This is a genomic window from Fulvimarina thalattae (assembly GCF_040239565.1).
Lineage (GTDB): Bacteria > Pseudomonadota > Alphaproteobacteria > Rhizobiales > Rhizobiaceae > Fulvimarina.
In genome coordinates, this window is sequence record NZ_JBEHWS010000014.1 from 57,089 (window position 1) to 114,759 (window position 57,671).

Sequence of the window (57,671 nt, forward strand, 5' to 3'; positions counted from 1 at the left end):
ATCTTGTCACCCATCCGCATCGCTTCTTCGGCATCGTGGGTGACGACGATCGCGGTCGCACGCGTCTCGCGGAGAATTTGCAGCGTATCGGTGCGAATCACGTCCTTCAGCCGGCTGTCGAGACCGGAGAACGGCTCATCCATCAGAAGGACGGACGGACGCGGCGCGAGGGCGCGTGCGAGGGCGACCCGCTGCTGCTCGCCGCCCGAAAGCATGTGCGGATACTGGTTGCCACGATCGGAAAGACCGACCCGCTCCAGGGCAGAGCCCGCCGCACGCTTGGCCGCCGCTGAAGAAAGCCCGGAAAGACCGAAGGCGACGTTCTTCAGAAGCGTCATGTGGGGAAACAGAGCGTAGTCCTGAAACATCAGGCCGACGCCACGGCGCTCCGGCGGCACGAACTGATCCGGCCCCGCCATTTCGCGCCCATTGATCATGAGGCGGCCTTCGCTCTGGCGCTCGATCCCGGCGGCAATCCTCAAAAGCGTCGTCTTGCCGGAGCCGGAGGGTCCAAGAAGGCAAAGAATGTTGCCGGCCTCGGCCGTCAGGTCGATGCCGCACAACACTTCCTTCGAGCCGAAATTGTGCTTGACGTTCTCGAAGGTGAGATTGGCCGCGAAGCTGACGCCCGCACTGGTGCGAGCCGCAGGCGAGAGCGGTACAATGGTCTTGACGCGAGAAAGCACGATTCCGGTACGTCCCGAAGCGATTGATCGCCCGCCCAATCCGATTGGCACGGGCCTTCCGGCAAGTCGGTAACCATTCGCCGGCGCTTCCGCAAGACGCGCACAAACGGTCAGACCACGCGCAGATCAGACGAGAACGGAGAGAAGCCGGTCGTACTCGTCGGTCATCGCCTCGAGCTGCTCGATATCCTTCGGTCGGACGAGATAGCTTTCGGCTCGAACAGCCCGGCGGCGGGCATCACCATCGAAAACCGGAACGCCGCGCACGAGGGACAGCATCTCATCCATATCGCCGTTGCAGTGGAGAACCACGTCACAGCCTGCTTCGATCGCTTCACGGGCTCGCTCTTCGTACGGACCCTTGAGCGCTTTCATCGAGATATCGTCGGTCATCAGAAGGCCGTCGAACCCGATTTCGCCGCGAATGACGTCACCTATTACTACAGGAGATAATGTCGCGGGACGTTTCGGATCGATATCGCTGAAGAGAATGTGCGCGCTCATGGCGCAGGGCATATCGGAGAGTTCGGCAAAGGGCAGGAAGTCGCGCTTTGCGAGCTCATGATGCTTTGCATCGACGACCGGCAGTTCCTTGTGGGAGTCCGCCCTGCCCCGACCGTGGCCTGGCATATGTTTGACGACAGGCAGCACGCCGCCGGCGATCGCGCCTTCCGCCATAGCCCGCCCAAGCACGGCGACATCCTCTGGATTGTTGCTGAGCGCCCTGTCGCCGATGATATCGTGTGCGCCCTCTACCGGAACGTCTATGCATGGAATGCAGTCGGCATTGATGCCGTAGCGCATGAGATCGGCGGCCAGGAGGCGCCCATGGAGAAAGGCCAGGCGCTGACCAGCCTCGCGATCTTCGCGATAGAGATCGCCGATCAACCGCGGCGCCGGTCGGTTCGGTGCAAGCGGCGGCGTCAGGCGGCGGATGCGTCCACCCTCCTGATCGATGAAGATCGGCGTCGTCTCCCGGCCGCCGATCTCCTTCAGCATCTCGACCAGTTCCGTCAACTGTGACGGCCCTTCGATATTGCGGGCGAACAGAATGAATCCCCAGGGCCGCTCGCCCTGGAAAAAACTGCGCTCCTCGCGGCTCGGTTCGAGGCCGAGCGGCGCGGCGATCCATGATTTGGCGTCGCTCATCGCTGACTCCGTCCTCGCTTCGCCTCGTTGATCGAGCGAAATTTCGATGGTCATATTAGGGCCTGAAGCTAACCTGTGGCCAACGGCCCCGAGACCGCCGACGCTCGATGCAATCAGCGCGAAACGTAGCAGCTTCCGCCGGCTGATTTCATCTGTTCGCAAAGATCGATCGCTTCCTGCTTCGACGACGCGGCGAGACGGACACGGTGGTAGGTGCCCTTGCCCGGAATGTCCGCGGTCTGGATAACCATCTGGCGGCCGGAGATGATGTTCCCGTAACGCGAAGACGCAGTCTGGGCCGACGCCTTGGCAGCTTCCGCATTGGGCTGCGATGACAACTGGACGTACCAGGCGTCAGAACCCGGAGCCGGCGCCGACTCAGCGGCCGAAACAGTTGCGGGCGACGGTGCGGCTATACTTGCCGTCTGCTCGGCAGACTGGAGTGAAGCGACTTGCTGCGGCCTCTGCGAAACGTTCGGCTTCATTGATGGAACCGGGACGTTCGGCGCCGGCTCTCCAACGAGCTCGGGTGTGTCAGCCGCGGCTTCATCCGAAGCGGAACCGTTGGCCATTGCCTCGATCGCTGCAAGATCGGCGGAACCTGCCAGTGTTGCCTGGCCGTTCGTCGCATGATCGCTCGAAGCAGAAGCAATGCCGCCCAGCGTCTGCCGTGCGTCGAGCGGACGCGATGCAGCCTCGATGAGCGCCTTGGTTGGCTCTATCGATTCCGTTTCCTTGTTGGTGACGATAGTCCCGTCCGGAAGAACCGTCACCGTCCGCACGCGACGCGGCTGAAGCGTCGGCTCGGCGGAGGCCGGCTTGGTATCGCTCATCGCAACCGCGAAGGCCGACGACTGGACACCAGGAAGGTTTTCGTAGCTCTCGGGCGCTTCCTGCTGAAGATTGATCGGCTTTTCCGCTGCCGAGAGCAGGGATTCCTGAGGCGCTCCGCCATCGGCATCCGCGTTCGCGACCTTCTCGTAAGTCGCGCGATGCTGGTTGGCGACCTGCCTGCCGCCGGGATTGGGCGGCGCGATCTTCACGGGGTCGGCGTCAGCCTTGACGATCAGCGGCTCGGACGAACCCGAGCCTTCGCCGGAACCGCCAAGCACGAACATGCTGGCACCACTCAGAAGCGCGACTCCGAAGAGGCCCGCCGCGATCTTGCGGTAGGGCAGTCCATTTTCGAACCGGCCGGAGCGGGTCGCATAACGGGCCTCCGCAGCCTCTGCGTTGGCCGAGAAGGTCGACAAAATCCGGGGCAGAGGCTCTTCGTCGATCGAATCGTGTTCGGCAGCGGCGGGCTCTGCCTCAGTGACGGCGGGCTCAGGCTGATCAGCCTCGGCCTCAGCAGTCGCCTGAGCGGTCTTGTCGAGATTGAGCGTTGCCATTTCGCTGGCCAGAAGCGTATCGAAATCGTCGAAGACGCTCTCGACCTTTTCTTCTTCAACCTTGCGTTCGGGCGCGAAGGCTTCGGTCTTGCGAACCTTTCCAGCCAACGGATCAGCCGGGGCGGACAGCCCTTCAAGCGCCATCGCAAATTCGGCATCGAAGCCATCATCCGCAGGCGTTGCTTCGGAATTCTTCTCGCTTGTCATGGCGAGCGGCTCGAGCACAGGCTCTTCGACTTGTGTCGGCTGCGGCTTGGCCGAGGTGGAGGCCGGGTGTTGCGAGAACATGGCCGCACCGAAATAGGGGCGAGCCGCCGGCTTTGCCGGAGCAACAGGCTCCACGGGCGCAACCGCTTCAGCCGCAGGCTCGGCGGCCTCAGTCTCTAGATCGTCGGCGAAGCTTGCGAGTTCGGCGTCGAGTTCGCTGGCAATCAAACCATCGAGCCCGAAATCCTGCTCGTCTTTCGATGGAACGTCTATGGCAACCGCGTCTTCTGCAGCCAGCAGTTCCTGGTGCGCGGGCTTCAGTTCGGATGCAAGTTGGTGAGCAGCGACGGGCTCTTCGGCGGCCTCAACAGGCTCCGCCAGCTCCTCCGCGATCGCATCTTCGATTCCAGACAGGTCGCCTTCCAGCGAGGAGAATTCTTCAGAATCGATTTCGGAGACAGCCATCTCGGGTTCGGCTGCCGCAGGGGACTCTTCGGCAACCGTGTCTTCGTCGGAAGAAGCCGTTTCGAGCGTGACGTCGTTAGCTACTGATTCGGCGGGCGAGTCGCCCTCGTCGAGCATCCGTTCGTCTCCAACGACGCTCTCGAATACCGGCTCCGGCTGAGGCTCAGCAACGTCCGAAACCGGTTCGGCCTTGGGTGCCGGCTTAGCGACCGGCGCGCCCCAGGGTTCTTCAATCAGCTTGGCGAGTTCGGCGAACGGATCGTCCTCGTGGGCATCCGCAAACTCGGATGGTCCCCGTTCGGCTCCCGATCTATCGTCCATCGATCATCCCCATCTATACCCGGCACGCCCCTCAACGTGCTTATCGAGAGGGCTAGAAGACGAAGTTGGCTAAAGCGTGATCGACTAACGCATTTCCTCAGGGGCTTCGGCACCGATGATGTCGAGACCCGATCGAATGACAGTCGCCACGGCATCCACCAATGCCAGCCGGGCCAAGCTAGACTTTGGCGACTCAGGATTAACAAAGCGTAACTGCGGCAAGTCTTTACCGCGATTGTATTGTCCGTGAAACGCCGAGGCGAGATCATAAAGATAGAAGGCGAGCCGATGCGGCTCGCGGGCGCTCGCCGCAGACTGGACGACGCGCGGGAACTCGGCGAGCTTCTTGATGAGAGCCGTCTCGCCTTCGTCGTCGAGCAGGTCGAGGTCAGCGGTGGTCGAATCGCCGATCGAAACCTCGAAGCCTGACTCCCGCGCCTGCCGGAAGATCGAATGCGCCCGAGCATGGGCGTACTGAACGTAGAAGACCGGGTTGTCCTTCGACTGCTCGGTCACCTTCTGGAAGTCGAAGTCGAGCGGCGCATCGCTCTTGCGATAGAGCATCATGAAGCGGACGGGATCGCGGCCCACCTCTTCCACCACGTCGGCCAGCGTGACGAAGTCGCCCGAACGCTTCGACATCTTCACCGGCTCGCCGTCCCGATAGAGCTTGACGAGTTGGCAAAGGATGACGGTCGCCTTTGCCTCTCCGCCCGAGATTGCCTTGGCGACGGCCTCCAGGCGTTTCACGTAACCGGAGTGATCGGCCCCGAGAACGAAAATCATCTCGGAAAACCCGCGCTCGTACTTGTCGCGAAAATAGGCGACGTCGGCCGCGAAATAGGTGAAGAGCCCATTCGACTTGACGAGCGGCCTGTCCTGATCGTCGCCGACAGCCGTCGAGCGCAGGAGCGTCTGTTCCCGATCTTCCCAATCGTCCTGCGGCTTGCCCTTGGGCGGCGGCAGTGCACCGCGATAGACGTAGCCCTTCTCTTCCAGATCGGAGATCGCGTTGGCAATCTTGCCGCCATCGGCATCGTGGAGGGTCCGCTCGGAGAAGAAGACTTCGTGCTGTATGCCGAGGGTCTTCAGGTCGTCGCGGATCATGTCCATCATGGCGTCGATCGCCCGGTCACGAACGATCGGCTCCCATTCGGCCTGGGGTTTCTCGCGAAGGCTCTCGCCGAATTCGTCTGCCAGTGATCGGCCGAGCGGCTTCAGATAGTCGCCTGGATAAAGCCCCTCCGGGATCGCACCTACATCCTCGCCGAGAGCTTCGCGGTAGCGCAAAAAAGCGGACCGCGCGAGAACGCCGATCTGCTCGCCGGCATCGTTGACGTAATATTCCTTGGTGACTTCCTCGCCAGAAAACGCGAGAAGCCGGGCGATCGCATCGCCGACGACCGCGCCCCGGCAATGGCCGACATGCATCGGCCCGGTCGGGTTGGCGGAAACATATTCGACATTGATCTTCCGACCCGTCGGCGCGCCGCGTCCGTAATCAAGACGCGCATCCAGCAGAACACCCAGATGGCGTGGCCAGAAGGCAGGTGCGAGCCGCATGTTGATGAAGCCGGGGCCCGCGATCTCGACTGAAGCGATATCCTCGTCCTCGCCCAGCTTTTCCGCGATCTTCTCCGCCAGATCGCGCGGCTTCAGCCCCATGGGCTTGGCGAGCACCATGGCGGCATTGGTTGCGAGATCGCCATGGGCAGGATCGCGCGGGGGCTCGACCGTAACCCTTTCCAGATCGGGCACAGCGTGGCCGAGATCGGTCAGGACGGTCGAAACGGCGGCCCTGACCCGCGTTTCGAAATCGGCGAACATGTTCATCATGGGCTCAAGCGCAAAAGAAAGACGGCCGGGTTGTCCGGTGGCCTTGGGTTCAAGTCAATGCGGATATGACGCGGCGGCTAGCCCAAACGCGGGGTCTGGTCAAACAGGCGGCGATGTTCGCCGAGCGCGTAGGTGTCGGTCATGCCGGATAGATAGTCGGCAATGCGGCGTGCGCGCTTGTCCGTTTCCATGAGCTGGATTTCCTTCGACCATTCGGCCGGCAGGTGACCTGGCTCGGCGAGAAAGCGCTGGAAGAGCTGTTCGACGACAGTTTCTGCGGAGCGCATCACGGCCGAAACACTGTCCGCCCGGTAGACGCGCTGGAAAAGGAAACGCCGGGTTTCATCGACCGCCTCGCGCATCGCCGCGGAGAAGGCGACGATCGTACTCCCCGCATCTCTCACTGCGTCGGGGCTTGCCGGATCGATCCGATCCAGCTCCCGCAGAGAGGTCTCGATCACATCCTCGACCATGCGGGTGATGTGACGACGCATTATTTCATTGGCGAGCCGGCCTTTTGAAAGGCTCGGATAGCGCGCCTCGATCTCCCGCAAGATCGAGCCGGCAAGGGAAAGATCGCGCAGGTCGTCGAGATCGATTAGCCCCGCTCTCAGCCCGTCGTCGAGATCGTGGGTGTTATAGGCGATGTCGTCGGCAATCGCGGCGCACTGCGCTTCAAGGCTCGCGTGGCGTTCGAGGTCGAGCGGAAACACGGCGTCGAACGCCTCGACCGGTTGAGGCAAAGCTTCGGTGGCGAGCGGACCACACAATGGACCGTTGTGCTTCACCAGCCCTTCGAGGGTTTCCCAGGACAGGTTGAGCCCGTCGAATTCCGCATAGCGCTGCTCCAGCACCGTCACGATTCGCAGAGCCTGCGCATTGTGATCGAAGCCGCCATAGGGCTCCATCGACCGGTGCAGTGCACGCTCGCCGGCGTGGCCGAAGGGCGGATGGCCGAAGTCGTGAACCAGCGCCACCGCCTCGGTGAGATCCTCGTCGAGCCGCAGCGCTCTCGCGAAAGCCCGCGCGATCTGGCTGACTTCGATCGTATGCGTGAGGCGTGTGCGGTAATGGTCGGCTTCGGTTGCAACGAAGACCTGGGTCTTGTGCTTGAGCCGGCGAAAGGCGGTCGAGTGGACGATCCGGTCCCGGTCGCGCTGATAGGCCGTACGGGTGGCGCTTTCAGGCTCTTCGTAAACCCTGCCACGGCTGTACCGGTGGTCGACAGCGTAAGGGCTGATAGGCTCGCGGCCCATGCCGATCGTCTTCTCGGGTCGGCTCGATTGTGATGTCATCATCATTTCGTGCCGTGATTGACCAAGGCTGGCGGCGTTATTACCTTTCGCATCACACTTGAACAAGGAGCGCGGCGGGCTTTCAACCCGACCTCGATCGACCCCAATGAGCGAGACACTCTCTCAACCCGTCACTCTCTCCGACAACGCGGTGAAGCGGATTGCGACCATCCTGTCGAAATCGCCGGAGGCGAAGTCCCTGCGCGTTTCGGTGGAAGGCGGCGGCTGTTCCGGCTTTTCCTATAAGTACGATCTGACCGACGAGACCGAAGCCGATGACCTCGTTCTGGAGCGCGACGGTGCGCGGGTGGTGATCGACCAGATTTCGGTCGTCTATCTCGATGGCTCGGTGATCGATTTCGTGGACGACCTGATGGGCCAGAGCTTCCAGATCAGGAACCCGAATGCCGTCGCAAGCTGCGGCTGCGGCACCAGCTTTTCGATCTGATCGAGGGTGACTTCGGCTCGACGGGCGGGAGCGGTTTATTCACCGCGCCCCGTTTCTTATCTCGGGAACCGGGAGGTCCGCGGTTTTCATCTGAAAGTCTATTCGATTCTCGGTCCGGGGCGCGCGAAAGACACCGCGATCGTGGAGGCCGCAGTGAAGACGGCCGCCAAGAAGCTGCCTCGTGTCGAACAGTCAGATGACGAAGCCGGTCTCGGCTTCGTGATTTTGCATTTCGGCGAACACGCCAATTGGCTACTGATCGATCGCTGGGTTTTCGGCGACAGTCTCAAACAGGCCAACCTGCGTTCTGCCCTCACCGCCCCGACGGAGTTCGTGCGCGTCGAAGATACCGAGCTGATGGTCTGCGTTTGGGAGGCCGCGGTGATCGATTTCGAACGTCGAGCCTTTATTGAGACCATGATGACGACAGAACCCGATGAATCGCGCTATCTCTCGACCATTCTGAACGGCGAGGTCTGAGACGTGCTGATCGCATCCTGGAACATCAACGGCATCAAGGCGCGCATCGACGGGCTCACGGCTTGGCTGAAAGAGCGCGATCCGGACATCGCATGCCTTCAGGAGATCAAGAGCCAGGACGAAGGCTTTCCAAGGAAGGCGCTCGAAGACCTCGGCTATCATGTCGAGACGCACGGCCAGAAGGGCTTCAACGGCGTCGCGCTTCTTTCGAAGGAAAAGCCGGAACGCGTGACGCGCGGGCTTCCGGGCGACGAAAGCGACGAGCAGGCGCGTTACATCGAAGGGCTCTGGCAGACTTCAGGCGGCCCGCTGCGCGTCGCCTCGATCTATCTGCCGAACGGCAATCCTCTGGGCACGGAGAAATTCGACTACAAGCTCGCCTGGATGGACCGGCTTGAACGTCATGCCGGCGCTCTTCTGGCAAAGGAAGAGCGGCTCATTCTGGCCGGCGACTACAATGTCATTCCGCAGCCCGAGGACGTGCACAATCCCAAGGCCTGGCTGGACGACGCACTCTTCCAGCCCGAATCACGCGGCAATCTGCGGCGCCTCGTTCATCTCGGTTTCGCCGATGCCCTTCGCCTCACCGATGACCGCGCCGAGATCTACACGTTCTGGGATTATCAGGCCGGCGCCTGGCAGAAGAACAATGGCATTCGCATCGACCATCTCATGCTGTCACCCGAAGCCCAGATCGCGCTCTGCTCCGTCGGCATCGACAAGCAGGTGCGCAGCTGGGAGAAGCCATCGGACCACGTGCCGATTTTGGCGGAACTTTCGGTCTGACGGGCGATGCGTCTCTTCACACCCTAGGGACGCAGGAGTATCTTCCCTCTTCTTCCGGGACTTGCATTGTGGCGGAGTGCCTCCTGAAACTCCGCCAGCTTGTAGTTCGCCGCAATAGGCGAGGCCGAGAGGCCAGCCCTGATGTCTTCGAACACCTCGGCCATCGCCGCCCGAAGAGCGGAGCGAGGCGACGCATGCACCCAATCGCGAAGTCGGAACAGTTTCAGCCTGATCCTGGATTTCTCCATGAGCTCACTGGTGAGCGGTTGCCCGGAAAGAAGCCCGTAGTGAAGCAAGATGCCACCGGGCTTGATCGCAGCCATCAGGCGCGAGCCGGCAAGCCCGCCCACTGCATCGAGACCCGCATCGAGGGTCGGGAGTGGGACGCCTTCCTCAACAACCTTTACAGACTCATTTCGCAGGGCCTGCCGGGAATGTTCGCTGCGAACGATCGCGATGGGCTCAGCGCCTGCCGCGTGTAGGAGGCGGATCAGCATTCGCCCTATGGTCGAGGCTGCGGCGGTGATGCCGATCAGCTGGCCGGGTTCAGGCTCAATCGCCTTGAACATCAGTCTCGCTGTCAACGGATTGACGTAAGCGACCGCCGCCTCTTCGTCGGTGATGTCGTCCGGAACGATGACGCACCAGTTCGCGGGCAGAACCTTCCAGGTCGACCAATTGCCCGCCGACCCGAGTGGAAGCACGCGGCGACCGAGGAGTTCCGAACCAGCGTACGGTCCGACTTCGGAAACGACACCGACGCCATCAAAGCCCGGCACGAAGGGCAGCTTCGTTCGAGACCGGTATGCGCCCGTCACGGGGATGAGGTCCGACGGATTGATGGCGCTCGCTACAATCCGCACCAGAACCGCGCCCTCAAGAGGATCGGGTCTATCGGCAGGCAGGCAGGTTAAAACTTTTCGGGCGCACCGAACTCGTGGGCGATGACGTTGAACATGCCCGCATCTCTAACCGACGTTCTCGTCTGGTGCGATTTGTCTAGGTTCGCCGCGATTGCCCCGGAGGAACAAGAAAGCGGACGAGATAGATGCCGCGTCGGGAACAGACCGATGGCGGCGATGAATATTACGGGAAACGGGGTGCTCGCCTACGGCTTCGCACTCCCGTATTTCCCTAATTTCGCATCAACGGGCCACTTGCGGCAGCCATCTGCTGTTCGGCGTAAGACTGCGCCGTCCGGCGGGTCGTTTCGCTGGCGATTCCGAATGCGCGTTCCTGCATCCCCTTGATCCAGGCCTGATCCTCGGGCTTGGCCCGCTTCAGCGCCATGGTCAGCATCGCGAGCCCGCGCACCGGCTCCGGTTTGAGCGAGATCGCCTCGCCGTCGAACAACAGGTAACCGAGCAGCGCCTGTGCACCGATATGTCCCTTGGATGCCGCGAGTTTCAGCCAGCGCGCGGCCTGTTTCGCGTTGGTCCGCCCGCCCTCGCCTTCCAGCATCATGCGGCCGAGTTCAAATTGCGCCTTCGGGCTGCCGAAATAGCTCGCGGCATGAAAGTAGAACTGCCGCGCCCTCTGGAGATCGACTTCGACATGTCCGGGAATACCCCGGCGCATGTAGTCGCCAAGCGCGACGACGGCGCTCGCCACATAGGCGGCGTTTGCGCTATTCGCGCCACCTTCGTCAGGCTCGCGGACGATGCTCTCGAAGATCTTGAAAGCCTCGAAATCGTCCTCTGGAATGCCGTCGCCATCAGCGTACATCTGGGCGAGCTTCCAAAGCGCACCGCGATGTCCCTTGTCGGCGGCGTATTTCAGGCTTTGAAACGCCATTTCCTTCTCGCCGCGCTTATAGGCCTGGAAGCCGTGCGCGAAGAGTTCGATCGGGTTGGCGTTCGGATCGGCCACTGCATTCGGATCGAGCGCGAGCGCCCTCGCCGACGGCACCGCCGCGACGAGCATGCCTGCGACGCAGGCGGTGAGAAAGCGCTTAGATGTCCGCATAGCAGTGCTTCTCGGCTGCGCCACCGGGATGGGTGACGGCACCGAGTCGGGCCGTGCCAACCTGCTGGGCATATTTCCAGAGCGCGCCTGACTGGTAGTCGGTCTCTCGTGGTTCCCACGCCTTGCGGCGTTCGGCGAGCTCTTCCTCGCTCAGGTTCACGTCGAGCGTGCCCTCATTGGCATCGATCGTGATGATGTCGCCGTCCTTGAGGAGGCCGATCGGACCACCCACAGCGGCTTCCGGCCCAACATGGCCGATGCAGAAACCGCGCGTTGCCCCGGAGAAGCGGCCATCGGTGATGAGCGCGACCTTGTCGCCCATGCCCTGGCCGTAGAGCGCAGCCGTGGTCTGCAGCATCTCGCGCATGCCGGGGCCACCCTTTGGGCCCTCGTAGCGGATGACGAGAACCTCGCCTTCCTTGTAGTCGCGCTTCGTCACGGCCTTGAAGCATTCCTCTTCCGAATCGAAGCAACGCGCCGGACCGGAGAATTTGAGGTTCTTCATGCCGGCGACCTTTACGATCGCACCATCAGACGCGAGGTTGCCCTTGAGGCCGACAACGCCGCCAGTCTTGGTAATCGGGTTGTTCGCCGCGCGCACAACGTCCTGATGCTCGTTCCAGGCGACCTTTTCCATGTTCTCGGCAATGGTCCGACCGGTGACTGTCATGCAGTCGCCGTGCAGATAGCCGTGCTCCAGCATGGTCTTCATCAGGAGCGGGATGCCGCCTGCCTCGAACATGTCCTTGGCGACGTATTTGCCGCCCGGCTTGAGATCGGCGATGTACGGCGTCTTGCGGAAGATTTCGGCGACGTCGAAGAGATCGAACTCGATACCGCATTCATGGGCGATCGCCGGCAGGTGCAGGGCACCGTTGGTCGAGCCGCCGGTCGCGGCCACCACGGCCGCAGCGTTCTCCAGCGATTTCCGGGTAACGATGTCGCGTGGACGGATGTTCCGGCGCAGGAGATCCATGACGATCTCGCCGGAGGCGTAGCAGAACCGGTCGCGGATTTCGTAGGGAGCAGGCGCGCCGCAGGAATAAGGCAGCGCAAGGCCGATCGCCTCTGCGACCGTCGCCATCGTATTGGCCGTGAACTGGGCGCCGCAGGAGCCAGCGGACGGACAGGCAACCTGCTCGATCAGGTCGAGATCCTCGTCCGACATTTCGCCGACGGAATGCTGACCGACAGCTTCGAAGATGTCCTGCACCGTTACCTGCCGCCCCTTGAAGGTGCCCGGCAAGATGGAGCCGCCATAGATGAAGACCGACGGTACGTTGAGGCGCACCATCGACATCATCATGCCCGGAAGGGATTTGTCGCAGCCGGCAAGTCCGACGAGCGCATCATAGGAATGGCCGCGCATCGTAAGCTCGACCGAATCGGCGATGAGATCGCGAGACACCAGCGAGGACTTCATGCCCTGATGGCCCATGGCGATGCCGTCGGTGACCGTGATGGTGCAGAATTCGCGCGGCGTGCCGTTCGCGGCAGCCACACCCTTCTTCACCACCTGAGCCTGACGCATCAACGAAATGTTGCAGGGCGCAGCCTCGTTCCAGCAGGAGGCGACGCCGACCAGCGGCTGATGAATCTCTTCCTTCGACAGGCCCATTGCATAAAGATATGAGCGGTGCGGCGCGCGAGTGGGCCCTTCCGTCACATGACGGCTTGGCAGTTTTGTCTTGTCGGTAACGCGTGCGTCCATCTTTATCCCCGCTTCAATGGCATGTCTGTCGATCCCGACTCCCCCGCTGGTCGAGACAGCCAAGAAGTGTCGGTGTTTTGTGGCGGCAACGGGGCACATTTAGGCGGCCAAGACCCCGTTCGATGCAACGCCGCCATAGTGTTGCGGATGAGCATCTTTCCTGAGAGCCGAACGCGGAACGCCGCGACGGGAGCGCCTCCGCCGCGGCGTTTCTAGCTCTGATATAACTGAATTATTTCAGCGTCTTACCAGGTGAACTTGAGGCTCGCATTGCCCGCAAGAACGACATCGTCGCCAACCGTTCCGTTGAAGTAGGCGCCGTCCGAAATGCTCTGCTCGCCGTCGGTCCAGTAGCCGACGAGGCCACCGAGACGGAGCTCCGCCCAGTCCGCGCCTTTCAGGGAAACACCGCCCGAGACCGTGTAGAGATCCGTGTAGGTCGTTTCCGCGCCGGTCGAAACACCACGGTCGTAGCCAACCGATATCGCGCCGGAAATCTGCTCGTTGAAAGCGCGGCCGATGCCGAGCGAGGCGGTGTAACCGTCGCGCCATTGGTAGGGCTGGTAAGTCGAGGTCACCGTTCCATCGGGACTGATAAGGCTATTGACCACTGCATCATTGGTACTCCAATCCGTCCACCGGAAGCTACCCAAGAGAAGCGTGCCCTCAGCGATACCGGTCTGTGCCTTGATTTCCAAATATTGGGGGCTAGTCAAATCAGAGAGAGCGGCACTGAATAGTCCCGCTTGATTAGCCTGCTGAATTTGCTGTCTGCCTGCGGCCCCCGCTTGATCAACGAGAGTATTGAAAAGCGGAATAGATACCTGCTCGCCTGCAACAGCCACAAAAGCACTTTGATTTGCTGTAACACGGGCCGAGCCAACGATATTATCATGCTCAACTTCCGAACGGTACACCGCCTGCACCCGAAGTGCGATTTCAGGAACCTCGTAGGCCGCACCGACCCGCCAGCCTGCGTCGTATCCGCTTTCTACGTCTGTACTAACAAGCGTCGGCAAAGTGATCTGCACGCCAGTTGCAAATGCGCCATTAATCGCAGCCTGGGTGGCTGCAGGCAATCCAGCAATAGCTGGCCCAACCTGACCATTCAGGCTGCGGAACCCTTGAGACGTTCCTTCGAAATTAAAGTCCTCGAAGAAGATGCCACCAAGAACGCTAAAACGTCCGTAGTCAGAAGAGTAACTCGCCCGGCAAGTGCTACCGAATTCGTTTGAGTCGAATTCGATCGTCCGCGTACGCGAATAGGCGGAAGTGCCTTGATTCAACGCGAAGATGCGGTCGTCATTGTCGGTACTCTGGGTATCAGAGTTCTGAAACGGCAGACCGCCACCCGGCGAGCCGGTGTAGTCAGCTTCCGCCGCAAAGGATTCTGTGTAGTGGACCGAGCAGGCAAAGCTCTCTCCGCCGAAAGAGACCGCGAAGGACGGAACATTGTAGTCCTGGACGTAATCTCCGAAATCGCCACGCTGCCCGTCGATCGTTTCAAAACCGCGTTGCGGGGCAACATAGGTCATCCCCCAGCGGAGCGACGTCGTGCCCGGCTCGAAAAGGATGTCGGTATCCGGCGTTCCGCGCTGGAAACCGGCGCCCATGGCCGAGCTGCCAAGAAGCGTCGCGACCATCGCGCCGCCGAGAATCGATTTCGTGAACGTTTTCATATTTCTCCCCCTAGGCACGTCGCCTTCAATCGGCTTGAGCTTGCCATGACCGGAACGCTAGCTCGAAAGGGGAGAATACAAAATGGTGGATGCGCCGAGCTGAACGCTTTCGTGACTTTTATGACACGATATTTTGTGTCTTTTCAATCACATCTTGACCAATGCGCAGGCGCAAGGGGACGTGTGGCTTGAGGCCCGACGACGGCGGACCTCAACTTCCTTCAGAGCCGTCAACCGAGACGCGCCAAGGCGGCCTTGAGACTCTCTGCTTCAAGAGCGTAAGCCTCGCTCTTTTCACGCTCAGCAGCAACGATCTCGTCCGGAGCATTGGCAACAAACTTTTCATTGCCCAGCTTCTTCTCGATCCGGGTGATCTCGCCTTCGTTCTTCTTGATCGCCTTTGAAAGCCGCGCCTTCTCTGCGTCGATGTCGATGACGCCCGCCAGCGGGATCGCAAAGGTGACGCCCTCCACGACGATCTGGGCCGATTGCGGCGGGACACTGTCCGACGTGTCGACGCTTTCCAGTCGGGAAAGCCGAGACAGCTGCGGACCATGGCGCTGGAGCCTGTCTGACGTAAGAGGATCAGGCGAAATGGCGGCCATCGCCACCTTGGCGGACCCCGGCACATTCATTTCCGCGCGCACAGAGCGTATCTGACTGACGATCTCGATCAGCCAGTTGATGTCATCCGCAGACTCCGGTGCCTCGAAATCGAGACCCGGCCAGTCCGCGTGGCAGAGCAGGGTTTCGCGCTCGCCACCCGCCGTCTCGACCCAAAGTTCCTCGGTGATGAAGGGCATGAACGGATGGAGAAGAACGAAGATGCGATCAAGCACGAAGCCGGTAACGACCCGCACCTCGCCCGCCGCATCGGCGTCTTCGCCTCCCAATGTCGGCTTGGTCAGTTCGACATACCAGTCGCAGAAGAGATTCCAGACGAACCGGTAGAGAGCGGCAGCGGCATCGTTGAAGCGATAGGCTTCGAGAGCGGCTGTCGCTTCCTTCTCCGCCTTGGAGAGCTCCGTGACGATCCAGCGGTTGATCGGCAGCTGAAGGGATGCCGGCTGGATATCTATTCCGTGCTTCGCCTCGTTCATCTGGGCGAAGCGCGTCGCGTTCCAGAGCTTGGTGCAGAAGTTGCGGTATCCGGCAACACGCGCTGGATCGAGCTTCACGTCCCGGCCCTGAACGGCGAGCGCGGCGAGCGTGAAGCGCAGCGCGTCCGCACCCACTTCCTCGATCAGATCGAGAGGATCGATGCCGTTGCCCTTCGACTTCGACATCTTGGCCCCGAACTTGTCGCGCACGAGCGGGTGCATGTAGACCGTGTGGAACGGCTCCTTGCCGGTGAAATGCAGGCCCATCATCATCATCCGGGCGACCCAGAAGAAGATGATGTCGAAGGCCGTCGAGAGCACTGAGGTCGGGTAGTACTTCTCCATCTCCGGCGTGTCGTGCGGCCAGCCCATGGTCGAGAACGGCCAGAGGGCGGAGGAGAACCAGGTGTCGAGGACGTCCTCGTCGCGGGCGAGCTCGGTCGCCGAGCCATAATGCGCAACGGCAGCATTTGCCGCTTCCTCTTCGCTCCGCGCGACGAACACTTTGCCGTCCGGCCCGTACCAGGCCGGGATGCGATGGCCCCACCAGAGCTGGCGCGAGATACACCAGGGCTGGATGTCCTCCATCCAGCGGAAATAGGTGTTTTCCCACTGCTTCGGCACGAACTTCGTGCGCTCTTCCTTGACCGAAGCAATGGCGGGCTGGGCGAGCGTTTCGGCGTCGACGAACCACTGATCCGTCAGCATCGGCTCGATGACGACGCCGGAGCGATCGCCAAAAGGCTGCATGATCTTCTTAGCCTCGACCAGCGGCACCAGCCCGCGTGGCTCACCGCCCTCCTCCGGCGCGACCGGCGCACTCACGGGCCCAAGACGCGGGTCGGTTTCCGGCACCATGATCGCAAGGCCCTCGGCCGTCACATCGGCGATCACACGCTCGCGCGCCTCGAACCGATCGAGACCGCGATACTCGTCTGGCACGAGATTGATCGTATCCACATGGGCAGTGTCCGGAGCCTTGCCGGATTCGCGCACGGCCTTCGCCATTTCGACAGCTTCAGCGTAAGGCGCGCCGTCGGCTCGCATCGCCGCGTGCTCGTCCATCAGGCGATAGAGCGGAATGTCGTTTCGCTTGGCGACACCATAGTCGTTGAAGTCGTGTGCGCCGGTGATCTTCACGGCGCCCGAACCGAAAGTCGGGTCCGGATATTCGTCGGTGATGATCGGGATCAGGCGACGATGCTCCTTCGGCCCGACCGGGATCTCGCAGAGCTTGCCGACGATCGGCGCATAACGCGCGTCCGAGGGATGCACCGCGACCGCGCCGTCGCCAAGCATCGTTTCCGGCCTTGTCGTCGCGATCGAGATATAGTCGCGCGTCTCGCGCAACAGGACATTTCCGTCCTCGTCCTTCTCGACATATTCATAGGTTTCGCCGCCGGCCAGCGGATACTTGAAGTGCCACATATGGCCGTCGACTTCGCGGCTCTCGACTTCGAGGTCGGAGATCGAGGTCTGGAAATGCGGGTCCCAATTCACGAGCCGCTTGTCGCGGTAGATGAGGCCCTCTTCGTAAAGCCGTACGAAGACTTCGAGCACGGCCTCGGAGAGACCTTCATCCATGGTGAAGCGCTCGCGCGACCAGTCGAGCGAGGCACCAAGCCGCTTCAGCTGTTCCGCGATCTTGCCGCCGCTCTCGGCCTTCCACTGCCAGATGCGCTCGACGAACTTCTCGCGGCCCATCTCGCGGCGCGTCTGGCTCTCGCCGCTCGCCGCCATCTGGCGCTCGACCACCATCTGGGTCGCGATGCCCGCATGGTCGGTGCCCGGCTGCCAGAGCACGTCCTTACCGCGCATGCGCTCAAAGCGCACGAGAATGTCCTGCAGCGTATTGTTGAGCGCATGGCCCATATGGAGCGAGCCGGTGACATTCGGCGGCGGAATGACGATCGAGAACGCCGGTGCGCCATCCTTCTTGCCAGCCCCGGCCTTGAAGGCCTCGGCGTCGGTCCAGCGGGCGGAAATGCGCGGCTCGATGGCGGCCGCGTCGTAAGTCTTGTCGATCATGAAATGTCCAGTCGCGCGCAAACTCAGTGCGTTTGCAGCCGGGTTATGACCGAACGCGCTGGAGTGTCAACGCGCCCACGATCGTAGCGCGAAGAACTCGAAGCGGAAACCATTCACAGCCCGAAATCCCAGTTGGCTTGGCGTCGCTGCTGTCGATTGTAGATCGGCGGGGAGATGAATGGCCGTCCGGCCCACCGTTCGACCGAATTTCGAAAGCGGTGCTCCTCGTCGCTATCCGAGTCGAAGCTGTCGCGCCCGAGGACCAAGGCCTGCCGACGACCGCCCCAGAAATAATAGCGCACATCATCGTATTCGAGTGCGACGAACGCGGACCACGGAACGTGCGACGAGCTGCCATCCTCGCCTGTCGTGGGATGGATATCGCGCGTGAAGACGCCGGTCCGAGAAATTTCCATGCGATAGGGCGCGCCGATCCGCCCGCTTTTTGCGAGCGAGGATCGCAACCCCGCCAGAAGAGCCATCGAATTATGAAAAAAAGAGGTATTGCGCTGACGAAAGCTGCGGCCAGCCATACTGCCAGAGATAGAGCGAGCGAGCCGTATTCGCCGGTGGCGAAGAATTGATAATTCCGGGAAAGACCGATCGCTGCGCCAATTACCAAGACACCGATGCCGAAGCGGATCGGATTGGGAAATCCTTCAGGCGCATCAATCGCAAGATGATCTTCCACCGCCTGGCGGCAGGTCTTGATGTAGACCTGTTCCTTCGCATTCGGAAGCCGCCAAGGCTGACGAACATGGCCGTCGGCTGATGTCTCGTCAGACATCCGTGAATCGTCTCATCTTTGCTCGCGTCCGAATTCCGAGCTCATCCAAATCAGGCCCGCTTCGGACCTCGCGCGACACGCTCTATTTCTTCGCGAACGAGACGCTCGACAATGACCGGAAGATTGTCCTCCAGCCAGTCGCTCAGCATCGGCTGCAGCATTTCACGTACCGTTGCATCCATACGCTGAGCCTGCTCATCGCGCAGAACGGCGGCCAGTTCGGTGAAGGAGGACTGGATCTTGTCCTCGGCCGTGTCCGAGATCATTGACACGAGGGCACCTCGGGTCGCTGCCTCGACGGAGGCTTCAATGCCACTCTCCTGCTGATCGTCCGCAACGGTCGCCGTACTCGCGGCCTGCTTGGGCAGATCAGTCGCTGCACCGATCGCGGTTTCAAGCGAAGCCTCGGCCTCGACTTCACCTTCCGCCGGGCTTTCAGGATAGGCAAGGCGCAGCTTCACCGCTTCGGCAGACGTCACGGTCTCGGGTTGCGAGACCGGCTCATCCATCAGCCCCGCATTGATCAGGAGCTCGGTTGCAAAGGCCGCTTCGTCGAATTCGTCCGAGAAGGCCTGAGCGCCGATTTCCGCTTTTTCTCCGGCCTCAGTTTCCACATCCTCGGCGCCATATTTACGAAAACCACGGACGGCATCTTCGAGCGATGCTGCCCGCATGCGCGCCACGGAAACCGTCGCAAGCTCCTCCATCTGCGAAGCAACCTGGCGCTCGACTTCCGAGATCTTGGCGCCCGCGAAGGGGGTCTTCCCCTCGTCGTTGACGGCCTTCAGGCCGATCGGCGTATTCCGCTGGCCATCTTCCAGAGCCGCGTAAACATGCTTCTCAGACTTGGTCTCGACCTCTTCGTCGATAGTCTGTTCAGGCGCGATCTCTGAGCTGCGGACTTCCGCCCGGGGGGCTTCGGCCAAAATCTTATCCGAGACCGATTTCAGCGCCCTATCCTGCGGCTTTTCAGCCGGGGTTTCAGACTCCTCGCGGCCCTCGATGATCCGACGGATCGACGCAAGGATCTCGTCCATTGTCGGTTCCTGAACCGGTAGAGCGTTCCCCATCACTTGGCTCCTCACGTAACAACCGCTTCAAGCGATAGCGATCGAATCATGCGCGAAACCTACGGCTGCACTGACGTAAAGTGAATCTGCCAAAGAAAATTTTAAGGTTTTTCCCGGGTTTTCGTGACCCATGCGGCTCTGGCCTGCGATCAAAGGTAGAACAAGCTTACCTTCCGTCAGGCGTACGCAGACCAAACCACTTGTCTTCCACTTCGACATAATGATCATTCGGGTCATATTTTTTGCCAGCAAGCCCAAGCGATCCAGAAGACAGCCGCCCGACGGCGGACAGGAGTGCATATCCGGCAACTACTTCGTCGCGCTGTGCACCAACAAGCAGAATCCGGGCCGTAATCACATCGGCCTGCGCATTCAGGACGTCGAGCGTCGTCCGCTGGCCGACATTGCGCTCTTCGATCACGCCGTTCAGGGCAAGCTGAGCAGCCTGAACCTGCGCATTATACCCGGCAATATTGGCCCGCGCAGCCTGGAGTTCGGCCCAAGAGGTCGCGACTGCGGCCCGCACCTGATCGCGGGTTCCGTCGACCTCGATCCGCCGTTGGCCGAGCACTTCCTTCTGCTGGCGGACAATCGAAGACGCCCGACCACCTTGGTAGATGGGAACCGTAAGCTGGGCGCCGATCGTGGCGCTCAACTGATTCTCGCTGCTCCGCGAGCTGACACCTGACAGGCTGGTCTGCGTGTTGACGCCAGGCAACCCGGAATCACTTCGATTGGCCGTATAGGTGTTAGAGAACTGCGATGTATTCGACCTCGAATAATCGTTCTGCACCGAGGCCTGAAGTTCGACCTGCGGCAGCAAAGCGCCCTCGGCGGACTTGACCTGAAACGCCGCAGCATCGACGGAGGCAAGGGTCGCGCGGATCGCTGGATGTTCACGCTGTGAAATCTCAAACGCGCTATTCACCGAATTCGGGATAGACTTTGGCACACTGGCCGGCTGCAAATCCGTCGGCGCGTCCCCGACAACCTGATAGTAGTTTGCCTCGCTTGTAGCGACCTGGGCGAGCGCGCTGTTCAAGAGCGCGGTTGCAAGCGCCTGCTCCGACTCGGCCTGACTGACGTCGGTGCGCGTCCCCTCGCCCACCTCGAAGCGCGCGCGAGCGGCGCGGACCTGTTCACTCAGGAAGCTCAAATTCTGACGTCGCAGCGCCGCTATCTGCCGATCCCGCAAGACGTTCATGTAAGCAGACGCTGCATCGAAAAGCGTGTTCTGCTCGGTGTTGGAAAGATTGTGCTGGCCCGCACGTACCTGTGCCTTGGCGGCCTCGACATTGTTCGGAGTCTGAAAGCCGTCGAACAGGGTCTGATTGAGCTGTATGCCGACCGTCGCAGACAGAGTCTCTGTGTCCGTATCAGAAAAGCTCTTCTGGTACTGGCGCGACCTGGTGGTCGAACCCGCTCCTGTCGTTACGCGCTGGCGACTGCGTGAGACGGATTCGCTGTCACCCGTTATATGCGTGGCCGACGCACTTCCAACACCCGTGACCGTCGGGCGCATGCCGGCCCGAGCCTGGGTGACGTTCTCATCGGTCGCACGAAGCTGGGCCCGCGAGGCATTGAGATCCTGGCTGTTCTGATAGGCCTTCGCCAGTGCGCTTTGCAGCGTTTCGGCGTCGACGGAAATGGGAAAAGACAGAACGAGGCCGGCCGTCGCCAGCGCTCTCAACCATGATCGTGTGAGCAATTGCTTCACTCCAGTCTCAAACCGCGCGAAAATTCAGAGAAGCCGAAACGGAAAAATCGGCGTTCAGCGTCGGATCTGCATGCGAACTCACATGATCAGCTAAGACAGGACCTAATCAAGCCTCGGCGCAGCGGAACATACAGTTTCGAATGTAAGCGGCGCAAACGTGCAACGCATTCCGCAAGGGTCATTGCGGCATGTTTAGAAGACGAATTCCGCCTTTCGGGAGAAGCCGGGCAACGGCTTGATAGCGCAGTTGAAACCGAACCGATCAGAGACGATTCCCTCCTCGTCCTTCACGTAAAGCCGAGCCTGTGCCGAGAGGCCGCGGCCGATCACCGCCACGAGCCGCCCGCCCTTTTTCAGCTGATCGAGATAGGTCTGCGGCAGCGTATCGATCGAACCCTCGAAGAGAATCACGTCGAAGGGCGCTTCGTCGGGATAACCTTCGGCGAGCGGTCCGGTCACCACTGTACAGGTCACGAAATCATGCCGATTGAGAACATCGGTCGCAGTCGCGGCGAGTTCCTCGTCCTCTTCCAGCGCCACGACGGCACTTGCGAGCACGGACAGTATCGCAGCGCCATAGCCAGTGCCGCAGCCGACATCGAGGACGACATCATCTTCGCCGATCGAGGCGAGTTGCAGGAGCTTGGCGAAGGGTGAAGCCTCCATCAGATAGCGGCCGTTGCCGATCGGCATGTCTTCATCGATATAGGCGAGCGGCCGCTTGCCAGCGGGAACGAACTCCTCGCGCGGCACGGTGAGGAAGGCGCCCAGGATCGGGTGGGAGGTGACATCCGTCGTTCTGATCTGGTTATCGACCAGCTTGATCCGGGCGTCCTTGAAATCCATGAGACCGCGATCCTCTTTATCCGCCTAGACCGGAAATCCGGCCACGAACTTTTCCTTATTATCAGGTCCGTTCGATCGCAAGGCTGTGCAGGCCCGCTGGCGTGCCCTTTGCGCTGAATCTCGGCTTTCATGTACTGTAAAAACCAGAAGCGAAAAGGAGCACGCGATCCCCGCCGTAACCCCTTGCGCTGACCGGTGCGACTGAGTAGGTAGACGCCGCATGGGGCCTCGTGGCGGAGTGGTTACGCAGAGGACTGCAAATCCTTGCACGCCGGTTCGATTCCGGCCGAGGCCTCCATCAATCTTTTCCAGACATTTGCAGATATGAACGCAGGCCTTCGAGAATCGGTTCGCCTGCTGTTGGAGCAGGCGTCAAATGCGTTGGCGCCGGGCAATCTGCCCGATCTCGATCACGTGTGGTCAAAGTCCATGGATCGCCGGCGCATCGGCGCCTACCATCGCTTTCGAATATGGCCTTGGGAGATTGATCGCGATGCGCAGAGGATCAGGTAGAACAAGCCTTGTTGCAAGTCTGCTTCTCGCCGGCTTTTCGACGGCGCTCGCAAGCCCTGCGATGGCGGAGCCAGCGACGGTTTCGGTGATCGGTTTCGATTACAGCGATACGTCAGGCGAACCCCGGGATCAGACGGCGGAACACGCCAAACGGGTTAGGGATTTTTCCGTAAAACTCGCAGAGACCATCGGAGCCGACGCGAATCTGGATATCGTCAGTTTGCCCTGCTCTCAGGCAGCGAAGATGTGCACGCGCGGATCAATCGACGCCGATGCGCCGCTTTCTGAAGCCCGTGATGCGGGCGCCGATTATCTCGTCTTTGGTGGAATACAGAAAATGAGCACGCTTGTCGGATGGGGCCGCGTGGATGTTCTCGATGTCGAGGCCGACAGGCTTATCGTCGACCGCGTGCTTTCATTCCGGGGCGACAATGATGCAGCCTTCGAACAGGCAGCCCGATTCGCTGCGAAAGATATCGTTCGAACTCTTTCCGGCGATCCAGAAGAGATAAATGAAGCCGCCGGGCGCAAGTTGCGCTGAGAAGCGGCCCTTCCTTCAGCACGCTACAAGCGGCCCTACTGACGACGCACCGCGCGTTTTTCCTGCCACGCCCGGTATCTGCGCATCACCCACACATCCGAACGGCGACGCCATCGGCGCACCATCGGCAGGTCGATGGACAAGACGACAAGCCCAAGCGGAATCATCCACACGCCCAGAATCGGCAGGAAACCGAAGATGCCGCCGATGACGAGCAAAAGGCCGATCGACATTCTGAGCCAGCGATTTTGCGGCAGGCCCACCTGACGTCCGGCGATACGCATCGTCTGGCGTGGCAGCTTTGAGGCCGCGTCGCCCTCGCCGTCGCCCGGCTCACTGGCACCCAACGGCCTATCGTCATCGATGCGATCGCTCTGGTTATCCATGGTCCTCTGCCCGGACGTCGTTCTAGCGGGGTAACTCGGGGCGGGAGAAAGAGTTCGCCAGCCTCAATATTTAAGAGTTCGAGCCAATCCGGATTTTTTCGCGATTGGGCGCTTGGCAAGCCGGGCGGCTCTTTGCTATAGGCACCGCCAGCGCAGGACGTGGCGGATCGCTTGATCGTCTTGGCGTGTTCCCCGGTAGCTCAGTGGTAGAGCACTCGACTGTTAATCGATCGGTCGCTGGTTCGAATCCGGCCCGGGGAGCCATTTTCTCGCTAAAAGTCCAGAAAAGCCAGGGTTTCCAGGCTTCTAGCGTTCCCCGAGGTACACTTCCGGTTACACCGAAGGTACCCTATGCTGATCGACGTGCGACACATCCAGAAACGAAAAGCGTCCTGGCACTACCGGCGAAAAGTCCCGGCTTCCCTCCGTGCGGCGATCGGCAAGCGAGAGATCGTCCTTAGGCTGGCCGGCTCGGAAGCGGAAGCCATCCGGCTCTATCCGTCTGTTCATGCCGAGGTGGAACGTCAGCTTGCTCAGGCGGCGAAGGCAACGCCTACGGCCGTTCCGCATGAAGCTCAGACTGCGCTTGAGATGTCGCGGGAGGCGGCTCGCCGTGTCGCCGCGCTCGGTCTCAATCCCGAATGGACGCCTGACGACGATGACGCGAGCGAGCAAGGCGGTCGTGACGCCATCGCGGATGCGGTCCTCAGAAGACATCGGAAAGACGAATACGGCGACCCCATCGGTCTCTCTCAGGCAGACGAGGCGTTCCTGAGCGCTCTATACCGTGGCGCGGCTGCGAGACGTCCTGACCCGACCCTTGAGGATGCGAAGCGGCTCTATGAAAAGGAGCGGGTTCGGGAGAGCAAGAAGAACAAGGACGAACTGGAGCGGGTCTTCAAGCTTGTCGCTCAAGCCATCCCATTGACCCGAACCCTATCAAGCCTTCGCCGAGACGATGCGAAGGAAGTTCGCTCGGTCATGCTGGATGGTCGGCGTCCTTCATCGGTGGACCGCTATCTCAACACGGTTCGCGCGGTCATCAATCACGCCATCAAAGAGTTCGACCTCGGCACGCTCCGCAATCCATTCATGGGACTGGAGGCTGACCTCCGGGAGAACGCGGAGCCGGAACGCAAGGCCAACCGAGATTTCACGCAAGACGAGGTCGAGGCCGTCCGAAGACGCATTCTGTCGATGGCGAAAGACGACCTCGCTCACATATGGATCATTCTGGAAAACAGCGGCTGCCGGCTCTCCGAGGTCTCGGGTCTGCGCCGTGTCGATGTTCATCTCGAAGACGCCATCCCGCATTTCGACGTTGAATGGCACGATGCACGGCGGATCAAGACGAAGTCCTCGCGGCGCAAGGTGCCTCTCATTGGACCAGCTTTGCAAGCCATGCGCGAGGCAGTCGAAGCGCACGATGGCCCGTTCCTATTCCCCGACTACTGTCGTGAGGGTGGCGGCAGCGCGGCCTCGGCGGCACTCAGCAAACACGTTCGAGCTGTCACGACCGACCGCAAGGTGACAACGCATTCTCTTCGGGACCGGATGAAAGACCTCCTCCGCCTCGCATGCGTTGAAGACGCCGTTCAAGACATTCTTCTCGGGCACTCATCGGGCAAAATCGCGACGAACTACGGCGGCGAGCGAGCGCGCCTCCAAGTCGCCGAAAGAGCTCTCCGGCAGGCGCTCGGCTACCCTCCCCCGGAGCGCACCTAAGCGTCACTCATCAATCCCCATCGGCTTCTTCGGACGTTCACTCGCGGCCGGCCGATGACGCACGTCTTCCCAACCGCAGCCACAGGAGAACACCATGCGCGGTTTCTACGTCACCCTACCGTTTCACCTCGGGAGCCTCTGGATCGAACTCGTGCCGCAGTCGGTCGGCTTCGGAGCGGCGCGGTCATCCGCAAACGATGTCGAGTTCTTCGCCGGCCGGTTCACCGGATGCTGGTCTCGCCATCGCGAAGGCCGCTTGAGCGCGCGGAAGGGCTGAGGCGATGGACATGGTTCTTGCGATCATCGCCGGCCTCGGCACCTTCATCGGCCTGAATATGGTCTTTGGCCTTGTCACCGCGCTTGCCTGCGGCGCAAGCCAGTTCATGAATGTGATGCTGCGCTTTTCCTACTTCGCCCTGCCCATCAGAATGCTCGGCTGGTTCACCAGCGCCTGGATTGCGATCGACGTAGGCGCGTCCATCATCGGCTAGAACTACCAGGGAGGGGCATCCGAGCCTCTCCCCTCCGGTCGCACCAACCGTTCGAACGATTGCAATTCCTCCCTCTTCGTGGCGAAAGTCGGCAAGAGGAATACCGGGGGATGCATGACGCCGCACGAGTTCATCAAGAAGTGGTCGGGGACGAAGCTCAAGGAGCGCGCCGCCGCACAGGAGCACTTCCTCGACCTCTGCCGCCTTCTCGAAGAACAGAGCCCGGCCGAAGCGGACCCCACCGGCCTCGAATATGGCTTTGAAGTCGGCGCGACGAAGACCACGGGCGGCAGGGGGTTTGCCGATGTCTTCAAGCGCGGCTGTTTTGGCTGGGAGTACAAGGGAACCCATGCAAACCTCGACACCGCCTTTGCCCAGCTTCAACGCTACGCGGTTGCCCTCGACAATCCGCCCCTGTTGATCGTCTCGGACATCGGCACGTCCATCCGCATCCATACCAATTGGACGAATTCGGTCTCGAAAATCTACGAGATACCGATCGCGGATATCGCCGATGCGGACAAGCGTGGTTGGCTGAAATCGGCGTTCACCGACCCGGAGGCCCTGCGCCCCAAGAAGACGCGGCAGGAACTGACCGAGGAAATCGCCGGAGAGTTCGCCGCTCTCGCCAAGTCGCTGCGCGAGCGCGGTCATCTGCCGGAAGAAGTGGCGCATTTCATCAACCGCCTCGTCTTCTGCATGTTCGCCGAGGACGTGAACCTCCTGCCGTCAAAGCTCTTCACGCGAATGATCGAACGAGCGCTGGATGAGCCGGCCGAGTTCGAGAGCTTCGCCCGCGATCTCTTCCTTGCCATGAAGGACGGGGGCCGTGTCGGCTTCGATAAGATCTCGTGGTTCAATGGCGGGCTGTTCAACGACGATCTCGTTTTCCCGCTGACCAAGGACGAATTGAAGATCGTCCACCGGGCCGCCATTCAGTATTGGGGCGACATCGACCCGTCCATTCTCGGAACGCTGTTCGAACGCGGTCTCGACCCGGACAAGCGCAGCCAGCTCGGCGCCCACTACACCGACCGCGACAAGATCATGATGATCATCGGGCCGACCATCGTCGAGCCGTTGGCCGCCGAATGGAGCGAGGCCAAGGGCCGTATAGAGGGGTTGATGGCGAAGGCGGAGGCTGCCAAGGGCGGCGCACGCACGAAGGCCAGAAACCAGGCCCAGACAGTTCTGGACGAATATCTGAAGCGCCTTGCGGCCTACCGCGTGCTGGACCCGGCCTGCGGTTCTGGCAACTTCCTCTACGTGGCGCTGCGGGAACTGAAAAACCTCGAACACCGTGCCCAGGTCGAGAGCGAAGCCCTTGGCCTGCCGCGCGGCTTTCCGCAGATCGGCCCCGAGGTGGTTCGCGGTATCGAGATAAACCCCTATGCCGCCGAGCTGGCGCGGGTATCCGTCTGGATTGGTGAAATCCAGTGGATGCTGAAGAACGGCTTCAGCGCCTCGTCAAACCCCGTCCTGAAGCCATTGGAGACGATCGAGTGTCGAGACGCGCTCCTCAGCGAAAATACCGATGGCAACATCGTTGAAGCGCAGTGGCCAAAAGCGGATGCGATCATTGGCAATCCGCCCTTCCTCGGCGATAAGGTTATGGTTGGAGAACTTGGTGAAAAATACACGGCAGACGTTCGGGGCATTTACTCTGGCAAAGTTCCAGGCGGCGCGGACCTTGTTGTCTACTGGATTTGGAAAGGGTTCCATTCGATCCAGAAATGTTCGACAGAACGCGTTGGCTTCGTTGCTACTAACTCAGTGAGGAATGGTGCAAGTCGCAAAGTTCTAGATCAAATTGTCGATGAAATACGCTTGATCGAGGCGTGGAGCGATGAGCCCTGGACAGTCGAGGGCGCTTCAGTTCGGGTCTCTCTGATCGTTTTCGGCAAAGCCGATCATCACAATATTGCAACTCTGAACGGAAAGCCGGTCACAAAAATAAATTCCGACCTAACGAGCAGCAAATTCGATCTTACGAAGCGAGAGAAGCTCAAGCAAAATAAGGGCATATCCTACGTTGGCGTGATATATAACGGACCATTTTTTGTCGCACCTGAATTGGCAAGAGATTGGTTGCTCCAACCTCGGAATGTTGATGGTTCGCAAAACAGCGAGGTGCTGCGCCCATCCATGAATGGAGACGATTTCAATGGAAATCGGCCAGACCGCTGGGTGATTGATTTTGGCCCTAAGCGAGATGAGCAAAGTGCTGCGCTTTTCCAAGAGCCTTTTTCCTACTCCGAAGGAAATATCAAGTCATACCGTCAGAGATTGGATGATATTGGCAATTTCGTTGTCCGCACGGCTAGCGACCGAGATAGATGGTGGATACATAGCCGATCTCGCGGCGCTATGAGGAAGGCTCTAGAGGATCTAGATCGTTACATAGCGACACCGATGGTAACAAGTTACCGTAATTTTGGTTTTCTTCACAAAGCGATACTTCCAGATCAGAAGCTCGTGATTTTTGCGAGGGATGACTTTGCGTTTTTTGGCATTCTGGAAAGCCGGGTTCATTTTGTCTGGACTACTGCGACTTGTTCGTGGATTGGTTCTGGAAACGACATCACTTATTCAAACACATCGGTTTTCGAAACCTTCCCCTTCCCCGATGGCCTGACGCCGGACATCCCCGCTGCCGACTATGCAGAGAACCCGCATGCAATCGCCATTGGCAAGGCGGCAGCGCTCCTCAACGAGAGGCGGGAGAACTGGTTGAACCCGGCCGATCTCGTGCGGCGCGAGCCCGAGGTGGTTGAAGGCTTCCCCGATCGCATTCTTCCGGTCGATGAAAAGGCCGCTGCCATCCTCAAGAAGCGGACCCTGACGAACCTCTACAACGAGCGGCCGGCATGGCTGGTCAACGCGCACAAAGCGCTGGATGAAGCCGTGGCGAGCGCCTATGGCTGGCCGGCCGACCTCTCCGACGATGAAATCCTCGCACGCCTCTTCGCCCTCAATCAGGAGCGAGCGGCAAAGGAGAACGCAGCATGACGATTATAGAGGCTAAACGTTTAGAAACCGGAGATCGCCGCAGACGGGAATGGCACGTTTGGGACAATTGGATGAACCATGCCGCTCAATTGTGCGGGCGCTTCTATGGTGAAGTTGAAACAGACGATCCATACATGTTCGATGATCCATTCGCTTATAACGAGACTGCGAGTGTATCTCTTCTTGCCTCTGCCGCAGCTTGTGCTGGCTATTTGGGATTGGCTGAATTCACCACTCAGAAGAGAAGTCGTGGCGATCGCAGGAAAATTTCTCATGGACGTTGCGATCTTTGGCTTTGCGAAGAGGCATCGTGGGCATTCGAATTTAAACAGATCAGAGGTTCCAGCGTTGGCGCGAAGCGAATTGAGGGAGCAATGGAAGATGCTGTTCGTTGTGCGAGACAAATTCATAGCAATGACGCGGACGCTGCCGTTGCTGGATTGATCTTATCGCTCGCCTTCTGGGAGGGGGAAGAGCGAGAGAGGATTAGATCGAGGATAGAGGATTTCACACTCGAAGGAGCATGCTCTGATAGGTATGCATGGCAGATTTCAGGGCCGAGAACGGTCGATGAGAATATTCAGAAATGCGAGACGTTCTTGATTTTTGATGTTGTCAAACGCTTTTAGATGACGTCGCTCGCGACGAACTCAGCTTAGAGCCCCCTGTCATCAAGGTCCAGTGCAAGCAGACGACCGGCACGATCGGCCGGCCGGCTGTTCAGCAGTTTATGGGTGCGGTGTCGCAGGGCGAATACGGCTTGTTCGTCACGCTCGGCAACTTCGCCGCGCCAGCCCTCGACACGGAACGGCAAGCGCCGAACCTGGGACTGATCGACGGGCCGGCTCTGACGAAACTCGTCATGGAACACTACACGCGCTTCGAGCCGCAATGGCAGTCGGTCATTCCGCTTCAACGGCGCTACGTGCCGGGGATGGTTCGAGAGGACTGACGGAGACCTCTACCATTGCGCGACCCTACTTCGTTGAAGACGCTTCGCCGAGGATTTATGACCCACAATAGGAGGTGAGCGCGCTCCGTCGCCCGGTCTATTCGATCTCGATGGCGCATTACCACTCGCAAGAGGCGCAGGTCAGCTCCGCACGCCGAGCGATCAAAGCCGGAATACCCCCCACATGAGGCGATACGAATTCGCCAAGGTTGCCTGACGTTTCGACAGTCGGAGCAACCGGAAACCCCAACAAGCAACATCGCGACCAATCCACGTTCTCGGCTCGTGCCGTGGGCGGACTTTGTCGCGTCTATAGGATACCCAACATGCAGAACGATCACAGCACCTCAAGCCAGCACTACGTCATCTATACGGACGGCTCGTGCAGCGGGAACCCCGGACCTGGAGGATGGGGCGCAGTTCTCTACCGGATGGATGGAGAGGAGGTTCTGAACACGGAACAGCTCTCCGACGGAGAAAACCGCACGACAAACAACCAGATGGAGTTGAAGGCAGCCATCAGTGCCCTCGAAGCTCTCGGAGACAATGATCTCCCTGTCATCGTCTACACGGACAGCAAATACGTCTGCGAGAACTTCACCGACCGGCTCCCCGGATGGGCTGCGCAGGGATGGCGGAAAACAGACGGGAAGCCGGTTAAGAACGCTGATCTCTGGCAGGCCCTTCACGTCGCCTCAGAGCGCCGTCCAGCGCGTTTCGACTGGGTCCAGGGGCACAGCGGACACGAAGGCAATGAACTCGCTGACAAGCTCGCCAAAAGCGCATGCGAGAACGCGAAACGGAAGGCCGCAAGCCGGGGGCGATAGGGGCCACGAACTGAAGGTAGGGGGCTGTCGAAGATCGGCAGCTCCCGTATGCCATGAGCCACATGTGGCATGCCCAAGGCGAGCCCCGAGCGGGCCGGAAAGCACACCCATGAACACCTCCCTCACCACCTTTGACTTCAATTCGAAGCAGCTCCGCACGGTCATGATCGAGGGCCAGCCGTGGTTCGTCGCGGCTGATGTCTGCGCGGTTCTCGGGCTGACCAACATGACGAACTCAATCCGTCCGCTGGCCGATGACGAGAAGGGGGTTAATCAGATTAAGACCCTTGGTGGCCCACAGAACGTCCGCGTCCTGTGCGAAAGCGGGCTCTACAAGCTCGTCATGCGCTCGGACAAAGCCGAGGCCCGCGCCTTCCAAGACTGGGTGACCCGCGATGTCCTCCCGGCCCTCCGCAAGGATGGCATGTACGTGGTCGGCGAGGAGAAGGTCGCGACCGGGGAGATGGACGAAGACGAACTGACGCTCCTCGTCATGGAGCGCCTGCGGTCGAATGAGTTCAGGGAGCCCCCCCCCTTTACCCCTCACAGTAGGAGGAAAACGGATTTCCCCCCACAGTAAGAGGAGGAACCCTCCAATCTTCAACGCCTATCCGCTTCGTGCCGCATCGCGACCGGATAGAGGGAATGGGACTACGCCATGGGCGAGAGGCTGAAAGCCGATCAACCATGGACCTGTCCGACAGCAAAGCCACAAGCGCCCTCGGGTGTGATCGGGGCCGGCCTAGGCCGACTTCAGTGAGGCATGCGCTGGCCATACGATGCGGGACGGTTCGGGAGGTGGTTGGCCCGAATGCGTCTGGATGCCCTCTGGCCCTGGTATTTCCAGGGTGAAGAGGGTTGGGGTAAACGAGCGAAGCGAGTTTCCTAGGTTCTTCCTTCAGTCTGTCTTAAGCTATTTATCTATCATCAATCCCTATAAACAATCCTATGGAAGGAAACCTATAAGGCTGACTATGGCTTGTCTCTGGTCATTCCTGGATCACCAGGGCGATGCAGAGGAACAGCATAGGAATGACATCAAAGATTGGTCATTCGAGGAAGACCAATATCGGAATGAACTTATGCGGAGGCTCAGGCTTCGTTGTCATGCCTTTGGTCTTTTCATCTGAAATCCCGACAGCACCGGCTGTTTGAGGAGAAAATTTTCGAGCCGGCAATCGGATGGTCAGGGACCGGATGTTCCCCCCTCGGCCCTGGTCAATGAATGATCGGAAAAATGACTACACCCTAGAGAGCCTCATCAGAGGCGATTGTCGTAGGTACTGGACCTCTCCGCAGCCGGCCCGTGGTTTCCCCTCCAGGGATGCCGAGCTTGTCATTGCGCGCCATCCGATGGGCAGTTTCGCGGTCATAACAATCAGATTGATCGAAGCAGCGCATGAGGGACGTAACGACCGCTTTCCCTTCGGATGTTAGGAACACAATGTGCCTCCGCAATTCCCCTGGATCATCCTCGACTGTCACCAAACCGAGACCAGGACGCCCCTGTCGGTGTCTGCTTCCAAGAGCCATCAGATTGCGAGAGCATGACGATTGAGCAAGCCCGAGGGCAGTCGATAGCTCACCCGTTGTAAGGCCGGGGCGCTGTGCGATCATCAAAAGCATGTGCGCCTGCTGCATCGGCATTTCATTGCTGTGGTGCCGGAAGAGCTCTATGGCAGACAAGAGACTATCGAGCGTATCCCCGTTGCCTTCTGGCCGGATGACCATCCCAATCCCGCCCCCGTTCTGTTTCCCGCTGGTGCGACAGGATAGCGCCATGCTCGTCAATGCCAAGTAAATCTGCTCTGTCCCGTTTGGGTTTAGGCCAGCGAGGCATTTCAGTGAGACAGGCGAAATCAATACTGCTTTGTCTCGTTTGGGTGGGTTGACGAATTCCGAGACGGATGAGATACAGGGTCCAGACCCTATCGAGACAACGGAACTCCGATGACGACCACCTACGGCTACGCTCGCGTCAGCACCGAAGAGCAAGACCTCACCATCCAGCGGGCTGCATTGAAAGCGGCCGGCTGTTCGATCATTCGTGAAGAGAAGCGCACGGGAACGTCACGAGATGGCAGGGCCGAACTCGCAACGCTGATGGAGTTCATGCGCTCTGGCGATACGCTGATGGTCACCCGAGTTGACCGCCTCGCTCGCTCAATCGGCGACCTTCAAGACATCGTGCGGGCGCTGAGGGCGAAAGGCGTCAGCCTCAAGGCGACAGAGCAGCCGATCGATACCAGCACCGCAGCCGGCAAGGCGTTCCTCGACATGCTCGGGGTGTTCGCAGAGTTCGAGACGAACCTTCGCCGTGAACGCCAGATGGAAGGGATTGCCAAGGCGAAAGCCGAGGGTGTCTACAAGGGTCGGAAGGCGAGCATCGACCCCGAGAAGGTTCGGGAGCTTCAAGCTCAAGGTATGGGCGGTTCTGAGATCGCTCGAACGCTCGGCATCGGGCGAGCAAGCGTCTATCGCATTCTCGGCAGCGGAGATCACAAGGCCGCAGAAGCAGCAACTGAGCCGGCGTCCGCTTGAATTGGGGCGTCTATTCGTTTTGTCGCTTGACGACGAGGTACACCACAGGCTACCTCACGAAGTACACCGATGGAATGTTCCTCGGGAACGGTCTGCGCTGAAACCCTTGCCTGATAGGGCTTTGAGCGAGAAATAAGCTCCAGTTCGATTGCGCCGGTTGTCCGGCCCGGGGAGCCATCTTACCTTCTCCTCATATTGTCGAATATCAGCGCACCGTCGAAATGGGTGTCGCGCGCAGACGGTTGGCTCATCAGCCTGTAAACTCGTGCCGCTTCCTCACCGACCATCGATCAGCCGGTCACTCGCTCTTTGGTCTTCGGCACTTAGCCGACAGAACTCACGCACCGCCTGTCAAGCAGCCCCTGCGACACCTATCTTTTCTGCCTGACAGGATCGATAGGAAGGTGCTTCAGTCATGAATCCGAACGACGCCATCAAGGAGGTGCAACGCTGTGCCGATGCCCTGACCAAGGCATTGAACGCGGCGGCGGAACAGGGTCTCAAGCTCGACATCGAAGTGCTTGAGCGGTCCCAAGCCGGCCAGCATCCAGCGGGACGGCAGGTAGTCGTCCAGCACCATGAGCCCGATACCGGAATCCGTCCGCAAGACCTCAATTCTACGAACGACTACTAATCACCTCGTCGATAGGGATCGGAAAGGAGCGCTTCATGGCACTCGCACTCATCGTCGGCGTCGGCGACGGACTCTCGGCGTCGCTGGCTCGAAAGCTGCACAGTCGTGGCTATTCTATGATTCTCGCCGCCCGCGACATCGAAAAGCTGGATGACCTGGCCGCCGAAATCGGTGCGAAAACCGTTTCCTGCGATGCGGCGCGACCTGAAGACGTCAAGCGGCTCTTCGAAAGCGTGGACGCAGCCTCCGGCGATCTTTCCATCGCGATCTACAATCCGTCTGCGCGCACGAAAGGCGCGCTGATCGATCTCGATCCGGAAGCGGTTCGCACTTCGCTCGAAGTGACGGCCTATGGTGCGTTTCTCATGGCCCAGCAGGCCGCGAGGCGGATGGTTCGCCAGCAGGCAGGCTCGATTCTCTTTACTGGCGCCTCGGCGGGCGTCAAAGGCTTTCCGCGTTCGGCGCCTTTCGCCATGGGCAAGTTTGCGTTGCGCGGCCTTGCCCAATCCATGGCGCGGGAACTTCATCCGCAAGGCGTCCATGTCGGCCATGTGGTGATCGACGGTTCGATCGGATCTGCGGGAAGCACCGGACAATCGACCAAAGGCAAGCCGGATTCGCAGCTCGATCCGGACGCAATCGCCGACACCTATCTCTCGCTCATCGATCAGCCGCGCAGTGCATGGGCCTGGGAGATCGAGGTGAGGCCGTGGGTCGAGACGTTCTGAATTTGCCCAAGCCCGCGGTTTTGCTGGCCTATTCCAAGACTGGGCAGGGTGCCCGAATCGCCGTGGAGGTCAGCATTTTCGCACTTAACTAGGCATCGCCGAATTTTCCGGCATGACAAAAAGTCGTTAAGTTCCTGGCCATTTTGCATTGCCTCATTCTTATATCGAGCGTAGCGGTTTTATTTAGCCGGCGGTTGTGCCCGCGATCGACAGGGCCGGCTGGATCGATAGGAGCCGTGCCATGTCCGACGAACTGACGATCCAATCCCGTGACGGATCGTTGTATAACGAGGACCTCGCACCGCTGCCGAAGAGCGAGCGAAAATGGTCGTGGTTCGAGATCTTCAATGTCTGGTCCAATGATATCCAGAGCCTCTTCGGCTACACCCTCGCGGCCACCCTCTTCATCACATCCGGCCTCAATGGCTGGTGGGTGTTTCTCGGCATCATCATTGCCGGGCTCATCGTCATGGGTCTCGTCAACCTGACCGGCATGCCGAGCGTCAAATACGGCATTCCCTACCCCGTCATGGCGCGCGCATCGATGGGTGTCAGGGGCGCCAATTTCCCGGCCCTCGTCCGGGGCATCGTCGCGATCTTCTGGTACGGCGTTCAGACCTACTTCGCTTCGACAGCGGTCTCTCTCGCGATCGGCGCCTTCGCCGGTAATGGAGGCGAACCGGTCCTCTTCGGGCTCACGACCGTGGATTGGGTCGCCTATATCATCGTTGCGGCCTTTCAGGTGGCGCTGTTCCTTCGTGGCATCGACTGGATCACCAAGTTCCTGAATTTCGCCGGCCCGGTCGTATATGCGGTCATGATCGCGCTCGCGCTCTATATCTGGTACGCGGCCGGCAACGGCATTTTCGGCCAGATGGGGCAAATCTTCAGCGGCGGCGCGGTCGATGCAAGCGAGGTCGAGAACGCCGCCGAGGTCTCGTCCGGCGGCTTCCTCGCATTTATCGGCGTCATCGGCACGATGGTCGCATATTTCGCCGCCGTCATCATCAATTACGGCGATTTCGCGCGCTTCGTGCGCTCGGACGGCCAGATGAAGTTCGGCAACTTCATGGGTCTGCCGGTCAGTCTCGCCTTCTTCTCGTTCCTCGCCCTCTTCATCACTGCGGGAACAGCGGTGATCTTCGGTGAGGTCGTGACCAATCCGACCGAGATTGTCGAACTGGTCGACAATACCTTCCTGACGGTTGTCGCGGCGATCACCTTCTTCCTGGCAACCGTCGGCATCAATCTCGTCGCGAACTTCATCCCACCGGCCTACGACATCGCCAATCTGTCACCCGCGAAGATTTCGGCGCGTACCGGCGGCTTCATCACTGCGGGGATCGCATTCTTCATTGGGGCGTTGTGGGTTTCCGTGATCTCCACAATCGGAATCTCGGGCTTCGTCGACACCCTCGGCGCCGTTCTCGCGCCGCTCTACGGCATCATGGTCTGTGACTATTACCTGATCCGGAAGCGGCATCTTGAGATCGAGGACCTCTACACCGCCAAGTCCAGCGGAACCTACTATTTCGACGATGGCTGGAACAGGAAGGCGATGCTCGCTTTCGCGATCGCAGCGGTCTTCTCGGTCGCGTCCGTCTGGGTGCCTCAGCTTGAGCCGCTCTCCGGCTTCGCTTGGCTGATCGGCGCAGCTCTGGCCGCCGTGCTGCACTACGTCTTCATGCGCAAGCACGCGCCTGCCAAGAATGAAAGCGGCGTTCCTGCCGAATGAACGGCGCACCGGCTGCCGACGACATATCGGAGACGGCGGCGGCACAGATTGGCCGCCCCGTTTCAGACAATCGAAATCAGGCGCCAGCGCCCGCATAGCGCTCGATCAGATCGGTCACCTCGGCATCGCGCTTGCGGCTGGAATCGCCGCCCATGACGACCACGATGAACCGGCGACCATTGCGCCGGACGGTCGCCACGAGATGCGACCCGGCATCGTTGATATAGCCGGTCTTCATGCCGTCGACGCCCGCGACCTTGCCGAGGAGCTTGTTCGTCGACTTGTAGGTCTTGCCCTTGTACTCGTAGGAGGGCGTCGCGAAGAGTCGGGCATAGCTCGGATAGCGCGAAAGAATGGCGCGCCCGAGGATGGCCATGTCCCGGGCGCTCGACGCCTGCTGCGGATCAGGCAGGCCCGATGCGTTGGCGAACTGGGTGTGATTCATGCCGAGCGAGCGCGCCTTGCGCGTCATGACCGCGGCGAAATTCTCCTCCGTGCCGGCCATGTTCTCGGCGACGACCGTTGCGACGTCATTGGCGGATTTTACCGCGAGCGCCGTCATCGCCAGGCTGACCGGAATCGTCTCACCCGGCTTCAGGCCGAGTTTCGACGGTGGTTTGGAGGCGGCGTTTTCGCTGACCATAAACAACGTGTCGCGCGACAGCTGACCGTTCTCGACCGCCTCGAACAGGAGATAGAGCGTCATCATCTTCGTCAGCGAAGCGGGGTAGAGTATCGCGTCCGCCCGGTCTTCGTAGAGGGTTCGGCCGGTGGCATAGTCTATCACGAGTGCTGAGTGCCCGCGCCGCTCGATCTGGCTGAAGGCGACAGGCGCAACCGGCTGTGATGCCGGCATGAGACCTTCGGCGGTCAGCTGGGACGACTGGCAGCCGGCCAAAAGGCCCAGCGAGAGGATGGCCGCGAGAAACCGTCCGCTCAATCGCTTGAAAGATGATAGCGCAAGAATGTCGCCCATGGAGTCCGCTCTCGGTCCGATTTCGGGTGAATTCATCCTATGATGGAGGAGCTTAAGGGCGGTCAAACGACAGGAGAGGCGGCAAACGAATCAGCACCGGCGTTGTGCCGGGTGCGCAACATGCCGGGCATGTCTCCGCCCGATAGGCGGCGTTGGCATCCGCCGCGCGCGCAAGTCGTATTCCCTGTTCTTACCGAGGAGAAGGGACGCCGAAACTGATGAGGCTCAGACCACGGAGGCGATAATGTCGCAGGGGTACGGCCTAGGCGCTTGAGCCCTGAACCCAGGGAACGTGCTCATGTTCACCCTACTCAACGAGGGCGTTCCGCTGAATTTCCGCCATGTGAACGAATACGGCAATTTCGTCGCTTACGTCTCGCACGATTCCGATCCGTAGGTGCGCCTGCCGCAGATCGTTTGGGGGTATGGCAATCAACTCCAGTAAGGCCAAACTTGGTTCGGCGGCAAGGGCAACGAGATGTCTATCAACTTCAACGGCCCTCAGGACACCTGCTACGAAACCCGAGTGCGCTGACTCCGACGCCAGCGGCAGTCCAGAGCACCTTCGACTAGCCATCATGTAAAAAAGAGGCCCCGGACATGACGTCCGGGGCCTTCTTCTGCCGATTTCTATCGATCAGCCACGTTCGCCATGGCGGCGATGGTGGCCACCTTGCTCACCGTGATGGCGGCGGTGCCCCCGCATTCCATGCCGGCCGCCGCGTTCCGAACGGGCCTCGTGCATCATCGAGCGAACGAGGGATGTGGCGATTTCCACCTGCTCCGGCGTAAGAGCTTCCTGAAGATCGCCCGAAGCCGTCTGAAGGCGCTCCGCCGCTTCGCCGGATGCGATCGCCCGCTCGGCAATCCGGTCGATGAAGTCGAACGGCGTGCGACCGGTTCGCTCTGCGCGGTTCTCAGACGTCGCGGAAGCGGAGGCGTCCGGCGTATCATCTGACGCGATGGTGTCCGGGTTATCGGACATCACTTCATCCGATTGGTTTGCAGCCTCTGTCTCATCCGCGTCGTCGCTTGGTCCTACGCTCCTCTCACCGCGCGGACCGAAACCGGGCTGCGCCGCGATCGCAAATGCGACTGCGGCGGAAGAGAATTCGCGCCAGACCTCCATCTGGTCCGGCGTTATGCCGATTCCCGTTTCGAGCGCCGCGAGGGCGGTCGCCACACGGGCGGGGGTCATCATCTCACCCATACCGCCATGGCGATGGTGCCCTCCGCGTTTTCCGTGATGGTAGCCACCCCGTCGTTCGGCGCGGCGTTCCATCCGATCGGCGCTACGATCACCCTCGCCTGCGCTCCGTCCCCGATCGGTGGAGGATGGGCTGGCTTCCTCGGAAGCTGCCGGCGGCGTCTGTGCCGGCTCGGTATTCTGGGCTCGCGACGCGGTGAGTGCAGTCGTCGAGAGGAACGCGCCGGCGAGGATCGCCACGATCATCTTGCGGGTACCGGACGCCGAAGCGTTGGGTCGGTTGAACATCAGGATCATCCTTCATTCCTTTTGTGATGATGTCGTTCTAACTCTCTCCGATTGCTCGGGTTCTGCAAAACGTAACGAAGCATGTCCAACTCGGTCGGTTTTCGTTGCGAAACATTGCTCGGAGACCGCCAGCAAGCTTTTGTCACACGAAGGGACTCGGCAATCGCCGGCTTTTGCGGTTTTACAGATGTGGCGGGAGCACGAACATTCGGCCTCGCACGCCTTCGCCTCAATCGGATCACCAGCCATGGCATTGCCCCACATTCTCGTCACAGACGACGATCCCGAGATCGGTCGACTTCTGGGCAAATATCTCGAGGGCCAAGGCTTTCGCTGCACGCTGGCGACCGAACGGAAATCCTGCGAGGCGAGACTGGCGGATACGAAGATCGATCTGCTCGTGCTCGACGTGATGCTGCCGGACGGGTCGGGCCTCGATATTTGCCGCGATCTCAAGGAACGCCGGCCGCAGCTTCCGATCATTCTTCTGACGGCACTCAAGGAAGACGTCGATCGGATCGTGGGGCTCGAACTCGGAGCGGACGATTATCTCGGCAAGCCGTTCAATCCGCGCGAGCTAGCAGCACGCATCAAGGCGGTGCTGCGCCGGATGGCGCCGCAGGCGGAAAGCAATGCCCAAGAAGACGCCGCCGCGATCTATACCTTCGAAGGCTTCACGGCCGATCCTCGCCGGCGGACGGTCGTGCGCGGCGACGGCGAAGAAATTCCAGTGACGGGCGCCGAATTCGACCTCCTCATGATCTTTTTGGAGCGCCCCAACCGGGTCCTGTCGCGCGACTTGCTCATGGACCACCTGCACGGGCGCAGCGTCGAGCCTTACGACCGGGCCATCGACGTCACCATGAGCCGGCTCAGGCGCAAGCTCGACGACGGTGGCAAGTTCAAGCTCTTCAAGACCGTGCGGAACGGCGGGTACCAGTTCGCCGCGGCGGTGGAAAAGCAAACCGGCGGACGGGCGTGATGTCCCTTCGTACCCGCATCGCTCTTCTCATCGTCATCGCCATCGTTGGCGTCGTGGCGGTGGCTGCGATGGTCTCAATTCAACTGCTCGACCGGCCGGACCGTGAGAGCTTCTATCAGACCTTCGCCGAAGAGGTGCGGATCGTCACTGCAGTTCTGCAAGAAGACCCGGATGCGGCGGAACGGTTGCAAATCCGCGTCGGGCCGGCGCCAGAGCATGGCGAGCATTATTCGGTGCGGCGACGCAGGTTCCTGTCAGACGTGCGCGGCGAGGATGGCAAGGTCATTCCCGTGCGGATTGTTCACGACAAAGCAGGCCGCGCCCGCCAGCTCGCTTTCGAATTCTCCGAGGGCCGTTGGGCCTATCTGCCCTTCCTCGGCCCGCCGCCTCGAAACTGGCCGGTCTTCGTCGCCAATATGGGACTTGTCACTCTTGGTGCGATCGTCATTGCGCTTCTCGTGGCCGGTAAAGTCGCAAGCCCGTTGCGCCTTCTGGAGAAGGCGGTCGCGACCGTCGGGCCGGATGGCTTGCCGGCCAAACTTCCCGAAAAAGGACCAATGGAGGTGCGTGAGACCGCCCGCGCACTCAACCGGCTGATCGAGCGGGTCAAAACCGGAATCGAGACGCGCATGCGGCTGGTCGCAGCGGCCGGTCATGATCTGAGAACCCCGATGACTCGCATGCGGCTTCGCGCCGAATTTCTCCCGGAGGAAGATCGGGAAGTCTGGCTGAAGGATCTGGAAGAACTCGACCGGATCGCGGATTCGGCCATCCGGCTTGTGCGTGAGGAAGTCGATCCCCAGACCAGCGAAGAAGTCGCCCTTCCGGGACTTCTATCGGAAATCGCGCGTGAACTGTGCGATATCGGCCGGAAGGTCGAGACGGCGTTCGATGGGAAGGCGGATATTTCCGTCCCCGCCCCACCGCTCGCGCTCAAGCGAGCACTGAGAAATCTGATCGAGAACGCCGCTATACATGGTGGCGGGGCGCAGATCGGGCTTGAGCAGGATGGGCGAGCCGCAATCGTCACGATCACCGATGAGGGGCCGGGTATTCCACCCGAATTGATCGAACGGGCTTTCGAGCCGTTCTTCCGCGTCGACCCCGGACGGCGCAAGCTGAAGCCGGGCGCCGGGCTCGGCATGGCGATCGCGAAAGAGATCATCGACCGGCTTGGCGGCGAGATCAAAATTGCCAATCGCCCCGAGGGCGGCCTCGCGCAAAAGGTAATAATTTACGACTTAAAAGAGTGACTCTGCCGAATGATCACAGATGCGTTAACTAGCTCTTCGGCCTTGATATCGTCAGCTGGCTTCGTTTTATCGGTGTAACGGCAAATTCGGGACCGTTGGAAAAATGTCCGATCGAGGCATGAACCGTTTGGCGAAAGAGAGCCGCAAGCACATTGCGACAACTCCTCCGCTCGCGCGTCCTGCTCTTCGGGTCGGTTTTCTCCTCGCCCATAACTTCACGCTTTCCGCCCTTTCCCTCTTCATCGATACCCTGCGCCTTGCGGGCGACGATGGCGACCGCTCGCGGCCGATCCGCGCCAGCTGGCATATCATGGCGCCACGGCCGGAGCCGCTTCGTTCGAGTTGCGGAGTGAGCATCACTCGGACATCAGGTTTCATCGAACCGGAAAACTTCGATTATGTCGTCGTGGTCGGTGGGATTCTCGACGGCGGCGAACAGGTCGATCGGGCGACGCTCGGCTATCTCGAACGCTGCGATCAGGCCGGCGTGACCCTCGTCGGCGTCTGCACAGGCTCTTTCGTTTTGTCGCGCGCCGGCTTCATGAAGGGCCGGCGGACCTGCGTATCCTGGTTCCATGCCGAGGATTTCGCGGCGGAGTTTCCGGATCAGACGCCGGACGCCGAACAGCTCTTCATCGACGATGGCAATCGCATCACTTGCGCCGGTGGCGGCGGGGTCGCCGATCTCGCGGCCTATCTCGTCAGCCGCCACATCAATCTCGATGCCGCCAAGAAGAGCCTCCACGTTTTGCAGCTCCATGATGCGCGGCAGGGCAGCGAGGCCCAACCCCATGCTGGGCCGGCCTCTTCCGATTCCCGCGTGCGCCGGGCGATTCTGATGATGGAAAGCCATGTCGGCGATCCATTGCCCGTCGACACGATCGCTATTCGTCTGGACCTGTCGGGCCGCCAGCTCGAACGCCTGTTTCGGACGACGCTGGGCCAGGCCCCGGCCGCAGTCTATCGCAAGATCCGCCTCGACCATGCGAGGCGCCTTCTGGAAACGACCGGAAAATCGGTGACGGACATCGCCATCGAATCCGGTTTTTGCGACGGCGCACATTTTGCGCAAAGCTTCCGTACCGTATTCGGACAATCGCCCAAACAAGTGCGGGCGAAACGCGAAAATATCGAGAATCCGACCCTTTGAGTCGGATTCCTTAGCTAAGCTGGCTTTGCATCGTTTGAGTACAAAGCTCTGAAAATAAATGCGTTTTCGCACGTGCTGCCACCTTTTTCGGCAGCGCAGCAAATCGAACAAAGGTGTCGCATTCCTCATGGTTGGCGACGCTTTTCCGACAGTTTTGTAACAGGTTAAATTTTACACCACGCTTGTCTCAACGGGGGCCTGATCTATGCGTCGTTTCTCACTCGCCTCTCTGCTTAAAGAGTCCACCCAAGGCCATACCGGCTGGGAGCGCCAGTGGCGCGCGCCGGAGCCGAAGAAGGAATACGACGTCATAATCGTCGGTGGCGGCGGCCACGGCCTTGCGACGGCCTACTACCTTGCGACCGTTCATGGCGTGACCAATGTCGCCGTGATCGAGAAGGGCTGGATCGGCGGCGGCAATACCGGCCGCAATACGACGATCATCCGCTCGAACTACCTTTTCGACGAGTCGGCTGCACTCTACAACCACGCAATGAACCTCTGGGAAGGCCTCTCCCAGGAGCTCAACTACAACATCATGTTCTCGCAGCGCGGCGTCCTCATGCTCGCGCATAACCATCATGATGTCGTGACGTTCAAACGCCACGTGTATTCCAACAAGCTCAACGGCGTCGAGAACGAGTGGCTCACGACCGAAGAGTGCAAGGAATTCTGCCCGCCGCTCGATACCTCCAAGAACATCCGTTATCCCGTCATGGGCGGCGCTCTGCAGCGCAAGGGTGGCACTGCCCGACACGACGCGGTTGCCTGGGGCTATGCTCGCGGCGCCGATGCGCGCGGTGTCGACATCATCCAGAACTGCGAGGTCACCGGCCTTCAGCGCAATCCCGACGGTTCGGTGAAAGCCGTGGAGACGACCCGTGGCACCATCGGCGCCAAGAAAGTCGGCGTCGTCGCGGCCGGTCACACCGGTGTCGTCATGGGCCGTTTCGGTCTTCGCATGCCGGTCGAATCCGTCCCGCTACAGGCGCTCGTCTCCGAGCCCGTAAAGCCATGTTTCCCCTGCGTCGTGATGTCGAACGCCGTGCACGCCTACATCTCGCAGTCCGACAAGGGCGAGCTCGTGATCGGCGCCGGTACCGACCAGTACAACTCCTATTCGCAGCAGGGTGGCATCCACGTCACCAACCATACGCTCGATGCGATCTGCGAGCTCTTCCCGCAGTTCACCCGCATGCGCATGCTGCGGTCCTGGGGCGGCATCGTCGACGTCACGCCGGACCGCTCGCCGATCCTGTCGAAGACGCCGATCAAGAACCTCTTCGTCAACTGCGGCTGGGGCACCGGCGGCTTCAAGGCGACGCCTGGTTCGGGCCACGTCTTTGCGCACATGCTGGCGACCGGCGAGCCGCACAAGATCAACGCGCCTTATAGCCTCGACCGGTTCCGCACCGGCCAGCTCATCGACGAAGCGGCTGCCGCCGCGGTCTCCCACTGACGCTCCGCGCCGAGAAGGATCAGATCCATGCTGCTCATCCGTTGTCCCTATTGCGGAAACCGGCCCGAGGTGGAATTTCACGGCGGTGGCGAAGCGCATATCGAGCGCCCCGAGAACCCGTCCGAAATGACTGACCAGGACTGGGCCGAGTTCCTCTACTACCGCACGAACCCCAAGGGCATGCATGCCGAGCGCTGGCAGCATCGCCACGGCTGCGGCCGCTGGTTCAACGCGCTGCGCGACACGGTCACCGATCGTTTCGCCGAGACCTACGAGATGGGTACGCCCCGTCCCGACAAAGCCGCCTCCTCAGATCCCGTCCGCACCGCCTGAAGGTTCGAATCAAGATGAGCCAGCCCTTCCGCAGATCATCCGGCGGCCATATCGACCGCTCCCAGCCGATCTCCGTTTCCTTCAACGGCAAGACGCTCAACGGCTTTCGTGGCGACACGATCGCCTCGATGCTGCTCGCCTCCGGCTCCCATCTCGCCGGTCGCTCGTTCAAGTATCACCGTCCCCGCGGCATTTTGAGCCACGGCTCGGACGAGCCGAACGCGTTGCTCTCGGTGGACTGGCGTCCTGAGAAGGGCAAGGGCCGGCGCGATCCGAACAACCGCGCATCCGTCGTCGAAGCCCGCTCGGGCCTCGAGATCAAGACCCAGAACCACTGGCCGTCGCTCGAGCGCGATGTCGGTGCGGTGAACGACTTCCTTTCGCCGGTCTTCGTCGCGGGCTTCTACTACAAGACGTTCATGTGGCCCCGTAATGCCTGGGAGAAGGTCTACGAGCCCTTCATCCGCAGGGCTGCCGGTCTCGGCGAGGCTCCCGAAGTCGCCGATCCGGACCGCTACGCCAATCGTCATGCGCATGCGGACATTCTTGTCGTCGGCGCGGGCCCGGCCGGTCTTTCCGCTGCTCTCGCAGCATCCGAAGACAGCTCCAAGCGCGTGATCCTCGCCGATGAAGGCTTCAGGCTCGGCGGCTCACTTCTCAACGACGCCACTTCCGAGATCGACGGCAAGCCCGCGATTGAGTGGGTCGAGGAAATGGTCGCCAAGCTCGATGCTCGCGAAAACGTCGTGGTTCTACCGCGCACGACGGTTTTCGGCTATTACAACCACAACCACATCGCCATGGTCGAGCGTGTCGCCGACCACCGCGACAGCGCCCCTGAGAATCTTGCCCGCGAACGCCTCTGGCAGGTGCGGGCCGGCAAGGTCATCATCGCGGCAGGCAGTCACGAGCGTCCCCTCGTTTTCGAAAACAACGACCGACCGGGTATCCAGCTCGCCGAGAGCGCCCGTGCCTTCATCAACCGTTATGCCGTCCTTCCGGGCAAGCGCATGGTCGTCGCCACATGTGGCGCCTCGGCCTACCGCACCGCGCTCGACGCGAAGGCGGCTGGCATCGACGTCATCATCGTCGACATCCGTCTTGGCGAAGATTGCGGCCCGGAACTTGCCGAGGCGCGCTCGGCCGGGATCGAGGTCCTGACCGGCCACACCGTCGTCAAGGCGCTCGGCAAGGCGCGGGTTTCCGGTCTCGTCGTCGCTCCGCTCGACAACAACGGCCAGGTCGGCACCCGCCGCACCCTGACCTGCGACACCGTCGCGATGTCCGGCGGCTGGACGCCGTCCGTGCACCTCTTCTCCCAGTCCCGCGGAAAGCTCGCCTACAACGCCGATCTCGATGCCTTCCTTCCCGGCCAGTCGGCCCAGGATGAAGTTTCGGCCGGTGCCTGCCACGGCGTCTACGATCTCTCCGCAATCATCGCAGACGGCTACAAGGCCGGTGGTGCCGACAAGACGGTCTCCGCCACTGCGACCTTTACTGGCTTCCAGCCGGTGCGTGTGCTGCCGACCGACGAAGACCCGAAGAAGGTCAAAGCCTTCATCGACTTCCAGAACGACGTGACCGCCAAGGACATCAAGCTCGCGGTTCGCGAAGGTTTCGAGTCGATCGAACACGTCAAGCGCTACACCACGACCGGTATGGCGACCGACCAGGGCAAGACGTCCAACATGAACGCGCTCGGCCTCGTCGCCGGCATTCTCGACCGCCCGCTTCCCTCGGTCGGTACGACGACGTTCCGCCCGCCCTACACGCCGGTGACCTTCGGCGCGCTCGTTGGTCCTTCGCGCGCTGACCGGTTCGAGCCAGTCCGCACGACCGCGATCGACGCCTGGGCCGTCGCCAATGGCGCCGAGTTCGAACCGGTCGGGAATTGGCGCCGTGCGCATTACTTCCCCAAGGCCGGCGAAGACATGCGCGCTGCGGTATCCCGCGAATGCAAGGCCGTCCGCACCTCGGTCGGCATCTTCGACGCCTCGACCCTCGGCAAGATCGAGGTCGTGGGTCCGGATGCGGCCGAGTTCATGAACCGCATCTACACCAATGCCTGGACCAAGCTGAAGGTCGGCGGTTGCCGCTATGGCCTGATGCTCGGCGAAAACGGCTTCGTCATGGATGACGGCGTCGTCGCGCGCCTCGCCGAGGACCGCTTCCACGTGACGACGACCACCGGCGGCGCGCCGCGTGTTTTCCAGCACATGGAAGACTACCTCCAGACCGAGTGGCCGGACCTCGACGTCTTCATCACGTCGATCACCGAGCAGTGGGCAGCGATCGCCGTTCAGGGACCGAACTCCAAGAAGGTCGTCGAACCTTTCGTGTCTGACATCGACATGTCGGAAAGCGCCTTCCCGCACATGGCGGTCCGTGAAGGATTTATCTGCGGCGTGCCGACCCGGCTCTTCCGCGTTTCCTTCACCGGCGAAAAGGGTTTCGAGGTCAACGTGCCGGCTGAATACGCCGAGAGCGTCTGGAAAGCCCTCTACGAAGAAGGCAAGAAGTACGACATCACGCCCTACGGCACGGAAACCATGCACGTCCTGCGCTGCGAGGTCGGCTTCATCATCGTCGGTCAGGAGACTGACGGCACCGCGACGCCGGACGATGTGGGCCTTTCGGGTCTCGTATCCAAGAAGAAGTCGGACTTCGTCGGCATGCGCTCGCTGAGCCGGCCCGACATGCTTCTTTCGGACCGCAAGCAACTCGTCGGCATCCTCGCCAAGGACCCGAACGAAGTGCTCGATGAAGGTGCGCAGGTCGTCGAGGATCCGACCGTTCCGGTTCCGATGCCGATGATCGGCCACGTGACGTCGAGCTACTACTCTTCGAACGCTAGCCGTTCGATTGCCATGGGCATGATCAAGGGCGGCCGTGCCCGTATCGGCCAGACTGTCTGGGTGACCACGCCGACCGGCTTCACCGAGGCCACTATTTCCACTTCCGTCTTCCACACCGTTCAGGGAGAAAAGGTCGATGCTTGAGGTCAATCTCGCCCGCCGCGCGCAGGCAGTTCGTCCGGACGCCCGCGCCTCTGCCGGTCCCGTCAAGATCACCCTTCTGCCCGCCATGGGCCGCCTCTCCTTCCGTGCAAAGCAGAAGGCGCTAGCGGGCAGTAACGAGGTCGCCGGCTTCACGGTCGACGGCCCGATGAACTCGCGCCGGGAAAACATGGGGCTCGCAAGCCTTCGACTCGGCCCGGACGAGTGGATGTTGCTCTGCGAAGAGGGCGAAACCGAATCGGTCGTCGAAAACATCTCGCGCTCGCTGGACAACACGGCTCACTCGCTGGTCGACGTCTCCCATCGCGACGTCACCTTCGAAGTAGAGGGCAAGGATTCGGAAGCTGTGATTAACTCGGGTTGCCCGATTGATCTTTCGCTCTCCGCCTTTCCGGTCGGTAGTGCGACACGTACAATGCTCGGCAAGTCCGAGATCGTGCTCGCCCGAATCACCGAGACGTCCTGGCGCGTCACCTGCTGGCGCTCCTTCGGCACTTACGTACAGGGCTTCCTGGCAGACGCTGCGCTTGATTTCGCATAAAAGTGATCGCGCGGCAGCATTATTTCGCTACTCCCGTTTCCTAGGTGGCCGGCAAACCGTAAGTCCGACCCAACAACCGCACAGACAGGCGTCACCATGGTCGATCTCGTCTCGCAACTGACCCACCGCAAGAAGGGTTATACGCTCGAAGCGCCGTTCTATACCGATCCCGAAATCTTCGAGAAGGACATGGAACTGATCTTCGGCAAGCACTGGATTTTCGTCGGTGTCGACGTGGACGTTCCCGAGCCCGGCGACGTCATGGTCGTCAAGATCCATGAAACCGAAGTCGCCATCGTGCGCGACGACGACGGCGAGATCCGCGCTTTCCACAATGTCTGCCGTCACCGTGGCGCGCGTCTGGTTCACGAGGAGAAATCGACGGTCGGCAATCTCGTCTGCCGCTACCACTCCTGGGTCTATGACACGACCGGCGAACTCATTCACGCCGAACACATGGGCCAGGACTTCGACAAGTCCTGCCATGGGCTGAAAAAGGTTCACTGCCGGTCTCTCGAAGGCCTGCTCTTCATCTGCCTCGACGAGAACCCGCCATCCGACTTCGAAGAGATGGAGCGCCAGCTCGCGCCCTATCTGAAGCCCCACAATCTGCGCGAAGCCAAGGTTGCATACGAGCACGATCTGATCGAGCACGGCAACTGGAAGCTCACGATCGAGAACAACCGCGAGTGCTATCACTGCGGCGCGAACCATCCAGAGCTGACGGTTCCGCTCTTCTCCTATGGCTTCGGTTTCGACCCCAAGGAGCTCGAACCGGCTGAGCGCGAGCATGCGGAAAATTATGCGTGCATGCTCAACGACAACCACAAGGAGTGGGAATCCCAGGGTCTGCCGTCGAAGGAGATCGACCGCCTCGACGAAATGGTCACCAGCTTCCGGACCGAGCGTCTTCCGCTTGCCGGTGCCGGCGAAAGCCACACGCTCAATACCGAGCGTGCCTGCAAGAAGCTGATGGGCAATATGACCAACGCCAAGGCCGGAGCTCTTCATCTCTGGACGCAGCCGAACTCCTGGCATCACTTCATGGGTGACCATGCCGTCGTCTTCTCGGTTCTGCCGGTCGACGCCGAACACTCCATCCTGCGCACCAAGTGGCTGGTCCATAAGGATGCGCGCGAGGGCATCGACTACGATCTGCAGAACCTGATCGGCGTCTGGATGGCCACCAACCAGCAGGACGGCGAACTCGTCGGCTACTGCCAGCAGGGCGTCCGCGGCAAGGGCTATGTCCCCGGCCCATATTCGCCACACACCGAAATGCTCGTCGAGAAATGCACGAACTGGTACGTCGGCCGCATGATGGCTCACCTTGCCAAGACGCGTGCCGTTGCCTGACGCGCGGAAGGAGGGAAGATCGATGGACGCGCAAACGCCCGAGCCATACAAATCGCCCGTCCCAACCGGTTACTTCCGCTGGGAGCCCGAGGAAGACGAATTCCTGATCTGCCGTGCCGTGCGTGACGAAACGCACGACGTAAAGACATTCGTGCTTGCGCCGCGCAACGAGCGCCAGTTCGAGTTCGTCTCCGGCCAGTTCATGACCTTCGAATTCGAGATCGACGGCGAGACGATCCAGCGTTGCTACACGATCTCCTCTCCGCCCTCTCGGCGCGACACCGTGTCGATCACGGTCAAGCGCGTGCCGGGCGGTCCGGTTTCGAACTGGCTGCACGACGAATTCAAGCCAGGCATGATGGTGAAGGCGACCATTCCGATGGGTGAATTCACCTGGTCGGGCATGCAGCAGTCCAAGTACCTGTTCATTTCCGGCGGATCAGGCGTCACGCCGATGATGTCGATGACCCGTTCGGCCTACGATCTGGCGCTGATCTCTGACATCGAGTTCATTCACGCCGCCCGGACACCGGCCGACATCATCTTCCGCGACGAACTCGATTTCATGGGTCGCCGCAATCACTGGATCAAGCCGACCTTTATCTGCGAGCAGGACGCACCTTTCGAGCGCTGGAACGGCTTCCGCGGCCGTTTCGACCGTCAGAAACTTGAGGTGATTTGTCCCGACTATGCCGAGCGGACAATCTTCGTCTGCGGCCCGGCTCCGTTCATGAAGGCCGTCAGGGAGACCTTGAAGGACGCTGGCTTCGAAATGAGCCGGTTCTACCAGGAAAGCTTCAACTTCGATTCCTTCACCGAGGAAGCTCAGGAGCAGATCGCCGAGGCAACCGAAGCGATCACGACCGACGTCAAGGTCTTCCAGCTGGAATTCACCAAGACGGGTCGTACGGTGGAATGCCCGGAAGGCATCACGGTCATGGAAGCCGCGCGCCGTGCCGGTATTCGTGTGCCGTCGTCCTGCGCGAAGGGCCTTTGCGGCACCTGCAAGTCGACGATCGCGTCGGGCACGGTCGATATGAAGCACAGTGGCGGCATTCGCCAGCGTGAGATCGACAAGGGCATGGCGCTCTTGTGCTGCTCGAAGCCGACCAGCGATCTCGTCATCGACCGCTAGACGTTCATCCATCGTCCTCGGGCTGCGCGGCCCGAGGGTCCGGAGGCAACGACCTTAGAATACAGCGACCACCAGTCGCATAAAATCCTGCACACGACAGTAGCCTCTATACAGGAGAGCGCCACCCATGATCGCCAACGCCGAAGCTCTCCTCAAGCCTTTGACGATCAAGGGCATGACGATCCGCAACCGGGTCATGTCGACGAGCCATGCTCCGTCCTTCGGCAAGGACGGCAAGCCGCAGGAGCGCTACCAGCTCTATCACGAGGAAAAGGCGAAGGGCGGCATCGGCCTGACGATGTTCGGCGGCTCCTCCTCGGTTTCACTCGACAGCCCGGCGACACCCTGGAACCAGATCTCTGTCGCCGACGACTCGATCATCCCGTTCTTTCAGGAATTCTCCTCCCGCGTTCACCAGCACGGTGCCAAGCTGATGATCCAGCTGACCCATATGGGCCGGCGTACGAAGTGGGACACGGAAAACTGGCTTCCCGTGAAGTCCGCCTCGGTCACTCGTGAACCGGCTTCGCGCTCTGTTTCAAAGGAGCTCGAGCAGGAAGAGATCGACCGGATCGTCCGCGACTTCGGCCAGGCCGCCCGGCGGGCCAAGGAAGGCGGTCTCGACGGCTGCGAGATTTCGGCTGCCCATAACCACCTCGTCGATCAGTTCTGGTCGCCGATGTCGAACCACCGCACCGACAAGTATGGCGGTAGCCTCGAAAACCGCATGCGGTTCGGCATCGAGGTGCTGACCGCCATGCGCGAGGCGGCCGGCGACGACTATGTCATCGGCATGCGCATGTCGGGCGATGAACTCCTGAAGGGCGGTCTCACCGCCGAAGACCTGACGGCGATCGCGTCGGAATATGCCGATCGCGGCCTCGTCGACTTCCTCAACATCATTGGCGGACAGGCGCGGGACCACATCGCCCATGCGGTGTCGCTGCCGAACATGTCCTTCTCCGTCGCGCCCTATCTGCCGATCGCATCGGCGGTGAAGCGCGAGGTCGATATTCCGATCTTCCACGCCCAGCGCGTGACCGATCTCGCGACCGGCGCCCGTGCCGTCGCCGAGGGCCATGTCGACATGATCGCCATGACCCGCGCCCACATCGCTGATCCCCATCTCATCAAGAAACTGACAGAAGGCCGCGCGGACGATATCCGCCAGTGCGTCGGCTACGGCTACTGCATCGACCGCATCTATGTCGGCAAGGACGCGCTCTGCATCCAGAACGCGGCGACCGGCCGTGAAGCGACCATGCCGCATGTTATCGATAAGGCCGACGTGAAGAAGCGCGCGGTCGTCGTCGGCGGCGGCGTCGGTGGTCTGGAGGCAGCGCGCGTTCTCGCTGAGCGCGGCCACGAAGTGACGCTCTTCGAAAAGAGCGACAAGCTCGGCGGCCAGGTCATGACCGCTGCGAAGGCGACATGGCGCGAGGCTCTGACCGGCATTCCGCGCTGGCTCGTTGCGCAGGTCCAGAAGCTCGGCGTCGACATCCGCCTCAACACGGAAGCCGACGACGCGGCGATCTTCGCCCTCTCGCCCGACATCGTCATCGTCGCGACCGGCGGCCTGCCGCATCTCGGGGAGGCAGCCGGATCGGAACACGCGATCTCGACCTGGGACGTTCTCGAAGGCAAGGTCGAGCCATCAGGCACCGTGCTTCTCTACGACGAAATGGGCGACCACAACGCCGTCTCCACGGCCGAGCACCTCGCCAAGAAGGGCTGCCTCGTCGAGCTCGCCACCCACGACCGGATGATCGGCGAGGATATCGGCGGCACCAACCAGCCGGTTCACCTGCGCGAGCTCTACAATCTCGGCGTCATCCAGACGCCGAACATGGAATTGATCGAGATCTATCCTGAGGGCAACCGCAAGATCGCGGCCCTGCGCAATGTGATGACTCACGAGGAAGAGGAGCGTGTCGTCGACTACGTCGTCGTCGACTACGGTACTCATCCCGTCGACGAGCTTCACTTCAAACTGAAGGACAAGTCGAAGAACGCCGGCTTCGTGGACAATAACGCGATCGTTGCAGGCGAACCGCAGCCCTTCGAGACCAATGGCTCGGGCCAGCGGGACGGCTTTACGCTCTATCGCGTCGGTGATGTTCTCGCAGGACGCAACATCCACGCCGCAATCTACGACGCACTCCGGCTCTGCAAGGATCTGTAGCCATGGGCGCAGCCGCTTTCCTGCCGTACGTCGTCGTCGCCATGGCGATCGTCGCCGCCGTGCAGATCGGTCGGCGCGTCGCTCTCTGGCGGTCGGGGCAACCTGCCAAGGTGGACTGGGTGGCCGGGGTCAAGGCGATCCCGAAACGCTATCTCGTCGATGTCCATCACGTGGTCGATCGTGACAAGTCGGCCTCGCGCATGCATGTGCCGGTGGCGGGCGGTCTGGTGCTTTCCGGCGGGTTGCTGCTGCTCGGACTTATCCCCGCACTAGCCGCATCACGCGTTTATTGGGTGGTCGTTACGCTCGCTTTCGCCGTGATGGCGGTCGGCGTCGCGCTCGTTGCGCAGCGCCGCTATCCGCGCGCCCTGCCCCGTCTTTCTCGAGGTCGGTATCAGCGCACGCCATTCTACCTTGGTGCCTTCGCAGGCGGTGGCCTCCTTTGTTCGCTCCTCGCTGCCTTCGGCGATCCCCTGCCCTTCCTGTCGCTTGTCTTTCTGATCGCCGCAGCGGCCGGTGGACTGGCGCTCGCAGCTCAGGCCGCGACCGGTCCGATGCGCCATGCTCTGGCAGGTGCCGCCCATCTCGCGCTTCATCCACGGCCAGAGCGTTTCGACGCATCGCAGCCAAAGGGCCGTTCGACCGGTCTCAAGCCGATCGATCTTGAAGGCGACAAGCTCGGCCGCGAAGACCCTTCCGATTTCGCCTGGAACCGGCTTCTTTCCTTCGACGCCTGCATTCAGTGCGGGCGTTGCGAAGCTGCCTGCCCGGCCTTTGCCGCCGGCCAGCCGCTTTCGCCGAAGCACCTGATCGCCGATCTCGCGGCAGCGGGTGGTGGCGGCTATGCCAGCCCCTATGCCGGCAATCCTTATCCGAATGCCCGGTCCACGGGCGGCGAAGCGGGTCTCCATCACGCCGTGATCGGCGAAGGTGGCATCGTCCATCCCGATACGATCTGGTCGTGCACGACCTGCCGGGCCTGCGTCGAGGAATGCCCGATGATGATCGAGCATGTGGACTCGATCGTCGATCTGCGGCGCTACCAGACGCTCGAAATGGGCGCGGTTCCGGGCAAGGGCGCCGAGGTTCTGGACAATACGCGCCTTGCAGACGAACCGAACGGCCATCGCCTCAGCGAGCGGACCGATTTCGCGGGCGGCCTCAATCTGCGCACGCTGGCCGAGGGCGAAAGCACGGAGGTCCTCCTCTGGCTCGGTCAGGCGTCATTCGATCTGCGCGGCCAGCGGACCCTGAAGGCGCTGATCCGCCTCCTCAACGAAGCCCTCGTCGATTTCGCGGTGCTTGGCGAAGCCGAGCGCGATTGCGGCGACCTCGCCCGCCGTCTCGGCGACGAAGCGAGTTTCCAGCAGCTCGCCAAGGCCAATATCGAGGCGCTCTCCAAGGTGAGTTTCAAGCGCATACTCACGGCCGATCCACATGCCCTGCACTCTCTGCGCAACGAATATTCTGCCTTCGGCAGCGAGTATGAGGTGGTTCACCACACCGCCTTCCTCAACGAGCTCGTCGAGGCGGGGCGCCTGACCACGGGGCATATCACGGGGCACGCGATCACCTATCACGACCCCTGCTATCTCGGCCGCTACAACGGGGAGTTTGACGCCCCTCGTTCCCTTCTCGACGCGCTCGGGTTGGAGCGCCGCGAGATGGCCCGCTCCAAGCGCAAGTCCATGTGCTGCGGCGGCGGCGGAGGTGCTCCGGTGGCCGACATTCCGGGCGATAACCGCATTCCCGACATCCGCATGGGCCAGGTGCGCGAAACTGGCGCAAAGACGGTGGCAGTCGCCTGCCCGCAGTGCACAGCGATGCTCGAAGGCGTCACTGGGGACCGGGCCGAGGTGAAGGACGTCGCCGAATTGCTGCTCGATGCGGTCGAGGCCGGCAAGAGCACGAAGTCCAGGAAGCAGGGCACGCAACGGGAGCTTGAACCCGCATGAGCCGAGCGCGACGCGATCCACGAGCCGAGCGCGATGCAAAGACGGTCTCCGGCACTTCCCGGCGCCGGTTCGATCTTGCGGCCTCGTCTTCTCCCTCAAAACGTTTGCGCCGCGACCCGCGCGCAGAGCTCGACGTCATCGAGGTCTTCGGCGCACCGCGCCGGCGCTTCGACCGCACCCAGACGACCGCTCTTGTCTCACGCATGATGAAGCGCGCGGACGCGCCGGTGGCCAAGCCCAAGGCGCCCCAGGTCCGCGTCCTCGAAACGCCGGCCTTCCACGTCTTTGCGGTGTTGCAGACGCCGAAGGGCCGGCTGTCGCGCTTCGACCGGCAAATTCTCGGTGCAGCCCGCATGCTCGCCGATGCCGGCAGCGGTGGTGGTGCCGTCGTCGCTCTTGCGCCCGCAGCGACTTCCGATCTCGGCCCGGCCGGAGCCGACCGCATTCTCGATCTCGGCGACGACGCGAACATGCCCGCGTCGCTGCGGGCTGAAGGCGTGAGAGCCGCCGTCGAGCAGCTTCAGCCGAAGCACATCCTTCTTGCCGAAGACGACGAGAGCGCCGACCTCGCGCGCCGCCTCGCCGTTTCGCTTGGCGAGCCGATTATGACAGATGCGGTCTATCTGAGCGCCAAACAGGTCGCGCGCCGCAAGAACGGCATGCGCGCCGAAGAGTTCGGCGAGCCGCCGCGCATCATTACGCTCGGCGAAGACCGCGCCGCGAACTACTCCGGCGCGCCATGCGAGGCCCGCATGATAGAGGATGCACCCGCACTCGACATGAGCGATCCGGCAATCCTCTCGGTCGAGACGATCCCGGGCGATCCGTCCCAGCTTTCGCTGTCCGAGACCGATTTCGTGGTTTCGGCCGGCAATGGCGTCACCGATATCGAGGTCTTCAAGAACCTCGCCAAGGTCATGACCGCGACACCCGGCGCATCCCGCGTCATCTGCGATGCCGGCCTGATGCCGCGCTCGGCGCAGGTGGGCGCCTCGGGAACGGTTCTGTCGTCGGAATGCTATCTCGCCCTCGGCATCGCCGGCGCGCCGCAGCACCTGCAGGGCATCGCCGGCTGCGATCACGTGATCGCGGTGAACACCGACCTCCACGCCAAGATGGTCGAGCGCTCCGGGCTCGCAATCATTCAGGATGCGCAGCTCGTGATGCCCGCCCTGTGGCAACTGATCGAAGAGCGCCGAGGCAAGGCATGAAGACCGCTGTCCTTCTTTCGACATCTCGCCACCCGGTCTCCGGCCGCCCGGCTCTTGCGCGGCTCGAATCCCAGGCAATCGGCCTTGCGGCTCGTCTTGGCGGCTCCGTGATTGGCCTGCATGCAGGCGAGCGCACGGACGCGACCCGTGAAGCGCTCGGCGTTGGCCTTTCGTCGGTCGAATGCTTGGAGATGCCAGCCGAGGCAGACCCCGTACCGGCCCTCATTGAACGGCTGAAGGCAGAGGATTTCGACCTCGTTCTCGCAGGCCGTCGCGGCCAGGGCGGTCTCGACACGGGTCTCGTCCCTTATTTGATCGCCAAGGCCCTCGACCGCCCGCTCATCGCCGATGCGGTCGCGATCGCGGCCGGTAGCGAGCCCGGCATCATCCGCGTCGATCAGGCTCTCAAGAAGGGTGCGCGGCGGCGTGTAACGGTTCGTCTGCCTGCAATCGTGACGGTTCATCCGCTTGCCCCCGCCCCGGCCGTGTTCGCCTATGGCGCCTCACGGCGCGGCGAAATCCGCTCGACCGCCGTTGCCGAGCAGGCGCCGGATCCAGCGATCTGGTCCGAAAGACCGTATCGCAATCGCCCGCGCCTGATGCGGACGGCTGAGGCGTCCAGCGGAGACGCGAGCGAAAAGCTGCATGTCCAGCCAGAACCGGCGGAGGCGGCGAAGTTGATCCTCGATTATCTCGAGCGGAACGGCATTCGGTCGTTCTGAGCCGGCGATAGCACGTGCTTCAATGGCAAACCCGAAGTCGCATCAGGGCTTCACTCGCTTCCGCTTGATCAGGCCAATGACGAGGCGGCGGTCGGCGGCACCGGTGATGAGCGCGAGAGCGAAATAAATCGCCATCGCGACGGCGACGAGAATCATAATGGCCGTGATCTGTGTCGACACTGGATCGCTTGGATTCAGCCAGTCACCGAGTTCCCACATCATCGCGACGAGCGACAGGCCCATCAGGCCGGCGCTGAGGAACACCAGCGCCGAACGCTTCATCAGCTGGCCGTCGATCTCCCAGAGGCCTTTACGGTAAAGCCCCCAGAAGAGCAGACCGGCATTGAGCCAGCCCGCAATCGTGGTGGCGAGAGCGATGCCCTGTTCGGCGATGATCTGGAAGAGCGCGACCGAGAGGACGATGTTCGCGCCGGCCGAGATCATGGTCGCGATCATCGGGCTCTTCGTGTTCTCCCGCGCGAAGTAGCCGGGCTGGAACACCTTCATCATGACGAATGCCGGCAGACCGAGCGCGTAAAGCCCGAGCACGGCGGCCACCGCCGGCGTGGACGACGGATCGAATTCGCCGCGTTCGTAGATCACCCGGATGATCGGCTCGGGAATGATAAAGAGCGCGACCGCCGCCGGTACGGTGAGAAAAAGCGCAAATTCCAGCGATCGGTTCTGCGTGTGCTGTGCCTCGGCCGTTCGCCCGGCCTTGAGAGAGCGGGCGAGTTCCGGCAGCAGCACGACGCCGATCGCGACGCCCACCATGCCGAGCGGCAGCTGATAGGGCCGATCGGCGTATTGCAGGATCGAGACCGCACCCGGCTTGAAGGATGCGATCGCCTGACCGACGAAGAGGTTGATCTGGGTGATCCCGCCGATCAGGGCGGCAGGACCGGCAAGGATCAGCAGCCGCTTCAGACCCTTCGTCCAGCGCGGCATGCGCAGGGACACGGAAAAGCCGCCCATGCGCATGGCTGCGACGACGATCGCCAGCTGGAGGAGGCCCGAAGCCAGAACGCCCCAGCTCATCAGATAGCCGGTCGCCGGCTTGTCGTATCCGGCAACGATGGCATAGCCAATCACGCCGATCAAAACGAAGTTGAGGACGGTCGGCGCTGCGGCCGCCGCGAAGAACCGCCTGAACGCATTCAGGATGCCCGACACCATCGCCATCAGCGACATACAGGCGAGATAGGGGAACATGATGCGCGACAGGCTGACCGTCAGGTCGAAGCGCTGCGCGCAGGAAATGGCCTGAGCCTGCACCTCCTCATCGACGCAATAGGCGAGACCTGGCGCAATGATCGTCTGCACCAGGAACGGCATGAAGATCCAGGCGACGACCGTGAAAAGCGCCAGCACCGCAAAGAGCGTGGAATAGACTTCCGACGCGAAGCGCTTGGCGCCCTCTTCACCCTCCTCTTCCAGCGAACGCGAGAACAGCGGGATGAAAGCCGCATTGAACGCACCCTCCGCGAACAGACGGCGGAACAGGTTTGGGAATCGGAAGGCCAGGTTGAACGCGTCCGCGACCGGACCGACGCCCAGCGCCGATGCCATCAGCATTTCTCGGCCGAAGCCGAACACACGGCTGACCATGGTCGCGCCGCCGACGGTCGCGAATTTCGAGATGAGGCTCATTTGTAGTGCATACCGAAAGCGCTTTGAGACGGCATGGCATTTACCGAGGAAACCTCGCCCTCCGCACTCTCCAGAACACTCTGCAAGCGCCGCTCGATGCGGGCGATCTTCGCTTCGGAGGTCACCTTCGCGCCGATGAGGTCGGTCACGTAGAACGCATCGATGATCTTCTCGCCATAGGTCGAAACGTGTGCGGAGCGGATGT

Annotated in this window: 48 protein-coding genes, 2 tRNA genes and 1 pseudogene (2 of these 51 running past the window's edge); 32 read left to right on the forward strand and 19 right to left on the reverse strand. The window is 61.2% G+C overall.

The annotated features are described in order from the left end of the window. The 5 genes from ABRA89_RS16130 to ABRA89_RS16150 all read right to left on the reverse strand — a co-directional run. Positions 1-686 carry the 5' portion of an ABC transporter ATP-binding protein gene (locus ABRA89_RS16130; RefSeq protein ID WP_349942520.1) on the reverse strand. The gene continues 433 nt to the left of window position 1, outside the view, so 686 of the gene's 1,119 nt are visible here — the first part of the coding sequence; the start codon lies at positions 684-686; its stop codon lies off the left edge, out of view. Positions 687-812: 126 nt separating this feature from the next. After that, a complete protein-coding gene (nagZ, locus tag ABRA89_RS16135; protein ID WP_349942521.1) occupies positions 813-1,835 on the reverse strand; it encodes a beta-N-acetylhexosaminidase in 1,023 nt (340 codons plus the stop codon). A 113-nt stretch (positions 1,836-1,948) separates the two neighbouring features. Continuing rightward, complete coding sequence (locus tag ABRA89_RS16140; RefSeq protein WP_349942522.1) at positions 1,949-4,219, reverse strand: SPOR domain-containing protein; 2,271 nt, start codon at positions 4,217-4,219, stop codon at positions 1,949-1,951. A gap of 84 nt (positions 4,220-4,303) precedes the next feature. Beyond that, positions 4,304-6,052: an arginine--tRNA ligase gene (gene argS, locus ABRA89_RS16145; protein WP_349942570.1), complete on the reverse strand. Its 1,749-nt coding sequence runs from the start codon at positions 6,050-6,052 to the stop codon at positions 4,304-4,306. 80 nt (positions 6,053-6,132) lie between these two features. Then, positions 6,133-7,350 (reverse strand): deoxyguanosinetriphosphate triphosphohydrolase, encoded by a 1,218-nt coding sequence (locus ABRA89_RS16150; RefSeq protein ID WP_463671306.1) that lies wholly within the window; start codon positions 7,348-7,350, stop codon positions 6,133-6,135. A gap of 106 nt (positions 7,351-7,456) precedes the next feature. On the opposite strand from ABRA89_RS16150, the gene erpA reads away from it, so the two are divergent. The 3 genes from erpA to xth all read left to right on the forward strand — a co-directional run bounded on the left by erpA (position 7,457) and on the right by xth (position 9,064). Continuing rightward, positions 7,457-7,798, forward strand: coding sequence for an iron-sulfur cluster insertion protein ErpA (gene erpA, locus ABRA89_RS16155; RefSeq protein ID WP_349942524.1), 342 nt, complete (start codon positions 7,457-7,459; stop codon positions 7,796-7,798). 141 nt (positions 7,799-7,939) lie between these two features. Next, positions 7,940-8,278: a hypothetical protein gene (locus ABRA89_RS16160; RefSeq protein ID WP_349942525.1), complete on the forward strand. Its 339-nt coding sequence runs from the start codon at positions 7,940-7,942 to the stop codon at positions 8,276-8,278. 3 nt (positions 8,279-8,281) lie between these two features. Further along, positions 8,282-9,064 (forward strand): exodeoxyribonuclease III, encoded by a 783-nt coding sequence (gene xth / locus ABRA89_RS16165; protein ID WP_349942526.1) that lies wholly within the window; start codon positions 8,282-8,284, stop codon positions 9,062-9,064. 23 nt (positions 9,065-9,087) lie between these two features. Here xth and ABRA89_RS16170 read toward each other — a convergent pair whose 3' ends face one another. The 9 genes from ABRA89_RS16170 to ABRA89_RS16210 all read right to left on the reverse strand — a co-directional run bounded on the left by ABRA89_RS16170 (position 9,088) and on the right by ABRA89_RS16210 (position 21,967). After that, positions 9,088-9,927 (reverse strand): zinc-dependent alcohol dehydrogenase family protein, encoded by an 840-nt coding sequence (locus tag ABRA89_RS16170; protein WP_349942527.1) that lies wholly within the window; start codon positions 9,925-9,927, stop codon positions 9,088-9,090. 271 nt (positions 9,928-10,198) lie between these two features. Further along, entirely contained in the window at positions 10,199-11,029 is an 831-nt protein-coding gene (locus ABRA89_RS16175) for a tetratricopeptide repeat protein (protein ID WP_349942528.1), read from the reverse strand. Then, positions 11,016-12,740, reverse strand: coding sequence for a dihydroxy-acid dehydratase (gene ilvD / locus ABRA89_RS16180; protein ID WP_349942529.1), 1,725 nt, complete (start codon positions 12,738-12,740; stop codon positions 11,016-11,018). Before ilvD ends, ABRA89_RS16175 begins: the two co-directional genes overlap by 14 nt. A gap of 245 nt (positions 12,741-12,985) precedes the next feature. Then, positions 12,986-14,419, reverse strand: coding sequence for a long-chain fatty acid transporter (locus tag ABRA89_RS16185; protein WP_349942530.1), 1,434 nt, complete (start codon positions 14,417-14,419; stop codon positions 12,986-12,988). A gap of 230 nt (positions 14,420-14,649) precedes the next feature. Further along, positions 14,650-17,547, reverse strand: coding sequence for a valine--tRNA ligase (locus ABRA89_RS16190; RefSeq protein ID WP_349942531.1), 2,898 nt, complete (start codon positions 17,545-17,547; stop codon positions 14,650-14,652). A 113-nt stretch (positions 17,548-17,660) separates the two neighbouring features. Next, a complete protein-coding gene (locus ABRA89_RS16195) occupies positions 17,661-17,963 on the reverse strand; it encodes a hypothetical protein (protein ID WP_349942532.1) in 303 nt (100 codons plus the stop codon). A gap of 421 nt (positions 17,964-18,384) precedes the next feature. Continuing rightward, a complete protein-coding gene (locus tag ABRA89_RS16200) occupies positions 18,385-19,371 on the reverse strand; it encodes a PopZ family protein (protein WP_349942533.1) in 987 nt (328 codons plus the stop codon). Positions 19,372-19,570: 199 nt separating this feature from the next. After that, positions 19,571-21,085 carry a TolC family outer membrane protein gene (locus tag ABRA89_RS16205; protein ID WP_349942571.1) on the reverse strand — a complete coding sequence of 505 codons (1,515 nt, stop codon included), beginning with the start codon at positions 21,083-21,085 and terminating at the stop codon, positions 19,571-19,573. 228 nt (positions 21,086-21,313) lie between these two features. Then, positions 21,314-21,967 carry a protein-L-isoaspartate O-methyltransferase family protein gene (locus ABRA89_RS16210; RefSeq protein WP_349942534.1) on the reverse strand — a complete coding sequence of 218 codons (654 nt, stop codon included), beginning with the start codon at positions 21,965-21,967 and terminating at the stop codon, positions 21,314-21,316. A 224-nt stretch (positions 21,968-22,191) separates the two neighbouring features. Here ABRA89_RS16210 and ABRA89_RS16215 point away from each other — a divergent pair. The 3 genes from ABRA89_RS16215 (at position 22,192) to ABRA89_RS16225 (ending at position 23,021) form a co-directional block, all read left to right on the forward strand. Further along, positions 22,192-22,265, forward strand: a tRNA-Cys gene (locus ABRA89_RS16215). Then, a complete protein-coding gene (locus tag ABRA89_RS16220; protein WP_349942535.1) occupies positions 22,232-22,480 on the forward strand; it encodes a hypothetical protein in 249 nt (82 codons plus the stop codon). Before ABRA89_RS16215 ends, ABRA89_RS16220 begins: the two co-directional genes overlap by 34 nt. 61 nt (positions 22,481-22,541) lie before the next feature. After that, positions 22,542-23,021, forward strand: coding sequence for a DUF2380 domain-containing protein (locus ABRA89_RS16225; RefSeq protein WP_349942536.1), 480 nt, complete (start codon positions 22,542-22,544; stop codon positions 23,019-23,021). Positions 23,022-23,056: 35 nt separating this feature from the next. On the opposite strand, the gene ABRA89_RS16230 is transcribed toward ABRA89_RS16225, so the two are convergent. After that, entirely contained in the window at positions 23,057-23,407 is a 351-nt protein-coding gene (locus ABRA89_RS16230) for a hypothetical protein (protein WP_349942537.1), read from the reverse strand. A 189-nt stretch (positions 23,408-23,596) separates the two neighbouring features. Between ABRA89_RS16230 and ABRA89_RS16235 the strand changes: the two genes are divergently transcribed. The 13 genes and pseudogenes from ABRA89_RS16235 to ABRA89_RS16295 all read left to right on the forward strand — a co-directional run bounded on the left by ABRA89_RS16235 (position 23,597) and on the right by ABRA89_RS16295 (position 36,049). Further along, a tRNA-Asn gene (locus ABRA89_RS16235) sits at positions 23,597-23,671 on the forward strand. Positions 23,672-23,758: 87 nt separating this feature from the next. Then, positions 23,759-25,132, forward strand: a complete 1,374-nt coding sequence (locus ABRA89_RS16240) for a DUF6538 domain-containing protein (RefSeq protein ID WP_349942538.1) — start codon at positions 23,759-23,761, stop codon at positions 25,130-25,132. Between the two features lie 94 nt (positions 25,133-25,226). Further along, the gene (locus ABRA89_RS16245) at positions 25,227-25,409 is read left to right on the forward strand and encodes a hypothetical protein (protein ID WP_349942539.1); all 183 of its coding nucleotides are present in this window, start codon (positions 25,227-25,229) and stop codon (positions 25,407-25,409) included. Positions 25,410-25,413: 4 nt separating this feature from the next. Continuing rightward, a complete protein-coding gene (locus tag ABRA89_RS16250; protein WP_349942540.1) occupies positions 25,414-25,623 on the forward strand; it encodes a hypothetical protein in 210 nt (69 codons plus the stop codon). Positions 25,624-25,737: 114 nt separating this feature from the next. Next, entirely contained in the window at positions 25,738-28,632 is a 2,895-nt protein-coding gene (locus tag ABRA89_RS16255; RefSeq protein ID WP_349942541.1) for a class I SAM-dependent DNA methyltransferase, read from the forward strand. After that, on the forward strand, positions 28,629-29,261 hold the full coding sequence (locus ABRA89_RS16260) for a hypothetical protein (RefSeq protein ID WP_349942542.1): 633 nt from the start codon (positions 28,629-28,631) through the stop codon (positions 29,259-29,261). The genes ABRA89_RS16255 and ABRA89_RS16260 overlap by 4 nt, the downstream gene beginning before the upstream one ends. A gap of 23 nt (positions 29,262-29,284) precedes the next feature. Continuing rightward, positions 29,285-29,584, forward strand: a pseudogene (locus ABRA89_RS16265) (restriction endonuclease); the annotation flags it as partial. 326 nt (positions 29,585-29,910) lie between these two features. After that, a complete protein-coding gene (gene rnhA / locus ABRA89_RS16270) occupies positions 29,911-30,411 on the forward strand; it encodes a ribonuclease HI (protein WP_349942543.1) in 501 nt (166 codons plus the stop codon). 109 nt (positions 30,412-30,520) lie between these two features. After that, positions 30,521-30,991 carry a BRO-N domain-containing protein gene (locus ABRA89_RS16275; RefSeq protein WP_349942544.1) on the forward strand — a complete coding sequence of 157 codons (471 nt, stop codon included), beginning with the start codon at positions 30,521-30,523 and terminating at the stop codon, positions 30,989-30,991. Between the two features lie 1,370 nt (positions 30,992-32,361). Next, positions 32,362-32,952, forward strand: a complete 591-nt coding sequence (locus ABRA89_RS16280; RefSeq protein WP_349942545.1) for a recombinase family protein — start codon at positions 32,362-32,364, stop codon at positions 32,950-32,952. A 415-nt stretch (positions 32,953-33,367) separates the two neighbouring features. Further along, on the forward strand, positions 33,368-33,586 hold the full coding sequence (locus ABRA89_RS16285) for a hypothetical protein (protein WP_349942546.1): 219 nt from the start codon (positions 33,368-33,370) through the stop codon (positions 33,584-33,586). A 35-nt stretch (positions 33,587-33,621) separates the two neighbouring features. Beyond that, positions 33,622-34,314, forward strand: a complete 693-nt coding sequence (locus tag ABRA89_RS16290) for an SDR family NAD(P)-dependent oxidoreductase (RefSeq protein ID WP_349942547.1) — start codon at positions 33,622-33,624, stop codon at positions 34,312-34,314. A gap of 241 nt (positions 34,315-34,555) precedes the next feature. Beyond that, positions 34,556-36,049, forward strand: coding sequence for an NCS1 family nucleobase:cation symporter-1 (locus ABRA89_RS16295; RefSeq protein WP_349942548.1), 1,494 nt, complete (start codon positions 34,556-34,558; stop codon positions 36,047-36,049). Between the two features lie 76 nt (positions 36,050-36,125). On the opposite strand, the gene ABRA89_RS16300 is transcribed toward ABRA89_RS16295, so the two are convergent. Both ABRA89_RS16300 and ABRA89_RS16305 read right to left on the reverse strand, forming a co-directional pair. Then, positions 36,126-37,025, reverse strand: coding sequence for a D-alanyl-D-alanine carboxypeptidase family protein (locus ABRA89_RS16300; RefSeq protein ID WP_349942549.1), 900 nt, complete (start codon positions 37,023-37,025; stop codon positions 36,126-36,128). Positions 37,026-37,662: 637 nt separating this feature from the next. After that, the gene (locus tag ABRA89_RS16305; RefSeq protein ID WP_349942550.1) at positions 37,663-38,520 is read right to left on the reverse strand and encodes a hypothetical protein; all 858 of its coding nucleotides are present in this window, start codon (positions 38,518-38,520) and stop codon (positions 37,663-37,665) included. Positions 38,521-38,767: 247 nt separating this feature from the next. Between ABRA89_RS16305 and ABRA89_RS16310 the strand changes: the two genes are divergently transcribed. The 13 genes from ABRA89_RS16310 (at position 38,768) to ABRA89_RS16370 (ending at position 55,816) form a co-directional block, all read left to right on the forward strand. After that, a complete protein-coding gene (locus ABRA89_RS16310; RefSeq protein WP_349942551.1) occupies positions 38,768-39,502 on the forward strand; it encodes a response regulator transcription factor in 735 nt (244 codons plus the stop codon). Continuing rightward, a complete protein-coding gene (locus ABRA89_RS16315; protein WP_349942552.1) occupies positions 39,502-40,755 on the forward strand; it encodes an ATP-binding protein in 1,254 nt (417 codons plus the stop codon). Before ABRA89_RS16310 ends, ABRA89_RS16315 begins: the two co-directional genes overlap by 1 nt. A 118-nt stretch (positions 40,756-40,873) precedes the next feature. Next, positions 40,874-41,905 carry a GlxA family transcriptional regulator gene (locus ABRA89_RS16320; RefSeq protein WP_349942553.1) on the forward strand — a complete coding sequence of 344 codons (1,032 nt, stop codon included), beginning with the start codon at positions 40,874-40,876 and terminating at the stop codon, positions 41,903-41,905. Positions 41,906-42,110: 205 nt separating this feature from the next. Continuing rightward, the gene (locus ABRA89_RS16325) at positions 42,111-43,364 is read left to right on the forward strand and encodes a sarcosine oxidase subunit beta family protein (protein WP_349942554.1); all 1,254 of its coding nucleotides are present in this window, start codon (positions 42,111-42,113) and stop codon (positions 43,362-43,364) included. A gap of 27 nt (positions 43,365-43,391) precedes the next feature. Beyond that, on the forward strand, positions 43,392-43,697 hold the full coding sequence (locus ABRA89_RS16330) for a sarcosine oxidase subunit delta (RefSeq protein ID WP_349942555.1): 306 nt from the start codon (positions 43,392-43,394) through the stop codon (positions 43,695-43,697). 14 nt (positions 43,698-43,711) lie between these two features. Continuing rightward, a complete protein-coding gene (locus tag ABRA89_RS16335; protein WP_349942556.1) occupies positions 43,712-46,696 on the forward strand; it encodes a sarcosine oxidase subunit alpha family protein in 2,985 nt (994 codons plus the stop codon). Further along, positions 46,689-47,255 (forward strand): sarcosine oxidase subunit gamma, encoded by a 567-nt coding sequence (locus ABRA89_RS16340; RefSeq protein ID WP_349942557.1) that lies wholly within the window; start codon positions 46,689-46,691, stop codon positions 47,253-47,255. Before ABRA89_RS16335 ends, ABRA89_RS16340 begins: the two co-directional genes overlap by 8 nt. A gap of 96 nt (positions 47,256-47,351) precedes the next feature. After that, positions 47,352-48,611: an aromatic ring-hydroxylating oxygenase subunit alpha gene (locus tag ABRA89_RS16345; RefSeq protein WP_349942558.1), complete on the forward strand. Its 1,260-nt coding sequence runs from the start codon at positions 47,352-47,354 to the stop codon at positions 48,609-48,611. Positions 48,612-48,633: 22 nt separating this feature from the next. Beyond that, positions 48,634-49,746, forward strand: a complete 1,113-nt coding sequence (locus ABRA89_RS16350; protein WP_349942559.1) for an FAD-binding oxidoreductase — start codon at positions 48,634-48,636, stop codon at positions 49,744-49,746. A 127-nt stretch (positions 49,747-49,873) separates the two neighbouring features. After that, positions 49,874-51,928 carry an NADH:flavin oxidoreductase gene (locus tag ABRA89_RS16355; RefSeq protein ID WP_349942560.1) on the forward strand — a complete coding sequence of 685 codons (2,055 nt, stop codon included), beginning with the start codon at positions 49,874-49,876 and terminating at the stop codon, positions 51,926-51,928. 2 nt (positions 51,929-51,930) lie between these two features. Then, positions 51,931-53,883 (forward strand): DUF3483 domain-containing protein, encoded by a 1,953-nt coding sequence (locus tag ABRA89_RS16360; protein ID WP_349942562.1) that lies wholly within the window; start codon positions 51,931-51,933, stop codon positions 53,881-53,883. Next, positions 53,880-55,094, forward strand: a complete 1,215-nt coding sequence (locus tag ABRA89_RS16365) for an electron transfer flavoprotein subunit alpha/FixB family protein (protein ID WP_349942563.1) — start codon at positions 53,880-53,882, stop codon at positions 55,092-55,094. The genes ABRA89_RS16360 and ABRA89_RS16365 overlap by 4 nt, the downstream gene beginning before the upstream one ends. Next, positions 55,091-55,816, forward strand: a complete 726-nt coding sequence (locus ABRA89_RS16370) for an adenine nucleotide alpha hydrolase family protein (protein ID WP_349942564.1) — start codon at positions 55,091-55,093, stop codon at positions 55,814-55,816. The genes ABRA89_RS16365 and ABRA89_RS16370 overlap by 4 nt, the downstream gene beginning before the upstream one ends. A gap of 42 nt (positions 55,817-55,858) precedes the next feature. Here the strand turns inward: ABRA89_RS16370 and murJ are convergent, their stop codons facing one another. After that, on the reverse strand, positions 55,859-57,466 hold the full coding sequence (gene murJ, locus ABRA89_RS16375; RefSeq protein ID WP_349942565.1) for a murein biosynthesis integral membrane protein MurJ: 1,608 nt from the start codon (positions 57,464-57,466) through the stop codon (positions 55,859-55,861). Then, on the reverse strand, positions 57,463-57,671 hold the 3' end of the coding sequence (locus tag ABRA89_RS16380) for a [protein-PII] uridylyltransferase (protein ID WP_349942566.1). 2,686 nt of this gene lie beyond the right edge of the window; only the last 209 of its 2,895 coding nucleotides appear in the window; its start codon lies off the right edge, out of view — the gene reads right to left on this strand; its stop codon occupies positions 57,463-57,465. The genes murJ and ABRA89_RS16380 overlap by 4 nt, the downstream gene beginning before the upstream one ends.

Excerpts from the sequence above, each read along its gene's own strand:
- nagZ (WP_349942521.1), bottom strand. The coding sequence starts at position 1,835 with ATGAGCGACGCCAAATCATGGATCGCCGCGCCGCTCGGCCTCGAACCG.
- ABRA89_RS16140 (WP_349942522.1), bottom strand. The coding sequence starts at position 4,219 with ATGGACGATAGATCGGGAGCCGAACGGGGACCATCCGAGTTTGCGGAT.
- argS (WP_349942570.1), bottom strand. The coding sequence starts at position 6,052 with ATGAACATGTTCGCCGATTTCGAAACGCGGGTCAGGGCCGCCGTTTCG.
- ABRA89_RS16150 (WP_463671306.1), bottom strand. The coding sequence starts at position 7,350 with ATGACATCACAATCGAGCCGACCCGAGAAGACGATCGGCATGGGCCGC.
- erpA (WP_349942524.1), top strand. The coding sequence starts at position 7,457 with ATGAGCGAGACACTCTCTCAACCCGTCACTCTCTCCGACAACGCGGTG.
- ABRA89_RS16175 (WP_349942528.1), bottom strand. The coding sequence starts at position 11,029 with ATGCGGACATCTAAGCGCTTTCTCACCGCCTGCGTCGCAGGCATGCTC.
- ilvD (WP_349942529.1), bottom strand. The coding sequence starts at position 12,740 with ATGGACGCACGCGTTACCGACAAGACAAAACTGCCAAGCCGTCATGTG.
- ABRA89_RS16185 (WP_349942530.1), bottom strand. The coding sequence starts at position 14,419 with ATGAAAACGTTCACGAAATCGATTCTCGGCGGCGCGATGGTCGCGACG.
- ABRA89_RS16190 (WP_349942531.1), bottom strand. The coding sequence starts at position 17,547 with ATGATCGACAAGACTTACGACGCGGCCGCCATCGAGCCGCGCATTTCC.
- ABRA89_RS16195 (WP_349942532.1), bottom strand. The coding sequence starts at position 17,963 with ATGGAAATTTCTCGGACCGGCGTCTTCACGCGCGATATCCATCCCACG.
- ABRA89_RS16200 (WP_349942533.1), bottom strand. The coding sequence starts at position 19,371 with ATGGACGAGATCCTTGCGTCGATCCGTCGGATCATCGAGGGCCGCGAG.
- ABRA89_RS16210 (WP_349942534.1), bottom strand. The coding sequence starts at position 21,967 with ATGGATTTCAAGGACGCCCGGATCAAGCTGGTCGATAACCAGATCAGA.
- ABRA89_RS16225 (WP_349942536.1), top strand. The coding sequence starts at position 22,542 with ATGGCGGAGCCAGCGACGGTTTCGGTGATCGGTTTCGATTACAGCGAT.
- ABRA89_RS16230 (WP_349942537.1), bottom strand. The coding sequence starts at position 23,407 with ATGGATAACCAGAGCGATCGCATCGATGACGATAGGCCGTTGGGTGCC.
- ABRA89_RS16240 (WP_349942538.1), top strand. The coding sequence starts at position 23,759 with ATGCTGATCGACGTGCGACACATCCAGAAACGAAAAGCGTCCTGGCAC.
- ABRA89_RS16245 (WP_349942539.1), top strand. The coding sequence starts at position 25,227 with ATGCGCGGTTTCTACGTCACCCTACCGTTTCACCTCGGGAGCCTCTGG.
- ABRA89_RS16250 (WP_349942540.1), top strand. The coding sequence starts at position 25,414 with ATGGACATGGTTCTTGCGATCATCGCCGGCCTCGGCACCTTCATCGGC.
- ABRA89_RS16255 (WP_349942541.1), top strand. The coding sequence starts at position 25,738 with ATGACGCCGCACGAGTTCATCAAGAAGTGGTCGGGGACGAAGCTCAAG.
- ABRA89_RS16260 (WP_349942542.1), top strand. The coding sequence starts at position 28,629 with ATGACGATTATAGAGGCTAAACGTTTAGAAACCGGAGATCGCCGCAGA.
- rnhA (WP_349942543.1), top strand. The coding sequence starts at position 29,911 with ATGCAGAACGATCACAGCACCTCAAGCCAGCACTACGTCATCTATACG.
- ABRA89_RS16275 (WP_349942544.1), top strand. The coding sequence starts at position 30,521 with ATGAACACCTCCCTCACCACCTTTGACTTCAATTCGAAGCAGCTCCGC.
- ABRA89_RS16280 (WP_349942545.1), top strand. The coding sequence starts at position 32,362 with ATGACGACCACCTACGGCTACGCTCGCGTCAGCACCGAAGAGCAAGAC.
- ABRA89_RS16285 (WP_349942546.1), top strand. The coding sequence starts at position 33,368 with ATGAATCCGAACGACGCCATCAAGGAGGTGCAACGCTGTGCCGATGCC.
- ABRA89_RS16290 (WP_349942547.1), top strand. The coding sequence starts at position 33,622 with ATGGCACTCGCACTCATCGTCGGCGTCGGCGACGGACTCTCGGCGTCG.
- ABRA89_RS16295 (WP_349942548.1), top strand. The coding sequence starts at position 34,556 with ATGTCCGACGAACTGACGATCCAATCCCGTGACGGATCGTTGTATAAC.
- ABRA89_RS16300 (WP_349942549.1), bottom strand. The coding sequence starts at position 37,025 with ATGGGCGACATTCTTGCGCTATCATCTTTCAAGCGATTGAGCGGACGG.
- ABRA89_RS16305 (WP_349942550.1), bottom strand. The coding sequence starts at position 38,520 with ATGTTCAACCGACCCAACGCTTCGGCGTCCGGTACCCGCAAGATGATC.
- ABRA89_RS16310 (WP_349942551.1), top strand. The coding sequence starts at position 38,768 with ATGGCATTGCCCCACATTCTCGTCACAGACGACGATCCCGAGATCGGT.
- ABRA89_RS16315 (WP_349942552.1), top strand. The coding sequence starts at position 39,502 with ATGTCCCTTCGTACCCGCATCGCTCTTCTCATCGTCATCGCCATCGTT.
- ABRA89_RS16320 (WP_349942553.1), top strand. The coding sequence starts at position 40,874 with ATGAACCGTTTGGCGAAAGAGAGCCGCAAGCACATTGCGACAACTCCT.
- ABRA89_RS16325 (WP_349942554.1), top strand. The coding sequence starts at position 42,111 with ATGCGTCGTTTCTCACTCGCCTCTCTGCTTAAAGAGTCCACCCAAGGC.
- ABRA89_RS16330 (WP_349942555.1), top strand. The coding sequence starts at position 43,392 with ATGCTGCTCATCCGTTGTCCCTATTGCGGAAACCGGCCCGAGGTGGAA.
- ABRA89_RS16335 (WP_349942556.1), top strand. The coding sequence starts at position 43,712 with ATGAGCCAGCCCTTCCGCAGATCATCCGGCGGCCATATCGACCGCTCC.
- ABRA89_RS16340 (WP_349942557.1), top strand. The coding sequence starts at position 46,689 with ATGCTTGAGGTCAATCTCGCCCGCCGCGCGCAGGCAGTTCGTCCGGAC.
- ABRA89_RS16345 (WP_349942558.1), top strand. The coding sequence starts at position 47,352 with ATGGTCGATCTCGTCTCGCAACTGACCCACCGCAAGAAGGGTTATACG.
- ABRA89_RS16350 (WP_349942559.1), top strand. The coding sequence starts at position 48,634 with ATGGACGCGCAAACGCCCGAGCCATACAAATCGCCCGTCCCAACCGGT.
- ABRA89_RS16355 (WP_349942560.1), top strand. The coding sequence starts at position 49,874 with ATGATCGCCAACGCCGAAGCTCTCCTCAAGCCTTTGACGATCAAGGGC.
- ABRA89_RS16360 (WP_349942562.1), top strand. The coding sequence starts at position 51,931 with ATGGGCGCAGCCGCTTTCCTGCCGTACGTCGTCGTCGCCATGGCGATC.
- ABRA89_RS16365 (WP_349942563.1), top strand. The coding sequence starts at position 53,880 with ATGAGCCGAGCGCGACGCGATCCACGAGCCGAGCGCGATGCAAAGACG.
- ABRA89_RS16370 (WP_349942564.1), top strand. The coding sequence starts at position 55,091 with ATGAAGACCGCTGTCCTTCTTTCGACATCTCGCCACCCGGTCTCCGGC.
- murJ (WP_349942565.1), bottom strand. The coding sequence starts at position 57,466 with ATGAGCCTCATCTCGAAATTCGCGACCGTCGGCGGCGCGACCATGGTC.